This is a genomic window from Xylanibacter muris (assembly GCF_013166605.1).
Classification (GTDB): Bacteria; Bacteroidota; Bacteroidia; order Bacteroidales; family Bacteroidaceae; genus Prevotella; species Prevotella muris.
In genome coordinates this window covers 173,014-230,684 of the sequence record NZ_JABKKF010000003.1, presented here as the reverse complement: position 1 = coordinate 230,684, position 57,671 = coordinate 173,014, and the positions used below count along the sequence as shown (strand labels likewise).

At 47.8% G+C, this 57,671-nt stretch carries 55 protein-coding genes and 1 tRNA gene (2 of these 56 only partly in view); 15 read left to right on the top strand and 41 right to left on the bottom strand.

Annotated elements, in window-relative coordinates:
- The 3 genes in view from HPS56_RS05005 to HPS56_RS04995 are tightly spaced (at most 59 nt apart) and all read left to right on the top strand, a layout consistent with a single transcriptional unit that may run on beyond the window.
- Positions 1 to 1,305, top strand: partial view of a BACON domain-containing protein gene (locus HPS56_RS05005; RefSeq protein WP_172274835.1) — the 3' portion only. Its footprint begins 543 nt before the window's first position; the window shows 1,305 of its 1,848 coding nt (coding positions 544–1,848); its start codon lies beyond the left edge, outside the window; it ends in the stop codon at positions 1,303 to 1,305.
- Between the two features lie 18 nt (positions 1,306 to 1,323).
- Positions 1,324 to 2,796, top strand: coding sequence for a hypothetical protein (locus HPS56_RS05000; protein WP_172274833.1), 1,473 nt, complete (start codon positions 1,324 to 1,326; stop codon positions 2,794 to 2,796).
- A 59-nt stretch (positions 2,797 to 2,855) separates the two neighbouring features.
- Entirely contained in the window at positions 2,856 to 4,328 is a 1,473-nt protein-coding gene (locus HPS56_RS04995; protein ID WP_172274830.1) for a serine/threonine-protein kinase, read from the top strand.
- Positions 4,329 to 4,529: 201 nt separating this feature from the next.
- Here the strand turns inward: HPS56_RS04995 and HPS56_RS04990 are convergent, their stop codons facing one another.
- The 23 genes from HPS56_RS04990 to HPS56_RS04880 all read right to left on the bottom strand — a co-directional run bounded on the left by HPS56_RS04990 (position 4,530) and on the right by HPS56_RS04880 (position 28,319).
- Positions 4,530 to 5,168: a thymidylate synthase gene (locus HPS56_RS04990; protein ID WP_172275131.1), complete on the bottom strand. Its 639-nt coding sequence runs from the start codon at positions 5,166 to 5,168 to the stop codon at positions 4,530 to 4,532.
- Positions 5,169 to 5,193: 25 nt separating this feature from the next.
- Positions 5,194 to 6,027: a DNA adenine methylase gene (locus tag HPS56_RS04985; RefSeq protein ID WP_172274827.1), complete on the bottom strand. Its 834-nt coding sequence runs from the start codon at positions 6,025 to 6,027 to the stop codon at positions 5,194 to 5,196.
- A gap of 67 nt (positions 6,028 to 6,094) precedes the next feature.
- Positions 6,095 to 6,337 carry a hypothetical protein gene (locus HPS56_RS04980; RefSeq protein ID WP_172274824.1) on the bottom strand — a complete coding sequence of 81 codons (243 nt, stop codon included), beginning with the start codon at positions 6,335 to 6,337 and terminating at the stop codon, positions 6,095 to 6,097.
- Positions 6,338 to 6,520: 183 nt separating this feature from the next.
- Positions 6,521 to 7,006 carry a DUF4376 domain-containing protein gene (locus tag HPS56_RS04975; RefSeq protein ID WP_172274820.1) on the bottom strand — a complete coding sequence of 162 codons (486 nt, stop codon included), beginning with the start codon at positions 7,004 to 7,006 and terminating at the stop codon, positions 6,521 to 6,523.
- Positions 7,003 to 8,307: a DUF8468 domain-containing protein gene (locus HPS56_RS04970; RefSeq protein WP_172274817.1), complete on the bottom strand. Its 1,305-nt coding sequence runs from the start codon at positions 8,305 to 8,307 to the stop codon at positions 7,003 to 7,005. The genes HPS56_RS04975 and HPS56_RS04970 overlap by 4 nt, the downstream gene beginning before the upstream one ends.
- 579 nt (positions 8,308 to 8,886) lie before the next feature.
- Positions 8,887 to 16,122, bottom strand: a complete 7,236-nt coding sequence (locus tag HPS56_RS04965; protein WP_253952383.1) for a LamG-like jellyroll fold domain-containing protein — start codon at positions 16,120 to 16,122, stop codon at positions 8,887 to 8,889.
- Positions 16,123 to 16,130: 8 nt separating this feature from the next.
- Positions 16,131 to 16,925, bottom strand: coding sequence for a hypothetical protein (locus tag HPS56_RS04960; RefSeq protein ID WP_172274814.1), 795 nt, complete (start codon positions 16,923 to 16,925; stop codon positions 16,131 to 16,133).
- Positions 16,918 to 17,442 carry a hypothetical protein gene (locus HPS56_RS04955; protein WP_172274811.1) on the bottom strand — a complete coding sequence of 175 codons (525 nt, stop codon included), beginning with the start codon at positions 17,440 to 17,442 and terminating at the stop codon, positions 16,918 to 16,920. The genes HPS56_RS04960 and HPS56_RS04955 overlap by 8 nt, the downstream gene beginning before the upstream one ends.
- Positions 17,426 to 18,280, bottom strand: coding sequence for a hypothetical protein (locus HPS56_RS04950; protein WP_172274808.1), 855 nt, complete (start codon positions 18,278 to 18,280; stop codon positions 17,426 to 17,428). The genes HPS56_RS04955 and HPS56_RS04950 overlap by 17 nt, the downstream gene beginning before the upstream one ends.
- Before the next feature lie 6 nt (positions 18,281 to 18,286).
- Positions 18,287 to 18,562, bottom strand: coding sequence for a LysM domain-containing protein (locus HPS56_RS04945; RefSeq protein ID WP_172274805.1), 276 nt, complete (start codon positions 18,560 to 18,562; stop codon positions 18,287 to 18,289).
- A complete protein-coding gene (locus tag HPS56_RS04940) occupies positions 18,559 to 19,080 on the bottom strand; it encodes a hypothetical protein (protein ID WP_172274802.1) in 522 nt (173 codons plus the stop codon). Before HPS56_RS04940 ends, HPS56_RS04945 begins: the two co-directional genes overlap by 4 nt.
- A gap of 2 nt (positions 19,081 to 19,082) precedes the next feature.
- Entirely contained in the window at positions 19,083 to 19,517 is a 435-nt protein-coding gene (locus HPS56_RS04935; protein WP_172274799.1) for an N-acetylmuramoyl-L-alanine amidase, read from the bottom strand.
- Positions 19,501 to 19,998, bottom strand: a complete 498-nt coding sequence (locus HPS56_RS04930) for a phage holin family protein (RefSeq protein ID WP_172274795.1) — start codon at positions 19,996 to 19,998, stop codon at positions 19,501 to 19,503. The genes HPS56_RS04935 and HPS56_RS04930 overlap by 17 nt, the downstream gene beginning before the upstream one ends.
- A 12-nt stretch (positions 19,999 to 20,010) precedes the next feature.
- Entirely contained in the window at positions 20,011 to 20,310 is a 300-nt protein-coding gene (locus HPS56_RS04925; protein ID WP_216655759.1) for a hypothetical protein, read from the bottom strand.
- A gap of 5 nt (positions 20,311 to 20,315) precedes the next feature.
- Positions 20,316 to 20,798, bottom strand: coding sequence for a hypothetical protein (locus HPS56_RS04920; protein WP_172274791.1), 483 nt, complete (start codon positions 20,796 to 20,798; stop codon positions 20,316 to 20,318).
- A 1-nt stretch (position 20,799) separates the two neighbouring features.
- Positions 20,800 to 21,753 (bottom strand): hypothetical protein, encoded by a 954-nt coding sequence (locus tag HPS56_RS04915; protein WP_172274787.1) that lies wholly within the window; start codon positions 21,751 to 21,753, stop codon positions 20,800 to 20,802.
- Between the two features lie 4 nt (positions 21,754 to 21,757).
- Positions 21,758 to 22,405 (bottom strand): DUF6046 domain-containing protein, encoded by a 648-nt coding sequence (locus tag HPS56_RS04910; protein WP_172274782.1) that lies wholly within the window; start codon positions 22,403 to 22,405, stop codon positions 21,758 to 21,760.
- The gene (locus HPS56_RS04905; RefSeq protein ID WP_172274778.1) at positions 22,405 to 24,156 is read right to left on the bottom strand and encodes a tape measure protein; all 1,752 of its coding nucleotides are present in this window, start codon (positions 24,154 to 24,156) and stop codon (positions 22,405 to 22,407) included. The genes HPS56_RS04910 and HPS56_RS04905 overlap by 1 nt, the downstream gene beginning before the upstream one ends.
- Before the next feature lie 162 nt (positions 24,157 to 24,318).
- On the bottom strand, positions 24,319 to 24,603 hold the full coding sequence (locus tag HPS56_RS04900; protein ID WP_172274774.1) for a hypothetical protein: 285 nt from the start codon (positions 24,601 to 24,603) through the stop codon (positions 24,319 to 24,321).
- A gap of 46 nt (positions 24,604 to 24,649) precedes the next feature.
- On the bottom strand, positions 24,650 to 25,057 hold the full coding sequence (locus HPS56_RS04895) for a hypothetical protein (protein ID WP_172274771.1): 408 nt from the start codon (positions 25,055 to 25,057) through the stop codon (positions 24,650 to 24,652).
- Between the two features lie 11 nt (positions 25,058 to 25,068).
- The gene (locus tag HPS56_RS04890; RefSeq protein ID WP_172274768.1) at positions 25,069 to 26,262 is read right to left on the bottom strand and encodes a DUF2586 domain-containing protein; all 1,194 of its coding nucleotides are present in this window, start codon (positions 26,260 to 26,262) and stop codon (positions 25,069 to 25,071) included.
- Positions 26,263 to 26,284: 22 nt separating this feature from the next.
- Entirely contained in the window at positions 26,285 to 27,190 is a 906-nt protein-coding gene (locus tag HPS56_RS04885) for a hypothetical protein (protein ID WP_172274764.1), read from the bottom strand.
- A gap of 22 nt (positions 27,191 to 27,212) precedes the next feature.
- The gene (locus HPS56_RS04880; protein WP_172274760.1) at positions 27,213 to 28,319 is read right to left on the bottom strand and encodes a head maturation protease, ClpP-related; all 1,107 of its coding nucleotides are present in this window, start codon (positions 28,317 to 28,319) and stop codon (positions 27,213 to 27,215) included.
- A 171-nt stretch (positions 28,320 to 28,490) separates the two neighbouring features.
- On the opposite strand from HPS56_RS04880, the gene HPS56_RS04875 reads away from it, so the two are divergent.
- From HPS56_RS04875 to HPS56_RS04845, 7 genes are all read left to right on the top strand, one after another.
- Positions 28,491 to 28,934 carry a helix-turn-helix domain-containing protein gene (locus tag HPS56_RS04875; RefSeq protein ID WP_172274757.1) on the top strand — a complete coding sequence of 148 codons (444 nt, stop codon included), beginning with the start codon at positions 28,491 to 28,493 and terminating at the stop codon, positions 28,932 to 28,934.
- The gene (locus HPS56_RS04870; protein WP_172274754.1) at positions 28,931 to 30,460 is read left to right on the top strand and encodes a hypothetical protein; all 1,530 of its coding nucleotides are present in this window, start codon (positions 28,931 to 28,933) and stop codon (positions 30,458 to 30,460) included. Before HPS56_RS04875 ends, HPS56_RS04870 begins: the two co-directional genes overlap by 4 nt.
- Before the next feature lie 2 nt (positions 30,461 to 30,462).
- A complete protein-coding gene (locus HPS56_RS04865) occupies positions 30,463 to 30,903 on the top strand; it encodes a phage protein Gp36 family protein (protein WP_172274751.1) in 441 nt (146 codons plus the stop codon).
- Positions 30,904 to 30,914: 11 nt separating this feature from the next.
- Positions 30,915 to 32,252, top strand: coding sequence for a phage portal protein family protein (locus HPS56_RS04860; RefSeq protein ID WP_172274748.1), 1,338 nt, complete (start codon positions 30,915 to 30,917; stop codon positions 32,250 to 32,252).
- Between the two features lie 98 nt (positions 32,253 to 32,350).
- The gene (locus HPS56_RS04855; RefSeq protein ID WP_172274745.1) at positions 32,351 to 33,514 is read left to right on the top strand and encodes an LPD3 domain-containing protein; all 1,164 of its coding nucleotides are present in this window, start codon (positions 32,351 to 32,353) and stop codon (positions 33,512 to 33,514) included.
- Positions 33,515 to 33,624: 110 nt separating this feature from the next.
- A complete protein-coding gene (locus tag HPS56_RS04850; protein ID WP_216655758.1) occupies positions 33,625 to 34,242 on the top strand; it encodes a phage virion morphogenesis family protein in 618 nt (205 codons plus the stop codon).
- Positions 34,214 to 34,717: a hypothetical protein gene (locus tag HPS56_RS04845; protein WP_216655757.1), complete on the top strand. Its 504-nt coding sequence runs from the start codon at positions 34,214 to 34,216 to the stop codon at positions 34,715 to 34,717. Before HPS56_RS04850 ends, HPS56_RS04845 begins: the two co-directional genes overlap by 29 nt.
- Here HPS56_RS04845 and HPS56_RS04840 read toward each other — a convergent pair.
- The 14 genes from HPS56_RS04840 to HPS56_RS04780 all read right to left on the bottom strand — a co-directional run bounded on the left by HPS56_RS04840 (position 34,647) and on the right by HPS56_RS04780 (position 42,059).
- Complete coding sequence (locus HPS56_RS04840; protein WP_172274742.1) at positions 34,647 to 34,955, bottom strand: transposase; 309 nt, start codon at positions 34,953 to 34,955, stop codon at positions 34,647 to 34,649. The genes HPS56_RS04845 and HPS56_RS04840 overlap by 71 nt on opposite strands.
- A 112-nt stretch (positions 34,956 to 35,067) precedes the next feature.
- Positions 35,068 to 35,589: a host-nuclease inhibitor Gam family protein gene (locus tag HPS56_RS04835; RefSeq protein ID WP_172274739.1), complete on the bottom strand. Its 522-nt coding sequence runs from the start codon at positions 35,587 to 35,589 to the stop codon at positions 35,068 to 35,070.
- 22 nt (positions 35,590 to 35,611) lie between these two features.
- The gene (locus HPS56_RS04830; protein ID WP_172274735.1) at positions 35,612 to 36,025 is read right to left on the bottom strand and encodes a hypothetical protein; all 414 of its coding nucleotides are present in this window, start codon (positions 36,023 to 36,025) and stop codon (positions 35,612 to 35,614) included.
- A 1-nt stretch (position 36,026) separates the two neighbouring features.
- The gene (locus HPS56_RS13470; protein WP_256372607.1) at positions 36,027 to 36,158 is read right to left on the bottom strand and encodes a hypothetical protein; all 132 of its coding nucleotides are present in this window, start codon (positions 36,156 to 36,158) and stop codon (positions 36,027 to 36,029) included.
- Positions 36,159 to 36,168: 10 nt separating this feature from the next.
- On the bottom strand, positions 36,169 to 36,387 hold the full coding sequence (locus HPS56_RS04825) for a hypothetical protein (protein WP_172274731.1): 219 nt from the start codon (positions 36,385 to 36,387) through the stop codon (positions 36,169 to 36,171).
- A complete protein-coding gene (locus tag HPS56_RS04820) occupies positions 36,380 to 36,724 on the bottom strand; it encodes a DUF4406 domain-containing protein (RefSeq protein WP_172274728.1) in 345 nt (114 codons plus the stop codon). The genes HPS56_RS04825 and HPS56_RS04820 overlap by 8 nt, the downstream gene beginning before the upstream one ends.
- A 546-nt stretch (positions 36,725 to 37,270) precedes the next feature.
- On the bottom strand, positions 37,271 to 37,888 hold the full coding sequence (locus HPS56_RS04815) for a hypothetical protein (protein WP_172274725.1): 618 nt from the start codon (positions 37,886 to 37,888) through the stop codon (positions 37,271 to 37,273).
- 2 nt (positions 37,889 to 37,890) lie between these two features.
- Complete coding sequence (locus HPS56_RS04810; protein ID WP_172274722.1) at positions 37,891 to 38,766, bottom strand: AAA family ATPase; 876 nt, start codon at positions 38,764 to 38,766, stop codon at positions 37,891 to 37,893.
- A 4-nt stretch (positions 38,767 to 38,770) separates the two neighbouring features.
- Entirely contained in the window at positions 38,771 to 40,852 is a 2,082-nt protein-coding gene (locus tag HPS56_RS04805; protein WP_172274717.1) for a kinase, read from the bottom strand.
- Between the two features lie 13 nt (positions 40,853 to 40,865).
- Entirely contained in the window at positions 40,866 to 41,060 is a 195-nt protein-coding gene (locus tag HPS56_RS04800; RefSeq protein WP_172274714.1) for a hypothetical protein, read from the bottom strand.
- A gap of 13 nt (positions 41,061 to 41,073) precedes the next feature.
- On the bottom strand, positions 41,074 to 41,247 hold the full coding sequence (locus HPS56_RS04795) for a hypothetical protein (protein WP_172274711.1): 174 nt from the start codon (positions 41,245 to 41,247) through the stop codon (positions 41,074 to 41,076).
- A 23-nt stretch (positions 41,248 to 41,270) separates the two neighbouring features.
- A tRNA-OTHER gene (locus HPS56_RS04790) sits at positions 41,271 to 41,355 on the bottom strand.
- 24 nt (positions 41,356 to 41,379) lie between these two features.
- Positions 41,380 to 41,835, bottom strand: coding sequence for a hypothetical protein (locus HPS56_RS04785; protein ID WP_172274708.1), 456 nt, complete (start codon positions 41,833 to 41,835; stop codon positions 41,380 to 41,382).
- Positions 41,836 to 41,855: 20 nt separating this feature from the next.
- Positions 41,856 to 42,059 carry a hypothetical protein gene (locus tag HPS56_RS04780; RefSeq protein WP_172274705.1) on the bottom strand — a complete coding sequence of 68 codons (204 nt, stop codon included), beginning with the start codon at positions 42,057 to 42,059 and terminating at the stop codon, positions 41,856 to 41,858.
- Between the two features lie 102 nt (positions 42,060 to 42,161).
- Between HPS56_RS04780 and HPS56_RS04775 the strand changes: the two genes are divergently transcribed.
- Complete coding sequence (locus HPS56_RS04775) at positions 42,162 to 42,932, top strand: S24 family peptidase (RefSeq protein ID WP_253952382.1); 771 nt, start codon at positions 42,162 to 42,164, stop codon at positions 42,930 to 42,932.
- Between the two features lie 376 nt (positions 42,933 to 43,308).
- Here HPS56_RS04775 and HPS56_RS04770 read toward each other — a convergent pair whose 3' ends face one another.
- A complete protein-coding gene (locus tag HPS56_RS04770) occupies positions 43,309 to 43,542 on the bottom strand; it encodes a hypothetical protein (RefSeq protein WP_172274700.1) in 234 nt (77 codons plus the stop codon).
- 414 nt (positions 43,543 to 43,956) lie between these two features.
- On the opposite strand from HPS56_RS04770, the gene HPS56_RS04765 reads away from it, so the two are divergent.
- On the top strand, positions 43,957 to 45,612 hold the full coding sequence (locus HPS56_RS04765; RefSeq protein WP_172274696.1) for a hypothetical protein: 1,656 nt from the start codon (positions 43,957 to 43,959) through the stop codon (positions 45,610 to 45,612).
- Between the two features lie 10 nt (positions 45,613 to 45,622).
- The gene (locus HPS56_RS04760; RefSeq protein ID WP_172274693.1) at positions 45,623 to 46,495 is read left to right on the top strand and encodes a PP2C family protein-serine/threonine phosphatase; all 873 of its coding nucleotides are present in this window, start codon (positions 45,623 to 45,625) and stop codon (positions 46,493 to 46,495) included.
- 10 nt (positions 46,496 to 46,505) lie between these two features.
- Here HPS56_RS04760 and HPS56_RS04755 read toward each other — a convergent pair whose 3' ends face one another.
- A complete protein-coding gene (locus tag HPS56_RS04755) occupies positions 46,506 to 51,389 on the bottom strand; it encodes a RecQ family ATP-dependent DNA helicase (protein WP_172274689.1) in 4,884 nt (1,627 codons plus the stop codon).
- 290 nt (positions 51,390 to 51,679) lie between these two features.
- Between HPS56_RS04755 and HPS56_RS13515 the strand changes: the two genes are divergently transcribed.
- Positions 51,680 to 53,641, top strand: a complete 1,962-nt coding sequence (locus HPS56_RS13515) for a family 43 glycosylhydrolase (RefSeq protein WP_369800274.1) — start codon at positions 51,680 to 51,682, stop codon at positions 53,639 to 53,641.
- A gap of 567 nt (positions 53,642 to 54,208) precedes the next feature.
- Here the strand turns inward: HPS56_RS13515 and HPS56_RS04745 are convergent.
- Positions 54,209 to 55,012: a TrmH family RNA methyltransferase gene (locus HPS56_RS04745; RefSeq protein WP_172274683.1), complete on the bottom strand. Its 804-nt coding sequence runs from the start codon at positions 55,010 to 55,012 to the stop codon at positions 54,209 to 54,211.
- A gap of 386 nt (positions 55,013 to 55,398) precedes the next feature.
- On the opposite strand from HPS56_RS04745, the gene HPS56_RS04740 reads away from it, so the two are divergent.
- Positions 55,399 to 56,529 carry a hypothetical protein gene (locus tag HPS56_RS04740; protein ID WP_172274678.1) on the top strand — a complete coding sequence of 377 codons (1,131 nt, stop codon included), beginning with the start codon at positions 55,399 to 55,401 and terminating at the stop codon, positions 56,527 to 56,529.
- A gap of 158 nt (positions 56,530 to 56,687) precedes the next feature.
- Here the strand turns inward: HPS56_RS04740 and HPS56_RS04735 are convergent, their stop codons facing one another.
- Positions 56,688 to 57,671: the final stretch of a DUF4465 domain-containing protein gene (locus HPS56_RS04735; RefSeq protein WP_172274675.1), read on the bottom strand. Its footprint extends 5,331 nt past the window's final position; 984 of the gene's 6,315 nt are visible here — the last part of the coding sequence; the start codon falls outside the window, past its right edge — the gene reads right to left on this strand; it ends in the stop codon at positions 56,688 to 56,690.

The window sequence follows — 57,671 nt, the reverse complement described above, 5'->3', positions numbered from 1 at the left end:
AAGGAAAACGGTAAGATAAAATTAACGGCTCTTGCCAACGACAAGAACGAGGATCGCTCTGCAGAGATAAAAGTGGAAAGTTCAACCAAAACCGTAGTCATCAACATTTACCAGGGTGCCGGACTTGACCATCTGGCATTCTCTAAAAACGAACTTCATTTCGGACCGGATGGAGGAGACGAATATGTGAATATACTGACCGATGCCCAAGACTGGAAATTCGGAGATTTCCCTCATTGGTGCCAGGTAACGAAAGTGGCAGACAATCTGCTTAGAATACATTGTACTCCCAATGAACCGATAAACATGAGCCGCGAAGCAAGTGTAAACGTTACAACCGGCAAACAAACATCAGGTATTAATGTCAGCCAGGAGGCAAAGCCGTTGGTTGCCATAATTCCGATCTCTGGAATCGGTGGCAGGGCATTATCCTTTGGCTTCAATGCCGGTTACATGTTTCCTATGATTTCCGCCTCATCTGGAGGCAGCTATACCGGTAGCCCTGTAAACTATGCGAACGGTACAAGTCTTGAAGAAGCTTCTTACTCAAATTCATCGGGCTTTTCGTTCGGAGGCTATGCCGATATACGGGTATATAAAAACCTGTATCTGACAGCAGGAATGAATTTCATTCACTATAAATACAAGAATACTTTCCAGTCTAATGATGTCAGAAATGTAATGGTCGGTTCCGATATATATTACGCAAAAGGAAAAATACAAGACAACTATCAAGAAGATTACACCTTTAGTGCATTAGAGATACCCATTCTTGCCTCATACAGATTTCCTGTAACAAAGACCAGCCATATACAGATAAACGTCGGACCGGTCATCAACTGGGGACTGTCTGCAAAGATGAAATTATCAGGAACTTCTGATGGAGAGAAATTAAAGGCATACGCCATGGACCGTTTTGGCATGACAGACAACCTGCTTGACGGTATAGAATTATATCCGCATCATATTCAAGCATCCGGTACAATGGACCTGTATAAGAAAAATGTTTCTTATACGGAAACGTATGTGGAACATAATTACGCGAAAGTGGATAAATCGCAGGATTTCGAGACTTCCCCATTAAAAAGAATGAATGTATGTGCACGCTTTGGAGTTGCATACGAGTATTCCGGTATCAGCATTGGTGTAGACTACAATCTTATGATTACCAACATGGCCAATAAACGATATTGGGAAGGCAGTCGCTGGACAGTCTTCGACTATACTGGAAGCAACCTGATGTCAGGATATAAACAACGTAACAATTATCTGCAGATACATATCGGCTATACATTCAGATATTAATAAAAACGTATTAAAATTATGACAAACAAAATCATCATCGTCATGCTTTCCTTGTTGTGCATGACAACTTTTTCTGCTTGTGATTCAGATTCTGATCCAACTCCGCAACAACTCGGCATAAACAAAATCATCGGAGAATGGGTTTATGACCATCCAGAGGAAGGAATATGGGAGAAACAAAAATTCATGCCCTCGGGAGTGTTCTATTATTCAAATACGAGTTTAGGAGGTTGGAAATTCTCCAATGACACTAAAGACGGACGTTACTCTATTGAAAACGACAACCGGATTTCCATGAACGTGGTAATGGGTGGCGTCAGTATGAGACTAATGCTGAAAGTTATTGCCATAACAGATTATGCCTACACAGCCGAATATACAAACGGAGGCACCTCTGTCGGTACATTCACTTATGCCAGACAAATGGGTTCTGTCAACTTAAAGCCGGGGGAAAGCTGCCTTCCTGAATATTCACAGTTCATAAAAACAAACATCAAAGGATATGGTTCACATAACGAAAAGGTCGTGAAAGTGGAAAACACGGACGGCACGATTACCGCTATAGCCGCCGGTCATACATACATTGATATTATAACAGATCAAGGTACTGCCGTATATGAAGTTACAGTATTTGACCACGAGAATATGTTTGAAGACTATTCTTTTGCTTTCGGCAAGACAATTCCTGAGATTGTCAGTTTAAAAGGCGGAAATTACCTTTGGAGAGACGATAAAAACGGATTGGTTTACTATTCTGACGATTACCTGACAGATACGGTCAAGTATATCACAGGCATTTATGACAAGACACATGTGGAGTTTATTCTGTTAAGTTTAAATGACAACGTATCACAAACCAATATCAAGAAATTCCTTGATAACAAATACGAACATCTTTCTTCCGACAATGGGATTCATTCGTATGTCACAGACCAGAAAATCAACGGTAATCCTATTGGCGCTTTATATAACACCAAAGCTTCAACTATATCATTTGTGCAGATTCTTCCTACCGACAGATGGACTGATTTCTCTTACTTATTTGGTCAGACAGACAATACAGTGAACAAAGAAATGACAGAGTGGAAATACGAATACCTGTTCTCTGATTATTCTTATTCAAAAGACGGTTCTGATTATTACAATATTAATGACAGTAAGGATGCCGTCATGGTCGGATTTGTCTTTAACTCCAAAAAGAAGATGTGTGAATACTGGGTATATCTTGACGAGAACTTCATGAGCAGTGCCAAAGATATACTTACATGGCTTAAGTCAAAATACATATTGAATTCTTCAGAAAGCAATAACTCGCAATATGTATTCTACGACAAGAGTAACAGACTGAAAGTTGTATTCAGTGCCACAGGCTATGTTTCATATACAGACAAGAGCCAGACTCCTTTTACTCCGGCCGATTCAAAATCCTCATATATAACACCGTCCCAAATAAAGGCAAAAGCCTTGGAACACATATCAGACAATAAATAAAACTACAAATAAATGTTAACGGCATTTCCCCATGCCGTTAACATAATTGTATTGAACAGATGTCCGAAATAGAAACATTTTCACAACAAGATAAAATCTTTGACGGTCATTATCAGTTATTACGTCCTTTAAGTACGGAAGGCGGTACTGCCGATGTATGGCTCGCAATAGATACAAACACCATTGACTCCATGGGAGATACGGAAAACAATCCGGATAACGCCTCTGGAATGCTTGTGGCAATAAAGGTTTATCGCCCGAAGAACGCCTTGGACATTGACGGTGAGCAACGGTTTAGAGATGAATTTAAAATCGTTTATGAATGCCGTCATGAAAATCTGCTTCAACCAACCAATTTCTCTATCTTCGACGGAATACCTTATTTGGTTCTACCCTACTGTAAATACGGCTCCTCAGAGCAACTGATTGGGAAAACACTGTCGGCAGACGATATATGGAAATTCATTCTTGACGTGTCATCAGGACTTAACAGACTGCATACCAATAATCCGACCATAATTCATCAAGACATCAAACCGGCCAACATATTGATTGACAATTCTAAAGATTATGCCATCACAGATTTTGGAATAAGTTCCAGAAGCGGAGGCGACCATGGCTATTACTATGATGAAGAAAACAGCGGCACCATGGCTTATATGGCTCCGGAGAGATTTCAAGAGAATACGGAACCTATGCCGCAAAGCGATATTTGGGCGTTTGGGGCCACATTATATGAAATACTGACCGGTAAAGTTCCATTTGGAGAAGAGGGCGGAAAATTCCAAACAGGATCCCCCATTCAGATCACTCCCGTAAGTCATATCCCCTCTGATATACAACACCTTATTTCCGACTGTCTCTCCTTAGAACCGGGAAACAGACCTTCGGCAAAGGACATTAAAGAGTCTGCAACAGCAAGACAATATCCTCTCAGATCAAAGAACAGGTATCTCCGGACATTCGGACTAATTGGAATTGGAATAGCAATAACTGTTATATGCATCATATTTCTTTTCTCTCCGTCCAAACCCAAAGAGACCTGTGAAATCCCAATAGAACAGTTATATCAAATAGCAGTGACAGATATAAGCAGTGACAATACCGCCACAGTCAAGCATGGCATTACTTTGATGGACAGTCTGAGTAATCTCAGATATATACCGGCCATCTATCAGATGGCATACACTTATGGATGGTACATTGAAGACGAATCCTTAAAAAGAAAAAGCATATTAGGTATAGAGGTCTTTGATGAAGAAAAAAAAGGCCTGCCGAAAACAGACAGGTACAGCAATGAGGCCCTGGCTTTGTTTTCTAAGATACTGGAACTGAATGATTCAAAATACCCTGATATAAACGCTAAAGCGGCATACCGGCTTGCCTGCTATTATGTGAATCCTAATCCGATAATAAAGCCTAATATGGCTAAAGGCAGAATGTATTTGGAACAATCAAGGAAATGGGCTGAACTGTATAACGATTCAGTGCTTCTCAAGAACATTAATCAGTCATTACAGACATTTAAGTAAAATCAATAATAAAATGAAAAAATTCATACTGATTATGATGTGCCTATGGGCAATAATTGATGCAAATAATCACGGCAAAACGAAAAGCGAGCGATTTCAAAAACGAAAAGCGATTTTCCACTCCAAAAACGAAATGTGATTTGAAAAACATTTTAAGGCACAAAAAAGGCATTTGACGATAAATCAAATGCCTTTTTTATATCATACATTCAAATCGAATTTTACATTCTCATCACCATTCAACAACCTTTCCGTCCTCTTGATGTTATTTTCATAGACATGGACATTTCCAAGGTTTAAAGTTATTGATTTCAATGGCAAATCAATTTGTCGGGACATTAAATACAAATGATATATATCTGAGGGTAATCCCAAATTGGCATCACTGCTTCGCTGATATGCAGAGACAACCAGTTCACCGTCATCTATCTGGAACTGTACAAGGCTCAGGCAGGGAGCCTGGTTCGTTTCAGCATTGGTCTCACCGAGAAAAAGCACATAATTCTTACTGTTCCGTTTTTCCCGGTTTATCTTTGAAATCAAGGGAGGCAATTTTTCAAAATATGTAGGATAACTGTTTACCAAAACAGCTCCGCAATAGTCCCACCAGTTTATCCCTGCATCACGGTAGCGTTCCACATTCCTCTCCCCTTGCATAAACAGTCGCAATTCGGACTTCAGTTTCTTACGGGCTATCCCGTGGTTCTCGAATATGTCAAGCAAATCTGCCGGGAACAGGGTCAAGCGTTCATTCAGGAGATATTTTATATTGCCCTTCTTATTGGACTGTGTCTTGCCTTCACGCAATATCCTGTCGAGTATTATATGGTATTTATTCATCATTCAAACGGCTTTCAAATACTACTTAAACGGCCTTCTTGTACAGCATCATATCCGTGTATGATGAATTATAGTTCATGTGTGCATTGAACATAACTTTCGTACACCGCTCAAAAGGATTGCCGACAAGTTTGTTCTTGCCTATCCAGTCACACAGTTCTAATATGGAAGACTTGTTGGAAGTAAAATAGATAAATGAATGTCCGGCAAGGACTGTCAAGACATCAAGGTAATCCGATAATTTCCAGCACATGTTATAAGTACCAACATCCGTACTTAAATATGGAGGGTCAACAAAGAACACAATACCCGATACGTCCTTATATCTATCAAACACTTTCTTATAATCTTCTGACACGATGGTCAATCCGTCCAGATAATCTTCTGACAGCTGATAGTCAGTTGTCCTGATTTTATTGTACAGCGTTTCCTTCTGCATATCCTCAACACTCAGTTTGTATTTCATGGAAAACATAATGGACGACGAAATGGTGATAAAATCTACATATCCATAACGCTGCTCATATTTCCGTATACACGCGAACACTTTATCCCTCGCCTCTCCTGTAATAGGTTTATTGCGTGGAACACCTGACACTATCTGCCGGAGTTCTGCCAACAAGGCATTTGTCTGTGGCACGGATTCCAGTCTCTTACGGTAATTGTCATAGTCATTATAAACTACGGTTGAATTCGGCTTTTGGCACTTGGAGATATGTGACAACAGACCGGAACCTCCGAACAAGTCAACGAATGTGGTACCGTCAGGATATTGTTCCAATACTTTGATAAACTCTTTTGCGAACATACGCTTTTGCCCTACAAAGGGCAGCGGTGCTGATAAATATTGCTTTCTCATTTCTGTTTTTATTTTCTCATGGCAAAGTTCCTAAATTTCAAACAGAGCAAAGAAGGGACACGATAAATCACACTGCAACAGGTTTGCAGTCGCTCTGGAAACGCTTTATCAAGCCATACACCTTACGTTCACTCACCTCATACTTATCAGCAAGCAGAGCCACTATGTAAGACACCTTCTCTCCCCTATCCAGCATGTCTTTATATTCGCCGTACAGGTCTATGTATCTTGTATCATCAAGCCTTATTCCGGCTGTCTGCAACCGTTTTAGCAGTTCCCTGTTAAATTTCAGTATCTCAATTATCTTCATCCCAATTATTTTTTGTACTTTTGCAACATCTCACTTACATACGAACACAAAAAGCGAACCCGCGACGAGGGTCTATGCCCCCGGTCGTGCGGGTTCGCTTGCAGTTCGTTAATATGTAGGTGAGATGACTATTAACAGGCCGGGGGCTTTTTCTATCCCTCCCCCCCCGAACGGGATTGTCTGCTATTCGCTGCTATATAACTTCAAATCGAACGTATCTTTCTTTTTCCAGCCATCAGCCAGCATTGCCTGTATATGCTTCATGGCTTTCGTGTAGAAGTCCGTCAACTCTTCCAGCGTTTCAAACGTGTGATAGTGCGGTTCCGTGTCGGTCCCGAACTTGAATGTCACCGGCAACGTCTTTCCGTCCGTCTGCACGGCGAGGTCGTAAGCCGACTTGTAGTTAAACTGGTTTTCACTTGACAGCCATACCGGGACGTTCCCATAACTGAAACCCGAGAGAATAGCCTTATCTGTCCGGTCGTTGTACCATGCCATAATCATGGAGCGTATCTCCTCATCGGCAGGCTTATGACTGAATTCTTCTTCCATGTAAGAGGCATTTCCGTTCTCGTGCTCCTGTACATCCCAACGGACACGCCACTTGTTCTTTACGGGGTTCGTGCATTCCAGCAGCCTTGCCCCTGTACTTCCTTCCACTCTTCTCATGTAAATATGTATTTTACCTTACCCTTGTCATAGGGTTCTGATTTTATTGTCGTTTCAAAAGGAAAACCATCCGGAATATCCTTTATCTGCTGAAGGATATTCTTCATCTCCTTGCTGTCTGTAATAAATTTCTGTTTCTCGCCGTTCACGATGACTGCGATGACACAACGCTCCGAACCATATTGTGTCTTGGCCGTAAAGGTGCAGTCATAAACGGTAATGGGAACATTCACCAAATCACGTACGCTTACCCTCGGACCGGGAAAGTAGACTTCTCCATCTTCCGGTCGGTAAACCACGTTCAAATCCTTAAAACTTTTCATTTCTTTGCCTGTTAATGTATTAAACAACTTATTGCAGTTGGCGTGCTTGGCCATCCCGTAAAAGGACGCTACAAGCTCACGCCGCCTTTTTCTTGATTTCACCTCGTGCATCTTCCTGGCAAATTTCTGTTTGATGCGCTTGCGCAGCCTGATGTTGTCCGGTCCATAAGTGACATACCCAAGGAAATCGATACCTTCATCCACCGGAAAGACACGTTCATTAGGCTTGACCTGAAGCCCCATCTTTGAGACCTGTTCATGGACGGCGTCACGGACAAGCCATAGTTCCGCCTTGGTTGCGGCGAGTATCACACCGTCATCGCAATAGCGGTAAAAATGACGCACGCCGTACTTGTCTTTCAGATAGTGGTCCAGGAATACGGACAGGAGGAGATTGCCAAGACCCTGGGACGACCGCAGACCGATACTCAGCCCTTGCGGCATCATGCGGGTGAAGCCGTCAAGCATGGCGATAAGTTTCTTATCCTTGAACACCCTCCGCACACAGTACATCACAAAATCCTGTTCCACGCTTTCGTAGAACTTTGATATATCGAACTTGTAACAGTACCGGGTGCCCTCCGGGTCTTCCTTCATGTCACGGTTGATGTACGCCAGCAGGTCATGCATTCCGCGTCCTTTGATGCTTGCAGAGGTCGTACGGATAAACCGTGACTTCAGGTGGCTGTCAACAACGGTCATAACAGCATGCACGGCGATGCGGTCTTTCATGGTAAGAACCTGGATGCGGCGCACCTTCCCGCCTTCCTTGATGACACGCTCACGGTAGTCTTTCACCGTATACTCTCCTGCGGTTATACGTGCCGTCAGTTCATGAATGACCTCTTCTCTGTGCGCAAGGAGGTAACGCCCCTGGCGGCTTTTCTTACGTCGGGTTCCACGGAGAACCCGGTCGAACGATTCCGCCATGTTGGAATACTCGACCACTTCCTCTACGATATGACCTTCCCTGCGCATAAGCATCATTTATTTTCTCATTATACATTGAAGGCTTGCGCCTTCCTTCTTACGGGTCTGACTTTTTCGAATCTTGCGACCTACCAAACTCTACCCGACACGTGGTTTTTCAGCTTTCCACCAATAAGGTGCTTTTGCTGGGGCTTGCCTCCCTCGGCACCGCTTCGGGGACACGTCCCCGGTACTGTACGCCGATTGTTTGATTTCCAGACGCGAGCCGACATTCGTATTCGCATTCGAGGCATCGTTATTCGCATTCGCATACGACACACCGCCATTCGCATTCGCATTGTTGTACCCGCGATAGACCACACGGCCTATTGGGAGACGCCGCCTTTCAACACGCAAATTTACTCACTTTCGGCCGATTCAAACATCAACGGTCGGATTATCAGTCAAAAATTACAGAAAAAAGACGATGCCAATGTCATTATCCAATCATTCCAATCCCGGCAAACGTTCTTTCATTATTACATTTTTTTACAAACCGACAACACTGAAATATTCTCGACCGGTTTACGCCGGGACTTTCATTGTTACACAAAAGGCACTGTTTTTCGCTTCGATCACGCTTTGCGCTTACGCAGCCTCGATTATCGCCTTGAACGCTTCGACGCTCCGCGCTTTGACGATTTTGCCGCGGAAGGCCAGACGCGAGCCGACATCCGTATGCGCAAACGAGGCATCGTAACTCGCAAACGCATACGACACACCGCCATACGCATACGCATAGTAGTACCCGCGATAGACCACACGGCCTATGGCTGTGCTTATCAAGTATTTGTCGCAGTGGTGGGTACTCGAAGAGCCGGCCACGCTGCCCACGGGGACCACATCCATGTATTTGCCTTGGGCAACGGCGGTGATGTACTGGTCGCTCGCGGTCTTCCCCTTCACCCAGCGGATGCTGTCATCCGGCATCCAGATACGCCACTTGCCCTGGTTGCCATTGGTATTGGGAAGGTCCACACCGTCCATCATGTCATATTTGTTACCGTAGATGTCCTCATAACCCAGACAACAGGTATTGTTCACCTGGATTACGGTATCGGCACCATAATCATCCTTCGACCTGTACCAGGCATACTGGTGAATAACACCGTCGATAAGGCTGTTGGTTACTGTCGGCTTGATGGCATGGGCTGCATCGTAACCTATCGTATCCGTCATGCCGTAAGGCGCACTGCCGCCTGTCTTGCGGTTGTTCGTATGCTGTCCGGCACCGCATTGGGACTGGCTGTCCCGGCGACCATAGAAGGCATAGAACAAATTGGCGATACGGAAGTGCATCAAAGCATCTATCTGCTGCATGCCACGCTGAACGCTGTAATAGTGGAAGTCGTTCCAAGACATATTCGAGGCCGTGGAACCGCCGGTGATGCAGGAACGCAGCTTGCTGCCTACAATACTGCTCCCAACGACACCGCACAGGTGCTCGTCGTTGGCGACCCATTCGGGTTCCATATCTTCTATCCTGTCGCTGTTGCTCAGAACGACCTTGTCAAACTCCGCCGTATTGAGAATACTGAAGTACAAATGTGTCGCGCCATCAGGAACATCCTTAATCAGGTACATACCGGCTTCAAAACGGCAGTTCAAAGTCTCAACGACAACAGACTCCAGAAGGTTGCCCTCTGTGTCTGTAAAGACAGAACCTGTCATATTGGTGCCAGGAACACTTGGAAAACGGACACGGCGGTAACCGGAAACGTCTACACGGCACACGGAATAGTTCGCATCCGTGCTGTAGGAGGACAGCAAGGTGTCCTTGCCGGTCATGATTTTACGACCGCCCAGGTAGCCGCCGTCCGTACCTTTAATGTCATCCAATGTCTGTATCGTGGCTGCGGGGCAGGCATGCATCCTGTCCTTGCCGTTACTGCTGTAGCAGCTGTAATGCTTTCTTTTAAGGTAGTCGTTGATACCCTTGCTCCAGAAGAACGGCTCGAACATCAGCCAGTCGCCTTCAGTGCCATCCAGTCTGGCAGCACTGCCGTCAGCATACTTGTTGCTGTCCGTATCATCCAGCGGAAAGTAGGTCATCTCGCCGTCAAGGTTGTTCACCGTCGTATCGACATTGGCCATGTTGACATTGCGGGTCGTCGCCTTTTTGGTAACCTTGGCCAACACGCGATGGCGTTGTCTTGAGATACAGGATATATGGCCATTGGGAACATAGGTATTGCCATATTTATATCCGGTCTTGTTGTCGAGGTTGCTCACGTTGGCATCATCCGACACGTCATCGTCGAACTCTATCATCGTGTATTCGGGAAGTGTAATATTCAGTTCCGGGAAGTGGGACTTCAACGCCTCATATTTTCCATCTTCGATATAACGGGTGAGGCGTACCGTACCGACCAGCCTGCAAGTGTCGGTGGCGTTACCCTCGGCATCTACACCGCCCATGCCTGCAAACCTGCCTAGCCATGTACCGTCATCATCACGGTCGATGCCGGTCACTCGCAAACGCTCGATACCGGTGCAACGGGACAGCAGGGTCTCCCATTCCAGGCCGGGACAGCCGTCCACAATAAGGGTTTTAACCTTGTCGTAACTTTCCAGAATCAGACCGCTTGTAGTCAGCTTGCCCAGGTATTCCAGTTTCAGCACGGTAAGCGTGCCGGGGAGAGACACTTTCGTCAGGGGAGCGCCTTTGCAGAAAGTCACGCTCTGCACCTGCGTGCCGCGAGCGTCAAGTTCCTCCAGTCTGGTCTGGTTCGTGAAGTCAAGTTCGGTGCTGGTATTGCCACCGGTCTTTGCCTGCGACTGGTTGCGGAGGTTGATTTTACGCAGCTGTCGGCAGCTGCCGATGTTGAGCCACCAACCCGTGCTGCCGGAACCGGACGATTGCAGGTTCAGTTCACGAAGCACCTTGCACTTGCCAAGGTCGAAGCCGTTCTTCAGACGGTCGGACGCACCTGTCATGTCCAGAACACGCATACGGCTTGCACCGTAAATGCGCAACGGGTCGTTAACAGTGTATGCGCCGTCGATGTCGAGAGTGGCAATGTCGCCTCCCTGTACGATACCCGTGTTTCCGATATTAGGGCTGTTGTTTGTTCCGTAGCCGAAGGCGTACACCTCGTTGGCTGTTATCCTAACCGTGTCTGCAGGGGCGCTTGCCGTGCGCGCCATGTACAGGTCGATGTTGTCACTCGTGAATGTGTTAGTGCCGTACTTCGCGTCCAGCAGGGCGAAGCGGTTGCGGATAAAGTATTCGCGGTGTGCCTCGTTGCTGCCCTGAAGGGCATAGATAAACGGCCATATCTTGCCATACGTCTCCTGCATGTTGGGACGGATATACTTCAGGTAACCGCTCTTATTGTACACACGGTCGCACCAGTTGCCCATCTGCTCGCCATTGAGCATGGAGAGCACACGTTCCACGGTCATCACTTGACGATAAGCATTGGCGCACTCCTTCATCTCCTCCCAAAGGTTGGCAAGGCAAAGGTTCCACAACCAGCTTTCCCGCCCCTCGAAGGCGTATTTACCGGCCTCCGCATCCCATGTGTCACGGTCTATGGTATAGTCATAGACAAGGAAACAGTCGTTGCGCTTGCCTGACTGCGTATCGCCATCATAATATTCTGTATATAATATCTTACCATCCCATGACCTCAGCAGTATGTTCTTCGCACGCTGGTCCACGCTGGCGAAATAGTCTGTGTGAATATAATAAGTAAGCAGATGCTTCACATCGAAATATTGGTTCACCTCTTTCTTGAACTTTTCACTTTTGAAAGTAGAGAGGTCATCGGCGTTAGCGTTTACCGGAACACATTCACGAATCCAGCCGAACCACCGTTTTAACGCCGCACGTTTAGCTTCGTCCAAGCCCGCCCACTTCACATCGTCTGGGAAGTTAGTCTCTAAACCGGCATCAAAGCACTCCTCAAGGTCAGCATCGCTCGAACTTTGGAACAGGCACACCTTCTCACCGTTGTTCAGCGTCTCTAAGGTCAGTGGACATTCGGGGGTGAAACCCTCCAAGCCCTCCATACCGAACAGCCTGCCGCTATCGGCCTTCTCGTTGTTGAAGTTATACTGTCCGAAGTAGGTATTCTCACCGTCCACGGTCTCTGCACTGAACACATCGATAGGGAAACCGTCTATGGACTGCCGGATATTGACAGCACGGATGTCACCGTCCGCTTTTTCCAGCTGGAAACGTTGGGGAGGGGTCAACAAACCGAGTTCTTTCATAACGTCATTAAAGAGCTTTGCAACACCCGTATTCAACGTCATGGACGAATCGGAATAATCACTCTTCATACAGAACAGATTCATCGGGATTGCACCGGGGCGCATCATGTACCTGTTGCCGCCCAACGGGTCTGACAGACCGCCCATCTCGAAACTCAGGTTCTCACCGCCCTTGCTAAAATAGATGCGGATATTCTTGCTCGGATATTTCGTCGAGGAAGTGCCCTGTATGCGGATATAGCAGTCGAGCAGCACAAAGTCATACTCCTTGCCGAAAGGAGAGTAGAAATACACATCGGCAAGAAAGTCCGTCTTTTTGTTGTTCGTCTCATTGACCTCGTCCAATCCTCCCTTGCGAACAATGCGCATCACGCCCTTTCCTTGTGCACGCAGCTTGTCGATATCGATGTCGCCTGCCGCTCCCAGCACGTCGTTCTCGGTGTACAGGCGCATCATGTCATCCGTGCTGTCGGTATCCACCATGCGGTTCTCCAGTTCCTCGTCATCGGTCAGCGCACGATTGTAGATGCGGATGTTCTTCAGCTCCACATCCACCTGTGCACTGTCAATGGTGATGCCCGCAGGGGTGTCCTGCCGGAAGTAATAGCTGTTGTCGTAGATGTCCGCTCCGGCGCGGTTGCCGTTCACGTACAGTTCCATCAGCCGGCCGTCACCGCGCCTGCCGATGACAAACGCGACCTTATACCATTTGTCAGGAGCAAACTTGGTGCCGATCTTGATTTCACGGGTCACGTCCTCGCCGTCCTCATTGGTGTATTTCAACAGCGTGCCAGTCTTGATGCTTGCTTCTTCCGAAGTGATGCTGAGACCCTTGCCGTTATCCATGCAGGTAATGGCTTCCGAATGGCGGTCGAGAACGTTGCTCATGCGGAACTCCAGTTCAATAGTGGCTCCCGTAACTCCGGCATCGTCCTTGAACGGCCGGTAGCCGATGGTGGCTTTAGCCCCGTTCGTCAGCTTCAGGGTATTGTCCATCCACCCGTTGCTCTGCCAGTCAAAACCCTCAAAAGTGGTTTTTATACCGTCATACTCCCACTTCGCAGGGTCGCTCTCATCATTGCTGCGTCCCTCAGGAGATAGCTTTAACGCCAAGCCATAGGTGGCCTCGCTGATATCGATGCCGCTGTCAACTACGTCGATGTAGAAGTTATAGGCTGTGTCGCCAACCTGCATCCGCATATCCTGTCGCCCCTGCACGGTGAAGCGGTTGGTATAAGCCACCGCCTTACGGGGGACGCTTACCGTCTGAACCAACTCACCGTTGCGCAAGACAATCATGCTTGCCGGAGTGGTCTGAGGGTCGTAGGCTGTGAAACGGAACTGGCAGTTTTCGTATTGACCTGTCTCGATTGTCGGAGTGAGATGGTCGTCTTCATGAAAGATGCGACCGTCCTTGTGGATTATCATCAGACCCACGTAGGGTTTGTTTCCTCCGGATTTGAGAATGTCGAAGTAAAGGCTTTCGCTCCTCAATTCCAGACCGTCACCCGCCTCCATCTCCGCAACCATCTGCACGGTGTGTCTGCCTGTAGCCAGGCCGGACATGGAAAGGGAGAAACTACCGTTGGTCGTGCCGCTGCGGGTCACGGTATGCGCGTTATGCTGTTTGCCGTCCACATAGAGGGTGACCACCTTCGTACCGGTGCCGTTCACCGTGTAGGGGATGTCCGCAGTTTCATTTACATCATAACCTCCGTTCTGCATAGCGGCGGCAATGTTGTAGCTGCTCGACAGACTTAACGTCACACTTCTCACGCTCACATAAGCCTGTTTCTTCTGTGTCTTGCCGCTGGTAGGGTCTGTGGTTTCTGCCGTCACATAAATGTCACTGTTACCCACCAGAAGATATTTCGTCAGTTCTATCGTATATGTGCCCCTGCTCACTTCCTGTGTGGTCTCCGAGTAGGTCGTGGTGGCACCACGACGCACCTGTACCGTCACCTTTGCCTTCTGTCCGGTGCTCTCCCCCTTCTCGTCACCGGAGATATACTGGTGGTCATAGAAGTAGGTCAGCCTGACAGGGGCTCCCTCCTTTATGGTCGTTTTGTCCACGCTCGCGTTCAGCACAATCTTTGCACCGCTCTCTTCACCACCGCCACCTCCGGCCGGGATGGTGAACTCCGTGATGACTGCCGTCTTGCTCTTCAGGGCAATGGTCACGGTGTTGTCATCGTTCTCGGTCACCTCGTTGTCAAACAGAGTGCCGGCTTCCAGTTCTGCAATCTTCGTGGCTACCGCGCGGTTTTCCACCGGATTGGTGCTTTCCGCATTCAGGCTCTCGTCCACCTCTATCCGGTCTGTCACAAGTGCGACATTACCATCAGCATCCGGATTTACCGTCTTTCCGTTTAACGTGACTGACTTTATTTTTCCACCTCCATACTCCTCCCAGCTTGCAGGTATAAGGAATTTCCTGATGTCGTTGGATATGAACCGGTAGTCCTCCCATTCACCTTCTGATTTTTCAAATGTGAGTATCATGCCAGGCTTCTCCTCGTCCTTGATGTCTGCGTTTGCAAGGGCAGCAATGGCCGTTTCCTTGGTGTAGTAACCGCTCGCGGGTGGCTGCTGACCGGTGACATTGTAGAACCCGCTGCCGGAACCGCAGCCGCTGAGTTCAGCAAGTTCTTCCTTGTCTTCGTCCCAGGCATATACAGTGCCGCCGAGGATATACAGCTTGTCTTTCAGCAGGGTACCGGAAGAATCGTTATACAGACCGCTTTCTTTCCACCCGGTAAACCAGCCGGCATCATTTACAACGAAACCTCTACGGGAAACACAATACCGGACATCAGAGGAAGGATAGCTTTCGTCGGTGCTGCCGTTGAAATCCGGGTCATCGCCAAGGTCGGGGATTATACCGCCGAAACGGGCTGTCGCGCCGGACAATGACAATCCGGACTTATGGTCTACGGCATCAAATGCCATGGTACGGGTCTCTGCCTCCCGGACTATGGCTTTTGCAAGATTACCGTCTGCCTCCTCGCGCACTTTGGATTCACCGGTTATGTTCCTCTGAAGTCCAGTACAGGCAGCCTCGCGTTCCGTACGTTCCTTCTCTATATTCTTCTCCAGTATCTTGTCGGCATTGTTACGGCCGACCTCTTCTATGTCTATATTGCCCTGAAGAGTTTCCGCAGTATCGTCAACATGTTTTGACAGGTCACCTATTTTCCGGGTCAACGTGTCATCAGCGGTCTTGCGTGTCTCAGCCTCTTCCTCGATTTTTGCTTTCAGCTCGTAGATACTGCCCATGTTGCCCATCAGACGCCAGCCGGGCTTCTGCCACGCATAGATATTGCCGTTTTCCGGTGATGCCGTATTGTCGGGGTCGTACACGCTCACGAGCTGCCCGTAACGCAGCGCCTTGCCGTTCGTGCCCACCGGATCCGTGTCCGCCTCCATGGCGCCCTTTGTCCTGTACACCTTGCGTATGCCAAGACCGTCGGCACTCTGCTCCATATCGGCTATATAGGCCAACGTGTCGGCATGAAGTCCCCCGACTTCCTCCGGGCTTATACTTCCAGTCTGCGTCTTTTTACGCAACGCATCGGCACGTTTCTGAAGATTGTATATCGTTTCCATAAGAATTGCTATTTCGGTATTTCAAAAATAATGTTCACCGGCACGGCTGCCGCACAATCCGCATCATCGAAAGGCAGCTGAACATCCAGATGTACAGTCCCCTCGAACCCGTAGACATGACAGCCGCGAACTCCGTTCTCGGTCTGTACCGATGCTTTTGTAGAGGAATGGAAATACTGGAGAAATGTCTGGTCCGTATAAAAAAGGATGAGGTCTCCGGAAATATTACTGTAATTGGTACTTTTTATTTTTATCTGGACACGGTAACAGTCATCCATGTCCTTATATCTAACCGTTCCTTTGTAGTCGTTAAAAAACTCTACGCTGATATCCTTCCATACACTCACCTTATAATTTATAAGTTCTTGAATATAATCGGCAATATCCCTCAACTCTGTGAGTTTGAAATGCTCTGCCGCACCCGTAGGGTCACCGCTGATGTATCCCTCACGGCACACGGAACAGGCACGCTGCTGGCCGTCATCAAATATACGCTTGTCGGTATCCGTATTACGGATGCACAGCCACAGGTCGTCTTTTAAATCGACATCGTGGACAACGGTTTCTCCCCATGAGACGAAGTCACCGTTGACAAACGCGCTCCCACCGGTAACCTTTATCACGAACTCACCGGCATCATCCTCCGTATAAGTGTAAAACGGCCTCTCCAGAAACATTGTGCTCCGCCCGCGGCCTATCGCTGACAAAACCTGTTCTGCCGCTGCCCGGCTGTTGTCCTGCAACAGCCGGAGGTCATCCAGATATACCGGCTGGCCGCCTTCATTGAATTTCATTCTATTCATAGTCGTACAATTCTATGCCGAACGTCCGCCCGGCTGGTTTATAGATGTTCAGGATATTCTTTATTATGCGATAGTGACGCCAGCCGTATTTGTCGGCCTGCTTGCTCTCCGTAGAGGTACAGAGGAAGGTCGGAACCCTTACCGTGAAGTTCACGAGCTGGCGGGTTTCACCATTGAACAGCACCATGTATCCGGTACCTTCCTGTAAAGTATGGAATATACGGGACTGTTCCTCTTTCTTCAGATAGAAAGCCGGGCGACGCTCCTCGACGGGTGTCACTATGTGTATCTGTCCTTCAGTCAGACAAAAAGCGTCGTTTAAGGCTTTCTCTAAATATTGCACATTGCCTGTTATTGACAGTTTGTCATCCGTTCCCTCTTTCATCGTCAGGAACAACTCATGGATATGCCGCAGGGGCACTGTGAGGACACGCAGGAAAGCCACCAGCAAACGGCTGCGCAGAAGCGGCGGAAGCATCTGCACCACTAATTTTACAAAATCAATCCCGTACCACATAACTCAATGTATTTGGCAAACCGTCAGCGACATAGCTTCCGCTCATGCCGGAATAATTATTCCCCGTCACCTCCATCCAGTCCTCTCCGTCTGAATTTCTGTAATAGCACAGGCCAAGTTCCACGTCCTCCACACCCTCCACACACTGGATGGCATCAACAAGACGGGTCTTGTTGAATGTACCGCCATAGACAATGTTTTTCAGATGCTCAGCAATGGCCTCCTCGACGGGCTTGCTGCCGTCACGCAGCAGACGACCGTGCTCGTCGAAGACAAGAGGGTCGGCAGTTATAGTCGCATATATCATCAGACGGTCACTCTCACGGCTGCTTATATTCAGTATCACGCCTGCCACTTTCACCCTGTTCATATACTCACGGAATACTGTCAGCACGTCATCGGGAAGAGCCGAAGGACGGCCGCCGGTATCACCGCTCACCAGTATCTGCACGTTCGTGCCCATATCCCGCACAGCAGCATACTTTACTACCTGTCTGCTCTCGTCTTTCACCGCATATTCGTACTGTAAGGTATTCTCGTTCAGCACAAGCGAATCACCCCACTGAAAGGCAAGTGCCATCTTATGATACCACGGAACACTCGCGACAACGGCTTTCGATATTGTGTCATCGACATCAGCCTTGTGCTGGTCAAACATCATCTCCAGCACATGATAACAGGCGGCCAATATGAAAAACAGAATATTCTCAAGGCTCACGCTCGAGAAACTGCCGTTAAAAGTGTCACGCCCGCTCAGCCCGTACTTCTCCCGGATGGTCTCGTCGGCCATGAAAGCATCCGTCATGGTTTTCTTGATTTCCGCTACACTCCTTGCCATACAACATTATTTGAATGTTTCCATAAACTCTTCACCGAATATCCTCAGACGGAAACCGCTTCGGTCACGGGCGGTCGCCGGGGATATGTCATTGTCCCTGCAGTAATTCTGCATCATCCTGTTCCACACCTCGTCCGGCATCGTGAGTTCCGTACCTGCTTGAGGTATTTCCGTCATGCTGATACCGTTCTTGTGTGCGATGGCTATCATGGCTTCCCAGGAACCGAATTCCTGCACAGCAACATCGGCCAAAGTCTGCCCGTCTTTGACAACCTGTTTCATCGCATTACTTTTGAAATGATGGCGCCGCAGGCAAAAAGAAGAACGAGCAGTCCCGGGAACCAAAACCATCGGCATGTTTGTCGTGCAGTTTTCACCATGTTTTCCCGAATAACCGTACCGGAAGAGTCTGTTGCCATCTGCGACTGTTTCCCGGCCTGTCCCGTTACCTTCCGATTGTCACTCCCTTGCCTGTTTGCTTTGGTGGTCCCTCTTCCCTGATAACGCTCTTTGGTGTATTCGCTATCCTTTAACAGAACACGGCCGCAGGAATCCACGACTATGCGTTCCCGGAACTTCTCAACAAGACTGTCATTTTCAAACGTCTGCAGAACCTGTTCCGCAGAACTTTCATGTTCAAGACGCTCGTCAAGGCACATTTCAGTCTTCGTTTCGGTCATGCTTGTCTGGGCATTCTCCTTATGGATTTCACTCACCTTCTCCTTTGTCTTACAGCCTGACAGGGAAAGAATGAATCCGGACATCAGCAGAACACACATGATTTTAACAATCCTCTTCATGGTCAAATCTCCTTATATTCTGTTTTGGCATCAAAGCAAGGACAGGCCTTAATCCACTCACACTTCTCTATCTTTCCGTTCTTGTTCAAGTCCGGACTGAAGTCACGATGCCCTTGAATGACGGCATTGGGATATTTCTTCCGTAATAACTTCAGCAGCAACACCAGCGACCTTTTCTGCTCATCGCTCCGTGTGTCCAGATCGTTTAATCCGCCGGTATAGGCTACGTTTATACATACGCTGTTATAGCCACGGACACCGTTGCTGACCTTGCCCTCGTCAAGCATCCGGTGTATCTTTCCGTCAACGGTCACCACATAGTGGTAGCCGGGATTTTTCCAGCCGTTCTTCCTGAATATCACTTCAAGGTCTCTTACCGTCTGTTTCGGATTTCCTGCCGTGCAATGCACGGCGATGTATCTAATGTTCCTTCCCATTGCCGCACATCATTTGAAGGGTGTTTTCCACTTCCTCCGGTTCTATACTCAGTTTTCTTGCTATCTCGCCCACAAGCGCCTTCTTCAGAAGCCGGAGGAACGGCATCTTTGGAAAGCATATCAGCATGCTCGCACTGGCACTCCACAGTTCCACCAGCACGATACAGGCGCAGATAACGCTTGTTGTCAACCCGCTTCCTACACCTAAGAGCCGGTCAATGCCTATGAAACTCAGGACGGCACAACCGTACACGGCAAGTTTCGCGAGCGTGTCACGCGCCAGTTCGCTCAATGCGAAATTGCCCTGTTTCAGACTGGAGGCTATACCCCACGCACTGTCCATTACGACCGCCATTACCGCTATGTTCACCATCGTGCCGTAGCCGGTCACATAGTCCGCAAGAATCATCAGAAGGCAGAGTATCCATCCCCATACCGTGGAAAGGATTTCGCCAAGTCTTTCAAAGAAATTTCCAATCATATTTTTCTGTTTTTAATAAGTTGCTTCTATCTGTATGCCTGTATGGGTGATTTTCACGCTCCCGACACGCTGCCCGTCCATTTCCAGTTGTTCTTTGATGACCGTGCGCCAGTATATCGGGTCATGGTCCAGCAACATGTCACTGATGCCGGCACCCACTGCAGGACGTTCCTTAAGTTCTCCCTTGTGCAGGGAAAGGATGAGAGCCTGGTTCTGCCGCAGGATATCGCCTACGGCCAGTGTACCGTTCCTGACCACAGGCTCAAGGTATTGCCCGTCATCCGCGCCCCATGCCAGTTGTATTCCGTTCATATCCGTCAGTGTTTGATGGTTTCGTCCTCATAGTCACTCTTGTTGAAGGTGGATGCCGCAGTCCCGGGCTTTACTGTCGCAAATGTCCCGCCGGGATGGGATACCGTCACATTATGCGTGTGTTTGTTGAATGTGTCCACAAGTCCGTTTATCTTGTCTGTCAGCTGCCCGATGTTAATCAGACCGCCCAATTTGCCGCCATTGATGACGATGGTATCTATATGGTCCACCTGCAGGACCACAAGATGGGAAAGGTCGCCGCTCAGGCTGCCGACTGTCACAGCACTGCCGACTTTCGGGGTTACAAGCATCAACCCGTCGTCATCCAGTTCCGATGCCTTCAGGCGTACGTCGGGAATGACAATATTGCCTATCTCCACATCGCAGAGCTGTCCGGTTACTGACTTCACGATACCCTGGTATATGGATATGCTCTCCCCTCCGACTGCCTGTTTCAGGTATTCCCTTAATTTGCTATGCTCGTTCATGTCAACTTAATCTGAATCCCAAATCAATTTTACGCTTGCCTCCGTCCTTGGAGAATTCCGTGGTCACGCTCGTCACGAAATATGTCCCGTCCTTATAGGGATAGTCCTTGTCCCGTAAGGTTACGCTGTCTGCCGGACGGCACATCGGTATCAGCCATCCTGTAATGCTGCCCTCGTAGCCGTCAAAGGTGCGCCGTTTCACCTCCAGTTCTCCCCTGGCCCTCATGCCCGCCTCGTCGGATGTCGGACTTCTTATCTCTATTTTCTCGCCGCCGGTACTGCCGGTCTCCACTTCCTTGACAGTCCCGTCAGGAAGCAGGGCTTTGACGACCACCTTTACTTTCTTGTCTGCCGCCCTCCGATAGGTAAGGTTTTCCTCCTTGACATTGACCGCAAGGTCGTAGTACCTTTCCTCATCCATCATCTCACCGGGAGGATGCACATGCAGCGTACCGTTGCACAGGTACATGTCCGCACCGCATTCTTCCTGTATCTTCTTCAGCACGTCGTAGCCGGTGGCGTTGTTGATTACAAACCTGTCGTATGTCCATGAATAGGAACAGTCCACCTTCAGACCAAGCCCGCACCCGGCGACCACCTTGTGCAGAAGGCTTTCCAACGTGGCTTTCTTCAACACCTCGTTCGGCATCTCCCTCCTGAACAGGAACATGTCATCCTCACAGTGAAGCTTGATGTTTCCCCCGTCCGTACTGATGCGCTGCAGCCAGCCGCTGAACTCTCCCTCCATTCCGCTTTCCTCATATCCGAACATGATGCTCACGGCGTCACCGCGCTTAAGTTTGTCTTCTATCTCAAGCGCGTTGTTGTACTGCGACGCAGGAAGTGTTATGACGGCGGTATCTGACAGCTGTTCGACACTCCTGTGTATCTCTACCTTGTCGAGCATGCCCAGCTTATATTCGCCTATCTCTATGTCGTATGTCATCGTATACATGGTCTTACGCATTTAAGTCGTCACGGCTGAGCAGCAGTTTGTATATGTCGTCACTGTAGGCCGTAATGGTATAATTCTGGTTGGTCAGTCCCGTCGTGAAAGGAATGTCCCAGCTCTCGATGGCAAGCCGGCTTATGCCGAAAATCTCCAGCAGGGGACACAGGGCTTTCACGTGGCCCGCCTCGCAGAAGTTCTTAAGCGTCGCGACGTCCTCCTCCGGATATTTGCCCTCACGGGACATCAGGATACCTTCTATCCTTACCGTGTAGTCATCCTGAGTCCAGCGTTCCTTGATACTGCCTTTTATGGCCCCCTTGCTCACATGACGGCGGACGATGATGTTCTGGCCGTTAAGGCTTATCATAGGCTCCAGGGGAAAAAGCCATTCCCTTGCACCGGATTTCTCCAGTTGGAACCGCAAGGGCATGGTCATGGGGACACCAAGCGCATTGGTACGGACCACTTCCTCGAGTTCCGCATCGCTCATATCCTCCACATTGAAGTCCGAGCCGTCCGGGATGGTCTTGCCTCCAAGATAGCCGGTATTGACACCGTAGAAGTTGTTTTCACGGAACAGCCAGTAAGGAGGGACTTTTGTCTGTCCCATTGCCCTGAGGGCTATGTTCTTGAGTATGAATCTTGTTGTTTTCATTATTCGGTACTGGTTGCTATGGCAAGAGCCCTGTTCATACACTGCAGCACGATGCGCTCAAGCTCTGCCGTGTCTGTCTTGTCGGTCATCGTCACGTATATGTTGTCAAAAAACTTGCTTATGTTCATGGTTATGCTGGTGTTTCTCGTCCCACCCGTGGCTAATGCCTCGGCTGTTTTTCTTCCCTTTTTACCTTTTTTGCCCTTCCCGCCGGTGGCTGCATTAAAGACGACCTCTCCGGCTGCGCTACCCTTGGTTCCGGGCGTGGTTATTGATGTGTTTTTTGCCGTTCCCTTTTTGTCTTTGGCACTCTCAACGGCATAGTTTCTGTCATATTCTTCTTTGACACCTGACGCAAGTCTCCTTGTCTGTCTGAACGCCTTTTCCGCACTGGTAATGCCGGTAATGTCTTTTACACCCTGGACGGCACTGTTCCACGCGCCCTTGAAGTCTCCGTTGAAGAGCTTCGACATGGCATCGCCAATCTTGCCTATGCCACTCAGCAGGGTCTTTATACGGTCTATGACATACTCATTGATGATATTGCCGAAACCCTTCAGGGTGTCCCACATCGTCAGAATGAAAGCACGGAAACCGGCAAACTTATTCCAGCAATAGACAACGGCAGCCACGAGGGCGGCAATAGCCGTGATAATCAGTCCTATCGGGTTGGCTGTCAGTGCAACGTTCAGAAGCCATTGGACGGCTTCCCATGCCTTTGTCACCGCCGTAACGACTTTGATGATTCCAACCATGCCGGCAATGGCTATGGCATGAAAGTTAAAGGCTATGGTTCCGACACTGACGACAACAGCCAGAAGTCCCAGCTCTTCTTTCCATCTTGTTATGAATCCGATGATACCGGCTACAACGGCAAATATTCCTTTAAGGGCGGATGCTATCGGAGGGACGATAAACAGGAACAGGTCCATGATGTCATTGACGATGGGCTTGATTTGCTCGAAAATATCCACGGCCGCCTGTTGGACATTGCCGGCAAGGGTGGAGAACTTTCCGCTTACGGTCTGGCTGAGTTTGTCACTCATACCGGCAAAGGCTCCGCCGGCACCGGTGGCATGGTTGATGGCTGCCGCCACGGCATCCATACCGATCTGCCCCTTGCTCATCATGTCTTGAAGTTCGGCGTATGTCTTGCCGGTCATCTTCTGCAGTTCCTTCAACGGGTTGAAACCGGCGTTGATGAACTGGAGAAGGTCCTGGCCGCTCATCTTGCCCGCACTGGCTACCTGGCCGAACACTAAGGAAAGGCTGCTGAGCTTGGTCTTGTCCCCGCCGGCGATGTCGCCAAGCTGACGGAGATAGCCGTTCACCTTGTCGGCTTCCACACCGAAGTTCAGCATGGTCCTGGCGTTGTCCACCAGGTCGAGGTTCGTGTATGGGGTCTTGGCGGCAAACTCATTGATTTGTTTCAATACGCCGGCTGCCTTTTTCTCACTGCCGACAAGAGTGGTGAACGCCACGCTGGTCTGCTCAGCCTGTGCGCCAAGGGATGCGACCGCCCCGATACCGGCACTGATAAGGACATAAGGGTTCGCCAGGAACTGCATTCCCGGCAGGGACATCAGAGAGTCCTTGAAATTGGAGAATGAGAAGGCTTCCCGAAGGCGAGCCCCTGTCGAACTCGCTTTACGGGATATTTCGTCAAGCTGCTTCGAGGTCTGCCGGGCTACGCTCAGCACATTGCCTCCGTCCGCCTGTAACTTGATGAGAAACTTAAGTACGCTGTCCATTGTTTGCCTTCGCCTCCATTTTACGGATGTCAATCAGATACCGGATTGTCCATGCCCATTCTTCATCGCTCAGCGTGTCAGGGTCAATGTGCATGTAATATCTTAAAAGTGTGTTTAAGAACAGTACGTCACACTCTTCGGCATCAGGAACATCGGCATCCGCTAAAGTTTTTTTATCGCGGATTCCTTGACCTTGATGACTTCTTCCATTTTGGGAATGACCGCAAGGAAGAGGGCGTCATCTTCCTGTATCTCCATGTCTCCTGCCACCCATAGCTGTTTCAAAAGGGTCTCGCTCATCTGTATGGGGTCTTTGACCACGCTCACATAACTCAGGTCCTTGCGGTTCGGTCTGCGGAGTATGCAGCTCTTGCCTTCCACACTGAGCTCGAAGACTTCGCCATGCTTCCTTTTCCATTCGGAGACCTGTTCTTTTGTATATTTCATTTTTTACTGTTTGAATGGTTGTTGAACACTGTTTTAATAAATTCCATTACATACTCTTCTTGTCGAGAAACAGGAACGGCAGTGTCTTCTCCTGGAACTTGTCGCCCTGCTTCCACTCTGTATTGTCTTCCGTGAACTCGACACCTATCAGTATGTCCGTTGTTATTACATCACCGGCACTTGGATTGCCATAAGACGAAACGATGTCCGTACTCAAATCCAAGATGTCACCGCCGCCCGCCTGCTTCAATGCCTCGTATTCGCTTTGGAGAAGCGTTATCTCACCGTCATACGTCTTGTTGCCGCGCTGGATGCTGTGGGGCTTGTTGCCTTTGGCATGCAGCAGCTCTTTTTCCTGCTTCACGCTGTATTTCACACCACGGAGCCCGGTAACCATACGGCCGGCCATGACAACCGCCACATCGGCCCACTCATATTCTCTTGTATTGACCATAATTGCTTTTTTTACACTGTTGTAACCAAGAAGCCTAAGTTCACATCAATATACCGGGAATAGCCATGCGGACGGACCTTCAAAGTGACTACGATTTTTGATGTACTCACGACATCCTGTCTGGCATCGATATGGCACTTGCAACCCTCACCGTCAGTCGCACTCAGTTCTCCGCCGGCGGTCATCTGACGGTTGATGGCATTCTCCAGTGTCTGTTGCCAGCTCTTGACCACAGCATGCTGCAAGGTTCCGTCCTCATTCAGTTCGAGCTCGTCGAGGAGTTCCTCAAGCATGGTGTCATAGGAAATACGATAGGCCTTATCAATGACACGGCGGCTTGGCATATACGCATAGTCATCTGTCGGGTCACATGCCATCGGAGCATCTGCAAAATAGTATCCGCTTCTACCGACATGCTTTCTCGGTACGATATAGCCGTTCTCGAAAATCGCACTGATGGTGTTGCCGCTTTCCTCTATCTTTTTCGCTCCAACGTACATTTCCAAGGGAAAAAGGCTGCCGTCTTTCACCCGGCCGATATTGCGCTGGACGGGAATGGAGGCAATGCGGCCGAGAAGGGTTCCCATACAGGCACCCTTGCTGTCTTTGACGGTATCACCTATGACAACGCAGACACGGTTGTACTTCTCTTCTGTCAAGTCCTTCAGTTCCTTGGAAGCATCATAGTTACGTCCTTCCAGAACAAAGAATAACGGGGCATAGAGTTCTGATGTCGCCCACTCGGCAAGCTGCTGGGCTTTGGGAAGAGCAGTAAACACATCAGGGTCAAGACCGTTGGCGCTGGCTGCGGTACTGCCTGCGTTAAGACCGGCCACGCCTATGCCGCGAAGTGCACCGTTCTGACGTGTAATCAGGTCACGGGCAAATCCTTCCGATGTCTTCGTATAGTCACACAACTCTGTGACTTTCATGTTGGCGGAAACAGGATAGAGTATGAGCTTTGTGCCGCTTTCGGCTTCGTCATAAAACTCCTTCACTTGCTTGTAGAGCGTGGCGTTGTTTGTCTCTGTCACGCCCAAAGCCGTCAGGTCATCGGGACTTGTAACCCGGTACACCGTATTCAGTTCAAGTTTACCGGCCACGGCGGACGCTCCGCAGATAAGGGCCATGAGACCGTCGGGGCTTTCGCCGACGGTACCCAACTGGCCGTTAAGAAACTGTATTTTTACTCTTGGTAATTGCATAAGCTATTCCCTTTTCTTATGATTATTCTGCCGTGCCCTCCACTATGAGATACACGCCTTTCTTGTCGTAGCGTCTCGGACTGCCGCCCACACGCATTAAGAAGGAATAGATGTCGCCATAGTATTGCGGATCATCCTCGTTCGAGAACATCTTAACATCACCCAGGGCGCGGCTCACACACTGCCACTGCCAAGCCAGACCGGCAGCAAGCTCCGTAGCCTCTCCGTCTTTTTCCCATGGGATTACGGTTTTGTCAGCAGCCTTTACTCTCAGCACCTGCGAGCGTTGCATGATGCTGAATCCATACAGTTGGCCCATAACGCCTTTGCTCACGTCGGCCAATGCCTGGAATGCCGACAGTTCCTTGTCTGTGAGGTCATCGAGCAAGTCCGCATACTGCACCGCGTCAAGCAACATGTAACGTCCCTCGGATGGAACGTCATCCACGTTCATCCTCACCATCGCTTCCGACACCACTGCCTTGGTGAACTTCTTGCGGTTGCCCGTCGCAGTCCCCGAGGTGTGAGCCTTGCGCGCCGGGCCGCTCGTGTCCAGCGTGTTCGCGCCTTTAGCCCAACGGTACAAAAGGTTCTGCGCCGCTACCTTCTGCAGCTGCTGACGGTCGTTGGCGAGCACGCTGTTGCGCTTGTCATAGTTCAACTCAACCGTATCTATATTCGGAATATAAATAGGGTCTGTGGTCAGCTCGTCCATGTCGTAGGTCAACTCGTTGTCGGTACGCTGGTTCACGCCCGCCGGCTTCTTTGTACGGTTTATTTCCACACCTGACGGCGAACCGGCATTCGGGATATGTACGGTCTTATAACTGACAAAAGCCGAATCATCGACACTTTTGGCGGAGAACGAGTTGTCAGGGTAGAAGTTCTCGACGATGGAGGCAATCCAGATTTCTTTGTTTAATGCCATTTTATTTTGCTGTTTTTGTTTATTATTCGTTGTAATCTATCCCGAACCGTTCCTTATACTTGGCTGCGAACGCCTGCGGATTTGTGTTTTTCAGGATTCCAAGCTGTCCGGCCTTGTCGAGCTCGTCCCAGGTCTTGCTCTCGAAGCCGCCTTTCCCGGCTTCATGGCTGATGAAGTCCACGGCACGCTTTGCCGGTGCAGCCGGTCTCATGCTGTTGATAAGCTCTTCCGTGGCTTGGCGGTCACTGCTCATCAGTCTCTCCATTGCCGGACGTTGTTCCTTGGTTATCTTGCCATCGGATTCCGCCTTGTCCAGAAAGGCTTCCACCTCTTTCTTCTGCAAGTTTTCGATTTGTGCCTTGTAGGCATCATTTACCCGCTGGAGGGCGTCCGCTTTCGTCGCCCTGTTCTCCAGGGCCTTGATGTGTGCCACTATGGCACCAGCGTCTTCCTTGTCACTGAATGACGGAATCGCCTTGATGTCATCTATTAAAGCCATCTCTTGTCTGTTTTGTGGCCCGCTGACGAGCCGGTTATTAAAATAGTTGTAAATCTCATCCGTTGTCGTAGGTTGCTTCTCGGTGGTCTCCATGTCGTAAATGCCGTCACAGAGTTTCATGTCCATTGCTTCCTTCGCGTCTATCCAATGGTCTTTCTCATCGAAGTACCTGGCTTGTACGTCCCTCGCCTTCATGCCGCAGCGTCCGGCTATCATGTTGGACAGGTCTTCCTGGAGCTGTTCCATCTGGTCGGCCGTCTGGCGCAGGACCGAGGCATTGCCCCAGGTGCCGCCACTCACGCTATGGAGCATCAGCTTGGCATAGGGGCTCATGTACAGGGGCTTCCCGCACAGGGCGATGATGGCGGCGATACTGGCCGCCACACCGTCTATATAGATGGTAATGTCACTCTTCGACTGCCTGAGCGCATTGTATATGGCCATGCCGCTGAACACGTCACCGCCACGGCTGTTGATGCGCACGTCTATCTTGTCGTATTGCACCTGCAGGGCCAGGAGCTCACTGACGATACGCCCGCTCTCCACCTTGTAGCCGTCACCGATGTCACCGTATAAAAGCAGTGTGGCACTTCCTTCTCCGGGAATGATATTGAAAAACATTGATGTCATTTCGCACGATTTTTGATGCAAAATTCACATGTTTTCCAGACATATCAAAACCTCGTTTTTATCGTAGCGTCAGTGGGTTGCAATGATAGTCGTGCAGGATGCCGTCATAAAACGGCGGTTTCTTTTTCTATCTGATTATTCGGAACTTTGCAGCACAAAATTCAAATTATTATGGGCAAGCAGAACATTGACAGGAAGGACATCGCCAAGTCGCTTTTCCTCAACGGAAACTATACGCAGGAGGAGATTGCCGACAAGGTGGGGACCACACGGCAGACGGTTTCACGGTGGATTAAGGACGGGGCGTGGGAGGAACTGAAAGCGTCCATCACCATCACACCGGCACAGATTCTGTCAGGACTAAACCGGCAAATCATAGAGATAAACAACAACATCAATGGGCGCGAGGGAGGCAAACGGTTCGCGACCGTAGCGGAGGCGGACACGCTCGCAAAACTGGCATCTGCCATCAAGAAGATTGAACAGGACGTTGGAATTGCCGACATCGTGGACGTGGGCATACGCTTCACAAACTGGCTGCGTCCTCTTGACCTGGAAAAGGCAAAGGAATTCAACGACCTGCTCGATGCGTTCATTAAAGACCAGATGCGATGACACTTGAAGACAAGAAAGCCCTGCAAAGATGGAGCGAGCACCACAAGGCATTGGCTGCCGATGTTCCCGTGGAAGACTGGATGTCCAAACGGGACATCGAGAAGAAGCGCACGGAACTGGAGAAAGAGCCTGTCGCATGGATAAAATACTTTTTCCCGAAATACGCGAAGTATGAGTTCGCGCCTTTCCATACCAAGGCGATACACCGTGTCATAGAGCATGACGAATGGTACGAGGTTCTCTCATGGAGCCGTGAGCTGGCGAAGTCAACCGTGGCGATGTTCATTATAATGTTCCTGATTCTTACCAAGCGCAAGAAGTTCGTCGTCCTGGCTTCGGCAACCGAGACCTCGGCCATCCGGCTGCTTACTCCATATAAGACGAACTTCGAGAGCAACCCGAGATTGCGACAGTTCTACGGGAATCAGGTCACGCTCGGGGCGTGGACAGACAAGGAGTTCACTACACGTTGCGGTGCGAAGTTCGTGGCGTTGGGTGCAGGTTCCGCGCCTCGTGGAGCAAGGAACGAGGAGGTACGCCCGGATGTCATATACCTTGATGACTATGACACGGACGAGGACTGCCGCAATCCGGAAACGCTGAAAAAGAAATGGGACTGGTTCGAGGGCGCACTCTACCCTACCCGTTCCATATCCGAACCGACACTGGTGTTATGGTGCGGAAACATCATCGCCAAGGACTGCTGCATCAAACGTGCCGGTGAAAGAGCCGAGCATTGGGACATTGTCAATATCCGGGACAGAAGCGGAAAGAGCACGTGGCCGCAGAAGAACAAGGAGGAACAGATAGACAGGGTGCTTGCCAAAATTACCCAAAAGAACGCACAGGCGGAGTATTTCAACAATCCTGTTTCGGAAGGTAAGATTTTCAAGAACCTGCCGTTCGGCAAGGTCCCGCCTTTGCGTAAGTTCAAGTTTGTCGTGGCTTACGGGGACCCTGCATATTCCGATTCAAAGAAGAAGACAAGCAGCACAAAGGCCCTGTGGCTGGTCGGCAAGTATAAAGGTGTCTATTACATCATCAAGGGGTTCCTCGCACGTGAGTTGAACGCAGTATTTATAAGCTGGTATTTCGACCTGATGGATTATGTGGCAGGCAAGACTAATGTCTATTACTACATGGAGAATAACAAACTTCAGGACCCGTTCTTCAACCAGGTATTCAAACCGCTGCTCCGGGACGAATGCAAGAAACGCAAACGGGAACTTTATATCAAGGGAGACGAACGTAAGAAAACGGATAAGGCAACACGCATCGAGGCAAATCTGGAACCGATTGACCGTAACGGCACATGGGTATTCAATGAGGAGGAGCGGTACAATCCGCACATGCAGGAACTCATAGAACAGTTCAAGCTGTTCGAATTGCACCTGCCCTACAACGCCGACGGACCGGACTGCATCGAAGGCGGTGTCTCCATCATAGACGAGAAGACGGCGGAACTTGAACCGGCTTACACCATATCATACGATGAGATTAACGAACAGAACAAATATAGGATGTAACCATGGCAAACTTTATAAACACAGAGGACTATGACGCTACCATACACAGGGAAATTCTTGATTCACTTTTGCGGAAAGATTCTGCATCATACGACCCGCAGATTATCGAGATATGCGAGGACAGGGCTGTTATGGATATGCGCTCGTTCCTCAACAAGACGTATGACTGCGATACCATCTTCTCGGCAACGGGGGATGAGCGGCATGAGCTCATACTCATGTTCGCCATCGACATATCTGTCTACCACATTTTCTGCCAGCACAATCCGTACAAGATGTCCAAGATACGGCAGGACAGGTATGACCGGGCGGTAGAATGGCTCAAGGGGGTCAGGACGGGGGATGTTACAATAGACGGGGCACCATTACTGCCCGATGACGATCTGAGCGGCAATTCTCCATGGCAGATACAGGCTGACGACATCAGACCGACATTAAGATAAACATTGTTCCTATGAAAAAAGACAAGAATAAGAAAAGTAAAGGTACCAGGCAGATTGTCCAGGGAGGGATGCGTGTCCCGAACGGGCAGAGACTGCCGGATGTGGTGCTGCAGATGCCGGAGATATTCCTCTTCGACATGAACGCATACATGAGTTCGGTAACACGGGCAAAAAGCATAGACTATTCCAACAGGACACGGCTGTTCGACATGTACGAGTCCGCAACACTCGACCTCCATCTCGCCGGTGTGCTCGCCAAGCGGCTGCGCGGTGTCACGCGGCTGCCCATCGAGTTCCAGCGCAACGGTGAGCCGGACGAGGTCATCAACGCGCAGCTGCGCTCGCCGTGGTTCAAGAGGCTACGCAAGGACCTCATCATGTCGGAGTTCTGGGGATTCACGCTGGTACAGTTCTACCTTGACGGGGACAACAACATAAGGTACGACCTCATTGACCGAAAGCATTACGACCCGGTACGGAAGACCTTGCTCAAATTCCAGAACGACCAGGACGGAATACCAATCGAGAACTTCGGGAACTGTCTGTTCGTGGGGACCGAACGTGGGCTGGGTATCTTCGCAGAGCTGATGCCTGCCGTGCTTTACAAACGCGGGGATATGGCTGATTGGGCGCAGTTCTGCAACATCTTCGGCATGCCCATCCGAGAGTACACGTACGATGCCGGGGACGAGACGGCACGCAAAAGGCTCATCCAGGAGGCAAGACGGCAGGGTACGAACGCCGTGTATATCCACCCAAAGGACAGTGAGCTTACTCTGATTGAAGCCGGAAACAAGACAGGGTCGTCTGACCTGTACAAGACATTCGCGGACTATTGGGACAGCAAAATATCCATACGTGTGCTGGGAAACACACTCACTACGGATGCCAAGGAGACGGGGACGCAGGCTCTTGGAGAGGTACACAAGGAGGAGGAGGACGACATGAACGCGGATGACCGAGACTTCATTCTGGACATCCTCAACTACGACATGCGCCCCATTTTCGCGAACCTCGGATATGATGTCGTAGGCGGGGAGTTCGTCTATGCCAAAAAGGACAAAATCATTCCGTCACAGCAGATTGACATCGTACAGAAGCTGCAAAGCATGGGACTGCCGATGGATGATGACTGGCTCTATGAGACATTCGGAGTGGAGAAGCCGAAGGACTATGACAGACAGAAAGCGGACGCCCTGGCACAGAGGGAGGCTATACGCAGGAGCCTGGATGACAAGGAGGACAAGCCGGGAAAGGAGGATTTGAACGGTGATAAAAAGGCGTTCAAAAACCGTTTGAGGAGTTTTTTCGGGATAGCCCCGGTTACCGGGGCGGACACAGACTTCTGATTGACACGCTATATTACGGCGACTGTCATTGCGACTGTGGACGTCATGTCAGGAACAATGCCGCCGTCCGGCTTGACGCGGACGTTCTTGATGCTTTCATGCGCAAGGTATACAACGGATTTGACACTTCCGGGAATGTGGATGACGCCTTATGGCGTGAGGTGCTGCGTGTCATCAACGAGGGGACGGTGGAGGGACTTGCCAGGGCAAAGACACCGCCAACGCATGACCGTCTATTCTATCAAAACCTGCGTCATTCCAATGAGGTGTTCGCTGCATTCAAGGTACACATGATGGGTGAGGATATGGCGGCAAAGCTCATCGACAAAGACGGTAATCTGAAACCGTTTGACAAGTGGCTGCATGACGTATCCGGCATAACTTCCCATCAGGTGGGTTCATGGCTGCGCACGGAATATGATACGGCGGTCATACGCGCCCATGCGGCGGCTGACTGGAGGGAGTTCGAGCGTAACAAGGACATACTGCCCAATCTCAGATGGATGCCCACCACGTCACCGGAACCGGAAAGCTCGCACCGCCGGTACTGGCAGATGAAACTTACATTGCCTGTCGACGACCCGTTCTGGAACGGACATCATCCGGGCGACCGGTGGAACTGTAAATGCTCGCTGGAGGCGACGGATGAGCCGGTGAACCATCCTGCTGACCTGGAACCAACCGTACCGCATCGCGGACTGGAGAACAATCCGGGTAAGGACGGGCATACGTTCTCCGACAGGCACCCTTATTTCCCGGACAAATGCAGCCGATGTTTCGCATACAAAAAAAGCGGATTCAAGAACAGGGTGAAGACGTGGTTCACCAATAGGCAGAAAGACTGTTACAACTGTCCGTTCATTGACGGATGCCTGTATGGTACTGAAAAAGGGGAGATAAAAGATATAAAGAAAAAGGCAAGACTGACGCTTCAGGGCTCTTCCCTTTCACATCCCGACTTTAATGGCAAAATCGCTATCTCAAGACGAAGTATAGATGAATGGACCAATCAGCCGCATATACATTATGCTGAGAAAAACAGGATGCTTCTCTATATCGACGAGGTTCTTAAACAGTCCTCTTATTTGGGGCACAAGCAAGATAAAAGCACAAAGCCCGGAAGCAAATGGGTACATATCTTTGAAACAAGGATACAGGGAGACAGAAGTTGGATTGTCGTAAAAGAATACCAGGATGGGACAAAAATACTATACAGCATATCTGACGGTGAGAGTATTCTTATCGGATTAAAAGAGAAATAGCCCCAAATCACGGCTGGAAATACAATCCAACATAGATAAGGGACTACTCTCGCTGCAAAAGTAACAATTTATTTCCAATAATAAGCATAAACAGCCAAAATACTATTGTCATGGACGCAAAAGATATAGAAAAACTGGTCTGTAAGGCCAAGAATGACATTATAAAGGAGGTCAATGACCGGTTGCCAAGAAAGGTCGGTGTCGTGGCTGTAAACCACTTCAAACAGAATTTCCGGGACGGCGGATGGCTTGACAACGGGCTGCATCCATGGGAACGCACCCGGAGACAGGACAGCAATTCGCCCGATGCCAAATACGGACCGCTCACGTCCAGACGCAACCACATGATGCGTTCCGTCCAGGCTTCAACATCACCGGGACAAGTCACCATCGAGAACCCTGTGCCGTATGCCGCCATACACAATGACGGCGGTGACATTACCACGCACCCGACAATCACCGGACGTATGCGTAAATATGCCTGGCACATGGTCTACTCGCTTGCCGGTATCAAAGGGAAAGGCAAATTGCCCAAGGAACTGCCTGCTGAAGCAGAAAAATGGAAAGGGCTGGCACTGACAAGGAAAAAGAACATCACCGTACACGCACACATCCCACGGCGACAGTTTATGGGCGATTCTGCCGAGCTACGCACCAAAGTCAACAGGATTATCAACGAATCGATTCAAAAAATAAAGGATGGAATTATTGCTTTATCATCTCATTAACCGCATAAAGGAGGAAATGCCGGAATTGTCTTTGGTTGATGAGGACTACGGACAATTGGAGGCAATCGACAAGGAGGATATGGACACGTATCCTGTCACGTTTCCGTGTGTACTCATCGACATGCCGGAAACGGAATGGGAGAACATCGCGGGCAAAAGCCAGAAGGGAAAGGCGAAAATCAGTGTCCGTCTCGTCATAGACTGCTACGATGACACGCACTATGGTTCCGGGAACATGGAGGCTATGATGGAACGGTCGGAAATGGTGGACAGGCTGCATCGCGCCATGCAGTGCTTCCGGCCGGTGAAGGACGGGGAACTCATACGGGAAAAGTCGAAATTCTACACATGGAGCCATGGCATCAAAGTCTACGAGATGCTGTACTCGGTCTCGGTCAAGGACATTATTCGGGAAACAGTGACAGCTGCCGCTCCACGCAAGGTCGTGATTTCAATGGGGAAGACTTTGAAGTGACCTTAAAGCCTGTGAACATGGGGCGTTCTATGCGTTTGCCGTCCACGGTGGCGCCGCTCTGTAGCATGCGGCGGATTATCTGCATCACACGGCTCTCGGACACGAAGAACTCTTCCTCGCTCAGTTTCTTGATGGTATCATCGAAACGCAAGCGACGGATTTCAGTCCAATAGTAGTAACGCTCAAACATTTTGAGGTCTCTGGACGAAAGAAGTTCTTTGTTCCTACCGCGTGGCATGATGCAAAGGTATCTGTTTTCCTGCGTATTCCTACAAAAAAATGAGGCATTCCGTTACAAATGCCTCATTTTCTGTTTGTACTTTGAACAAAAGCGTGTTACAATATAATAATCAGGCACTTTCCTCCTGCTTAGGCTCTACGTAGAATGTTTCGTCCTGTGTCACCAATATACCGCATTTTGCCATCTTGTCGCTCATGCCTTCAACATCGCGGTCGGCAAGCAGCTTGTCTTTGGCCACTTCCTCTGTCTTGCGGATAAAGTCAGGCAGGAACTCTTTGACAAGGTTCAGCGCACTCGCCCATGTGAAGCCTTTCAGCGTCTTCAGCTTCGGCGTACCGGTACGGAAACCGATTGTGCCGTGAGCCATATCGAGGCTTTTCTTCTTCGCGAACAGTTCCGTCTGGTTCTCGGTGGCGTATGCCTGCAGCGTGTCAAAAGCGCACTCGCGGTCACATGCCAGGCTCGCCAGTTTGTCCTGGTACTTCTCACGGATTTTCGCACATTGCAGGTCGATGTCCGCATTAATCTTGTTGATACTTGCGTCGGACTTTGCATAGCTGGCAAATGCCTGTTCCGCTTCATCACGGGTCACTCCCGTAATCACTGTTTTCTTCTGTCTCTTTGTTGCCATAATTGTGAAAATTAAAAGGTCATTAATGTTGTTTGTCTTTCTGCTTTTTCAATATCATACGAAGTTTCGACGACAGGCGGCCAAGGTCTTCAATATCCAACTCACGGAACTCCACGCCTGCAATCTTCGGACTCATGCAAAAGCGGTTCACTGTGTCCCAATCGGTGGTATCAACACCTGTCTGCTGCATCAGTTTCAGACATACGCTCCTTGCCTGTCTGCGTTCTTCTTTCCATTGCTCTTGTGCCGGTGTCATGCGCTCCATGGCGGCGCACATGGCGCTATACTCCTGCCGTGTTATCTCCTTAAGACTACATGTCCGTCCGTGGCTGAACTCCGACACAAGGCTGCACTTCAAGTCTTCCTTGTCACCTCTATACGGTATACGGTTCAACAGAGTGTAAAAACGCGCATAGTTGGTTACTTCCTGTGCCATGTCATTTGCCGTTAAGAATCATTTCACATTCGAATCCGATACGCGACCTGTAAGTTCTCCGGATGTTTCCCATATAAACGGAAGAAGTCAAGGTCATTACCACTACACCGGTTTTCATTTTTAGATTATTCATAATCTTATTTTTAAATTTGTTTCCACTCCACTGTTATCTCTGGTATCACTTTTCCAGTACCGCCACAAATGGGACACGGAATCTTTACGGATTCATGACATTCATCCAGACCCCAGAACCAGCCGTTTCCCTGGCAATAGTTACATTGTTGCACAAGTCCCATAAAATGCTCATGGCTGGTCTTTATGGTCGGACTGCTCAGCTCAAGCATTTGCCTTGTCTTACTCATCTTTGTCATAGTTCTTATAAATTACTTCCAAACCTACTGCCTGTGCAAAACGGAATTCCACTTCCGCTCCGGGACTTTCAACCCAATCCGGTAACATGCAGATGGCATCGCAACCGGCAAGTGCTTCCAAATCAAGCAACATGATTTCCCGGTAGAAATCAGTTCCTTTTTCCTTTGCCAATGCCTCTGCCCTTGCCCCAAGACCGCTGCGTGTCGGATTGAAGACATCGTAACCTTTTGATTGAAGCGACTGTTCCGCTCTCTCAAACTTCCTGAGGGTGGCTTCACTTGGATAGTCTTCACCTATTTTTCCGGCTATATATACTTTCTTTTTCATAATATATGTTTTATAATTTATATCGTTTCTTACTTTTGTCCCCAATATATTTCCGCTCCTTCGGTCCATATCGTGTATGCTCCTGTCAGTCCTATAAACCGCCCTTGCTAAACATCTTGAACATAAACCATATCTTCAATGGGTTTATATTCAATAGTTACTATTACATCCACCTTACCGCGACCTTTACAGATAGGACAATCTTCAAAAAAGGTCTTGATTCCATCCGATACATTTAAACGGCCTATACCGTGGCAATAGTAACATCGTTTTTTACGATATATGGATTCCTTTATATTATAACACATATAAAACCATCTATTGTCTTTATGTTTTCTTCTTATTCTGTCCATAACTAAATTATACTTTATATTATTTCTAATTGAACATTAAAATTATACTCTTTGCACAGTCGCCGTATCTGCACTACGTCAAATGGGACACCATCGTACGGAAAGAATATTGTCCGTTCTTGTACAGAACACCGTATTCCTTTCTTGCGTAGTCTATACAGAAGATTTTTTCTCCTCATTTTCCGTTTGTCCATCATCTTATCCCCCAATATTTCTCCACTCCTTCGTTCCATATCGTGTATTCCCCTGTCGGTCCTATGAACCGACCTTTGGAAAACGCCTTGAACCCTTCCACCCATATCTTCAGTGTAGCGTCATACATCACGCTCTCTGCCGCACTGCCGCGCGGAGCGCGTCCCTTGGCATGGCTGACAAATATCAGCAGTTTCTCCTTGTTATGCTCTTTCATACGGATATAGTCACGGTAGCTCATTTGCGTATACTGGAAGGAGTCTATGACGGCTATGTTCCAGCTCTTGCGCCGACTGAGGCGTTCCTGAAGCTCTTCCATCGGCTCGGCATCCAACAGGTTGAAACGCCGTCCCACGTCGTTCATGCCATGGCGCAGCAGGCTCTGGTGCATGGTCATGCTGTCACCTTCCTCCAGACTGTCATAAACCACACGGTCATATTTGCATAGTTCCTTGCAGAGCTGCATCACGAAGCTGCTCTTCCCGTTGCCGGAGTTGCCCCACACGAACCATACGCCGGTACGTTCCGGCTGTCCGAAGGCATCAGCCCAGGCTCCGGAAAAAGGAAACGTGTGGCGTTTTCTGTTCAATACCTCGTTCACTGTCAATGCCCTTCCCATGGTTACTTCCCGTTCATTCTCTTCACCCTGTGTATGCTCTTCTTCACGCGGCGCAGGTCGAAGTCGCAGGCTTCGGCATCCTTTATCACCGTGTCGATGTCCTTGCGCTCACACAGTCCGTTGGCCGTACAGATGGCATACACGTCATTGGGAGTGGTATCCTCCAGCTCGAAATATTTGCGGCCGATGCGGCTGTAGAACTCCTTGTAGCCGGGCTTCTCCCAGCGCAGGCCGTTCCTGATGCGCTTCTTGATGTAGTCGGTGCTCATGAACACCACGCCGCACTTGTCCTCCAGCTTGTTGTAAAGGCTGATGAAGTAGTGGAACACGCTTTCAGTCAGTTTGTCGGCCTCGTCAAACACAAGCAGCGGGGCATCCATCTGTATCAGACTGTCAAGAATGTCCTTCCACAGCTCGCGGACGGTGGAGCCTTCACCACGGATGCCGACCAGGCGGGCTATCTCACGCACGAACTCGCCCTTGTATATGTCTTCGGAACACTGAAGGTAAAACACTTCCCTGTGTTCTGAGGCATACATCTTGGCGGTGGTGGTCTTGCCGCAGCCGGCTTCTCCTACCACCCATGTCACATTCCTCCATTTCTGGGCATCCTCCAAAGCAAAGGTGATTTCCTGGTATGCACCGGTCTCCACGATTTGCCAGCCCGCATCGACACCGCCAACAGTGCCCACCTGGTCGGCTATCCTGCGCCACATGTCCTCGCTGATGTTCTCCCACTTGCCGTTAAGGATGTTGCTAACCGTACCGGCACTGGTGCTTTTCAGGCTACCCACGGCCTTGTTCTGGCTCGGGTATTTGTCAACATACGCCTTCAGGCGGGCGCATATAAGCTCTTTGTCTTTTGTTGTCAGTTCCATTTATTTATAATTTATTGTTCATTACCTTCTTTTCCACACGCCTCGGCAGGAATACCACGGTACTGTCGTTTTCAGTGTCCATCCAGTCGATATTGCTTATTGTCTTCCTCATACGGCCAAGGCTCAGTTCCTCAGGCTCACGGCTGTATTTGCGTGTGCGCCTGTCTATCTGGCGTTGCACGTCCGACCGTGCGCCTTTCAGCTTCGGGGTGGTGAGGCCGTTCTGCTCTGGTGCCACGCCCTCGGCGTATTCTATCTCCTTGGCTGCAACCTGCCGCTCTATGCGGTTCTGTTCCGTGGCTGCCTGCTGTGACCGTATGAACGCCGCCTCGCCTTCCGTCTGTTCCTGTATGGCACGGTGTATGACAATGTACGGTTCCGCTGTCCGCTCAAAACGGAGACAGCCGGCCTTGTCTTTCCAGTACAGGCGGATACTGCCAAAATCGTAGGGGTCGTATTTCACGACGAAACGCTGATAGGTGTGCTTCCGTCGCCACTCTATGTCCGGCACACCGGGGCTGCTCATCACCTCATACACACGCTTCTGCCCTTTCACGGTTATCTCTATGCCGCTGCTCGTGAAGGTGCTCATCCTGCTGCAGGTCACCCAGAACATGTCTATCATGTCATACACCGTCACTTTCGGAGTGTCCGGGTTTACGCTGTCCTCATACATCATTATGCGGGATTCCCCGGTGGCGGGATGCGCCATCTCGTTCCATTCGGTACGAGCCTTCAAATAGGCGGCCTTCAACTCGTCCAGCGTATATAATTTGTCCTTGTTGGCCTCAATGAATTCCATGTTCGGACGGCTGCCGGCTTTCGTGGCCGTTATGTTCTGGCCGGTAAAACGCCAGTCCTTATGCAGCACCTGTTGCTGGAAGCGTCCGAATACGCTCTCTATCGTCTTAGAGGCACCGTTATAGGGGGCCGTGGTCCTGTGTATGTGGCATATCTTGTCCAGCATACCGCTTGAATTGGCCCTCTTGTGGCCACCCTGGTTGTCGTGTACAATCTCGTATGGTTTGTGGCCGCTCACCTGTATGGCCATACGGTAGGCCATATACTGCGCCTCGTAGTCTTCCGTGTCGCTGATGCAGAAACCGAGGAACACCTCCGTAGCCGCGTCTATCACTTCATACACGCCTGTAGTGCGCACATTGCCGTCTTCGTCACGGTAGTACAGGTTCAGTTTCGTGCCGTCACCGTACCACAGGGCGTCACGCATCGTGGGAAGTTGGGTCTTGTGCCGGCGGTCGAATTTCTGGTGTGCGCTCATCTCTCCGTGGACGGCATCATACCACAGCGGCTCTATGGCGGCACTGTTAAGCCAGGCTTTCATTCCGGCGACGCTTTTCAGGGGCTTCCATCCCCTACCCTCCGCCTCGCCGTTGAAAGTGTCGAATATCTGCCGGTCGGTCAGCACCGGAACACGGCTGCGCTTCAAGGCTACCAGACGGCGGCCGGCATCCTCGGTTATCTTCAGCGTGTTGCTGTTGCCTACCTTGCCGCTGATGACGGACATGTACCCGTCTTTCTTGTAGCGGTTCATCTTGTCCTTCAGACGGGCAAGGTTTCTGGGCAGCGTGTGCCCGGTCACCTCACGCAGCTTCTCGCTTTGGGTGAACACGATATCCCAAAGGTCACTGCGACGGCCGTTGCCGAGGGCGTTGCTTGTCGAGGTCAGTTCGTTCATGCGGTTCCACAACATTCCAAGTACGCTCGCGTTCACTGTATACTCTTCCTTTAACTTGTCGGTGAGCGTCGTTTGAACACCGTTCAAATCATATTCAAACGACTCGTAAAACTCACGGGCTTTCTCATCCATACATACGGTGTCTTTCAATTCCTGGGCTTTCAGCACGTCTTCAGGCTTGCCGTATTTAGCCTCAAACTTCATCTTGTATTTCACGGGGAGGGAGGAGTAGACATAGAGAGCTATCGTGTTCTCACCACCTCCACGACGCGCACACTGGATGTTGCCACGCTGGACATTCTTCATGAGGGTCTGAGGGGTGATAACAGGATTATCACCGCCCGTCAGTTCCTCAAAGGTTACACACAATATTCTCTTGTAAAACTCCATACAGCCCTTTCGTTTATGACAGCCTTAACAGTCTCTTTATACCGCTATATATCGGCATCATCAGAAAAATGTATGCTACACCCATTATCTTTTCACCTACAGACATATCGTCAAGGCTCCAGGTAAAACTCAACAGGAACCACATATACACCAGACCCAGCACTACGGCTGTCAACAGTTTCACGGCTTCCTTAAAAATCCTTGTCATAAACCGGTCCTCCTTACTCTCCTACTTCAACACCACCAAAATGCTTTATAGCCACAAAACGTATCTTTCTGGCAAGCAGGCTGTTCTTCTTGAAATTAATCGACTTGCTTACCATCTCCGGTGTGCAGTTCATCACTTTGGCTATCTTAGCGACATTGCCACGGTCCAAAACAATTTTCTTTCTCATATCACTTTCGTTTACAATTTTTGTAGGCGGTCGTGGATTCGAACCACGGACTTTGACCTCTCCTTAAGTTTGGAGTTTGGTGTGTTCTACCAACTGAACTAACCGCCTTCACCCGTCTTTCCGGTCTGTCAGTTATCCGGCAATCTTTCTGCCTTGTATATCGTCCTCCAAAATTTCTTTGAGGTATTTCTTATCCTCTTCCCAAAGCGGCAAGTCCATGCGCAACTTCATAAGCGTCACTTCACGCTGACCGATAAGTTTTACTGCCTCACGGTAGAAGTCCGTGTCCTCGTAAGCACAGGCCTTTCCTATCAGGAATTCGGCAAGTTCCATATTTCTATTGGTTATCGTCTTCTTCAAGTACCCGAGTTCGGCATCTTTCGCACCGACATACCGTCCAATCTCCTTCAAGCACTTGCGCAACTCTATATGGTCATTGGCACCATCGTATGCACACATTCTGCGTATCTCCTCGCAGAACTCGTCCTTAGTCATATTACCGGCAGCCATATAGAGATTTTCCACCAAGTAATACTCTTCAACTGCTATCAGTCGCCGTGTCCGTTCTTCAAATTCTTTCTGTGTCATTGTCTCACTTATTTTTGTTGTTAATACTCTTCGATTATAGGTTTCCTACGACAACCAAAAACTACCTTCAACCGGTACACAAGACACTTGACATAGGATTCCGGCGCAGTAAACATGATGCCGTTCTCTTCCGTATAGTTGAAACTTACACCGTCCATCATCAAAACTCCTGCAACCTTATTTTTTACGGTCTGAGTTTTCCACTCTTTAATTTCGTCGTTCATTTTCTTTATGTATTAAAATTCTTTTTTCTCGCCAAATGTTTGTACCTTTGAACGCTGTTCATATTTGGAACACGCTGCAAAGATAAACAAGATTTCTCGCTTATGCAAGATAACAAACAAGAAAAATCACTTATAAAGCAAAATATCTTGCTTTATTTAGCCAAAAAAGAGGTTTCTCCTTACGAATTCTATAAGAAATCTGGGGTAACCAGAGGAATATTACAACAGAATAACGGGATAAGCGAAGAAAATATAGCAAGATTTCTCGCTTATGCTCCAGACGTTAATACAGAATGGTTACTCACAGGTAACGGTTCTATGCTTAAAAAGCCTACTAATGGTATTTCATCAGAGTTAGTGAAAACAGACCCAACCAAAGGCGAAAACTACATTCCGCCAACAGCTCCTATGGAGCAATATTCCCAAAAAGAAGCTATCCCACTTACTGAAATAAAAGAAACAAGCAAGATTAAACCAATCCCACTGGTTACCGAAACAGTTGCAGCAGGTTTCGGTAACGAACACTTCTCTATAACCGAAAAAGATGTGAAAGAATATTATGTAATTCCTAAGTTCCGCTTTTGCCGTGTAGATTTTATGATTGAAGTATCAGGTCTATCCATGTATCCACACTTCAACCCTGGAGACGTAATTGCTTGTACCATACTTAATGACCGTAAATTCATACAGTGGAACAAATGTCATGTCATAGCAACACGCGAGCAAGGTATACTCGTGAAACGCCTCATGCCGAGCAACAACAAGGATAGCCTTACGGCTGTGTCCGACAATAAGGACTACCTACCTTTTGACATTCCCATTGAAGACATAACCGGACTTGCACTCGTAGTCGGTTCCGTAAGCCTCGAATAATACCCCACTGAAACGAAATGTATACACAAATTTCATGTATTTTCTCGTAAACGTCTGTATTTAGGCACTTTCGTATAAAATCCGCCCCTCGAAAACGGTATATTTAGTGTATTTTACCCCTCAAAAACCACTAAAAATGCCGTTTTTCTGTCTTTTTATACCCATCCGCCCTATTTATCCACACATTTTGATGTTAAAAGTGTCCACCCAAATGTCCACCCAATCAACACATTTCGTTTTTACAGCACAATATTTGTCCACCCAAATGTCCATCCAAGTGTCCACCCAACCACATTTTTAAACAAAAAAATAAAGGGACATGCTTCCCGAACACATCCCCTACCCCATCAGAATGACATAACCGTTCTAAGACCAATTATTTGCCATCTGTGTGCCTTGTACAACGTATAAGCGTAGATTGCTTTATTATAGCACATTTCGTGGCCACAGTGCCGTTTCCAGACAGTCCTGCATGCAACAGATATCCTTTTGTCGCTCCAACGTCCTGAGCCGTTAAAACGGTATATACCGCAGAAATACTCGCAAAATAATAGTCTTTACGCTCATAACGTCTCCTATTCAACAGATGCACATGTATAACCTTTGCCATAATCATATAATTTTGATGTAAATATACTAAATAATAATTATATGGAATAAAAATAGATATTAAAAACAATATATAATTAAACAAAAGGCTCACAAGATACCACATGGAACAACTATAACGAAAAAGGCGACCATTCAGTCGCCATGTAACATTATTCAAGTAAAACACCGTTCAAACGTTCTTTGAATGTAACATCAATGTAAAGCATATGTTACGTTTCGTTTTTGACTTTACTTCCCTACTCTATTACGCCAAACGTCCGTAACTCATTTACTCACAACGCCTTTCAACATAAAGCCAATATTTTCATTTTACACATTTCGTTTTATCCCCCGTACAAAGTCACAAATTGCGAAATGGATAATCCCCCCTTCGTATGAGAAAATACGACTTGTAAACGGAATAAATGCTATTATGACAGATTCAGGGGGTATAAAAACAATCTGGGCAATGGACGGACGCAGACTCATTTCATCAAAGAATCAAATATTTTCTTTTAAAGAAGGAATGGCGGTATCCGTCTCGCCAGGAACTTCCATTATATCAGGAATATACAGGCAGAACGGAGAAACAATAAAATTTGAAGGCTGTAATACTACTCATGACTATCCGTTTTATTCCAATGGTAAACTGTTAGTCCGGCAAGGAACATTCTACAGATTTGTTGATACTTCCGGAAACTTTCTGGAAGGAAAATATACAAATGCCTTCCCTTATTTTAACAACTATGCGGCATGTGACACTTACCTTAATATGGAAAAGCAAAAGGACACCGGGCATATACTGCTGGACGCTAACGGTAAAGCCTGTAAGTTTTCTTTCCAAGGAAAGGATTTTGATACAGACGACATACAGTTCGTCTCATCGGTGAATGATGAAAACACAGGAATTGTTGTCATTAAGCAGAAAGTATATTTCTTTAACGGCATAGACCAAAAACTGTCTCCTGTATTTGCAAAGGACAGTTCGATGACTAATTTAAAAGAACAGGCAAAACTTATCTCAGACATAGAACAATGCTATTTGCAGAGCTCCGATTCAACATACACGCTAACGGCAAAATGCGGTAAGGGTGATACGGTCTCAATATGCTTCGACTTAATGAGAAGACCATTGTCCGTGAAGAGGAATGATACAGAGCTTTTTTACAAGGTAAAACAGAAAGCGGAAAAAACCTTGGCTTCAGATCTAATAAGTAAAAAAGACGGTGATTACCTTGGACTGTATTGGAATGAAAACGATGAGATTCTTCCCCCTCAATTCGAAGAAGTCATAACATGTTTTGGAAATAAAGCTTTAGTAAGGATAAAAGGGAAGGCCGGCATGTTGGAAATACTTAAGGACAAGACATTCAAACTGAGAATGAACAAAGGAGACGACATTGCTTTCAGACATCAGAAATTTGAAACCACCATTCGTGCGGATTTCCCGACATTCCTGAATGCAGACAAGGTAAACATTGAAATAGACACTCAGACGGGTTGTGATATAGATAAGACTTCGAAGAACTGCAAGAATACAGAAAGCGGCAATTTCGTTCAATACAATTGTGTTCTTAATATTCCGGAGAACCTGCCTGATGAGCTGACAACAATAGAATATCCGATAACAATCCATTATGACGGCATTAAATCTTCGAAGATACCATTCAATGTTAATGCCTGGCATTATAAATACTTTGTAGTGGATGTCGATGATTCTCAGACTGCTCTTGAAAACGGCACCGTTTCATTTGTTTTCAATATAAATGCAGAAAGAATAGCAAGTGACGGTATCTACCCTACCACGGTCAACATACTGACAGACTCCCTGCAATATGAATACGAAAAAATGTCTGAAATCCGCCATAAGTGTAAGGTGTATTCATTGAAAGAGGGCATAAACAACATCGTGGTACAAATATTGGAGCAGGGATGTCCTCCCGCAGCTTTCCCCTTTGAGGTTGAGTATCATAAACCTGTTGCCAAAACAAGGAACAATCCTGCAGAAAAGGAAAAGGTGACAATCAAGAAGAAGGAAAAAACTCCCAAACCCGCTGAAGAGACAGTAAGGCCACGCGTAATAATGTAGTAATGCCAGTATGAAGATAAATATAAGTTCCATAAGCGATATCGGTATAGAACGCACGAATAACGAAGATGCCGTCGCAGTATGCCCTGATTTAAAGACTCAAGTTTGGAACAGTCTTTCTACAGACGGATATATCACATTGTCTTCCACAGGGGCTTTGGCGGTAATCGCAGACGGCATGGGAGGTGCCAATGCCGGTGAGATAGCTTCTACATTGGCAATCAAGGGCATAATAAATCTCTTTAACGGCAAGGAGATTGAAGAAACACTAAGATCAGACACAGACGCGCATGCTTTTCTTAGAGAATGTATAGCCAAATCAAACCAGGCGATTCTTGACCATGTTATAAGCTCACCCGATTCCATCGGGCTTGGCACCACAATTGTCCTGATTTGGATTACAGAAAGTAAAGCATATATTGCATGGTGCGGAGACAGCAGATGTTATTGTTTTAACCCGAATACCGGCCTGACCTTGCTTACAAAAGACCATTCCTTAGTCCAGGAACTGGCAGATAAAGGGGCACTCAGAAGCAAAGATACTTTCAATCATCCCGACAACAATATTGTCACGAGATGTTTAGGAGATATTGACACCGAACATGAACCCGATATTATTACATATAATATAACCCCAGGAGACATTTTCCTTTTATGCTCTGACGGACTTTGCGGATATTGCAGAGACAGACTGATAGAGAATACCATGTATAGGCATTATAGGAATATTGAAGAATGCCGCAATGCCTTGCTTCAAATTGCGCTAAACACCGGCGGACAGGATAATATCAGCATTTCTCTATGCGCGACACTGCCTCAAGACAGGAACTATCCGGATATAGGATTTAAAGGATTAATAAAACGTTGGATTTCCAAGTTTTAGGCATAGAATATCATGAGGCGTTAAATTGAAGCACCATATCCGCCAACAATACTGCCGTCTCCGTTTCGTCCTTAGGCGCATCCTTGGATTTCCATGCCACAACGAAACGGACCGACGCTGATTTTACATTATAGCCCCTTTGTTGCCACTCAGACAATGTCTTCCGCATCTTCTGTGACAATTTTGCCACAGGCTTACAAGTCCGGACGTTATAAAGAACATAGTCTTTATAATACAACGGATCACCGCCCATTAATGACAGTACTTCCCTTTTCAGTTCTTTGAAGTATCCCAAATTGACATCCTTATGAGAAAGTTGAAGTATAATTTCATCAGGCATCTCATACTGCTGTTGATTTACAGTGCATCTGTCTGCACTCAGATTATCAAAACAACAACCATCCGTATGTACATACAGACGGTTTTTCGCACGGGTCATTCCCACATAATACCGGCGCATCAACGGATCATCCTTCTGATAGCATCCTGATATAAGCATATATACATTGTCAAACTCCCTGCCCTTGGCCTTATGAATGGTAGACACCACAACATCCGCTTTCGAAAGATCACAGAAATCCTCTACAGATGATTCAAATACAAACTCCTTAAAATCACTGACATATTTTACTCTGTTAGTCTGCTCGAACAACTCCACACAACGTCTCACATATCCAAGACTATGACTTCTCTCATAATTGGAAAAAGTTGCACGTTTCGCATCTTCCCATACATCTTCCGGAATCAGGGGCGTCTTCAGCCGCCTATCAATAAACCTTAAGAAAAACCTCATCTCGGCTATATTCCAAAAACGCAGTCCGTCCATAGACTGCACAAGCTTACAGTCTATGCCATGCCTGCGCAAAAGAGCCGTCACAATAACAGCCTCCTCGTTTGTCTGGGTAAGCACACATGAAAGACCTTCATCCCTATTAAAAGCTATCTCCTCAACAAGCGGCCGGTACATATACTGTGAATAATAATGTGTCACCTCTATCCATCCATCTTCTTCACGTCTTGAAAAAATAGGCTGGCTCTTCATTCGTCTGCCAATACCTTTCACAAATCCGTTTGCGAAATCCACGACATGGCGTGAACTGCGGTAATTTTCCGTCATCTCGATAAATCGGGCTCCTTCCTCCCTGCTCAACTTATACATGTATTCGGAATCAGAACCGCGAAACTCGTAAATGTTCTGGTCGTCATCGCCCACAGCTATTACACGCATTTCCTCGTTGGCAGCCATAAGGGCTTTCACGAGAGAATATTCCGGAGCCCCCATATCTTGAGCCTCATCTATAACAAGAACCGTCTTTCCTATCCTGTTCGGCTCCACATCCCCATTCTTAATCATCAAGGCCGCATTCGCAGCCACATCTTCCGCATCCTCCAGGTTTCCGATACGTCCCAAAAGATCAAAACAATAGGAATGAAACGTCTTTATCTCTACAAAATGCGCCGCATTGCCAATAAGTTCTATAAGCCTCTGCTTAAACTCTGTAGCAGCCGCCCTTGAGAATGTCAGCATCAGAAGCTGCTCATGCTTGACATCCTCAAGCAACAGAAGAGACGCGAGTTTATGAACCAGTACACGTGTTTTCCCGCTGCCCGGACCTGCCGCAACAACGATACAGCGTGAATCCTTATCAGAGATTATTTCCATCTGACGCACAGACAGCCGGCCGAACAGCTGCCTGTATTTATCTGGGGTAAGGTTGCGCTGTATCTCACTCACCCTTTCTCCTTTGAAATACTTTGCGATAAACTTCCTGTAATCCATCCGGAAATAGTCCTGCACATATTGCAGGGCTGCATTATAATCCCTTACCATCAGATTGGCATATTCGCCTACAATATGCACTTGCTGAATCTTCTGCTTATAGAATTCATTGAGCATCCGATAATCATCCTGCCTATATCTGGCCTTGTTGTCCTTTATACGTTGTATATCCATTGCATTATAAAGAACAAGAAAACCGCCTTCGAGCTTTAACGCACCTATTTTAGACAAATACAGAAGCGCCTCCTCCACGTCTTCAAGATGCAGATTGTCAAGCCCCGAAAAAAGAGACGAGTGACTTGACTTTATTCCATTAAGAAGTTCCACGACAGAGAACTGTACAGGCTTGCCTTGTTGCCCTTCTGCTTCCACACCGGCAACCAGCCTGTACAGCCATTCCACTGCAAAACGACAGATTTCCAGCCTCTTCTCAAAACGGCTTATTGTTGCCTCAAGCCCTGTCGCACGGCTGAGTTCAATATTGTGTATAGCATCTTCTTTCTTGCGGGTATATCCTTTTATAGTAAGAAAATACAGCAGCGTACGGATATCTTTTTCCTTGGATGTACCTATCCCTGAGTTCACGGCATTGTCGTTCAGCTGTTTGCATGAGATCCTCAAAGATTCATCCGGGATATGACTGAGAATATATTGTTCGAGTCTCGCAAAGCGTTCGAGAAGCATTCTCGACTTCCGTTCCGAATCACCGGTATCCGACAGATAGGCCGATATATCCTTACTGTCTGCCAATATGCCTTCCTGCCGCATACGTTCCACTACCGACACAACCTCTCCCTTGCTTATTCCCAATATATCCGCAAGATAATCTATTCGCGACTCTGACTCGGAGTTCCTTGCCTTTGCTGTATGTTTTTGCGAAATCAACGAACGGATAACCCTTACAGCCTTTTCAATGTCTTCATTTTCAAACAGTAACGATGCGGTTATGCGTTCCCTCGCCTCATCCAGTTTTTTCACAGTGATGCCTGTGGCATATACATGGGGGACATTGTTGCCTCTCACTAAATATCCGCCCTGCTCCAACGTTGCCAACGCTGTACGCACACGAGTTTCAATATCCGAGACAGAATCGTCCCATCCAGCCTGCCGAGCAATTTCCAACGCGGAACAGCAGACCCTCATACGCTGACGTGTAAGTTCCTTCACAGCTTTCCATACCTGTTGTATTTCACTGATACTCAACTTTGTCTGATTCAAAAGTATGAAATGCTTGTCGAGATCACTGTCGCTATAAAGCACATAACAACGCGCACTGAGATTCGGATCGCGACCGGCACGTCCGGCCTCCTGAACATAATTCTCCAACGAGTCGGAAATATCGTAATGTATCACAAGTCCTACATCCTTCTTGTCTACTCCCATCCCGAAAGCCGATGTAGCCACGATAATTCGTACACGGTCATTCATAAAGGCATCCTGGTTTTCAACCTTTTCGTCTGATCCCATTTTTCCGTTGAAAGGCAATGCCTTATAACCGTCACGCGTCAACTTTGAGGCCAGTTCCAGAGTGCGTCTGGTACGTGAAACATAAATGATTGTCGGGCAATGTGACTCCGCCACAAGCCCACGAAGCTTCATATATTTATCACTATCGCCTTCGGCATGTATCACAGAATAGCGAAGGTTTGTCCTTGAGGCCGATGATGCAAAAAGCTTCAGGTCTAAATTCAGTGTATGTTTGAAATAGTCGCAAATGTCCTGCACCACTTTCTGCTTTGCCGTTGCCGTAAAACAAGATACCGGTATTGGACTCTTGTATCCTTTCTCCTGTTTATACTTGCTGATGAATTTACCTATATAGAGATAGTCCACCCTGAAATCCTGTCCCCAGGAAGAAAAACAATGTGCCTCGTCTATCACAAACCTCACTACATGACGCGACATCAATATCCTCTCTATGGTTTTTGAACGGAGCATTTCAGGAGAAATATACAAAAGGGAAGCCTCGCCTTCCTGTACCATTCTTATCGACTCTGCCCTTGTTATCGGGTCTAAAAGCCCGTTAATCGTTACAGCATCGGTAATGCCTCTTTCGGCAAGATTATCCACCTGATCTTTCATTAGCGACTGCAACGGTGAAATAACTACCGTAAGTCCGTGTACAGAACGTCCTGCCATGAGTGCAGGCAACTGGAATGTCAACGATTTTCCTCCGCCTGTAGGAAATATGGCCAGCAACGACGCCCCTTCCACCGCCGCTTTGGCGGCTTGCTCCTGAAGCGGTTCGCCTTCGTATGTGCGAAAACGGTCATACCCGAAAAATGTCTTTAGATTATAAACAACATCCAGTCTGGTATTGCAGTAGGCACATCCCTCTTTACAAGAGGTATGACGCAATAGCTTCACGACAAATTCCACTTCGGGATAATTATGAAGCACCCATCCCGGAGTAATGGAACGATGGTCTGTTGTGTCAATCAATGCCAAAGCGTATGCCAGCTCACACGGGTATTGACTTATCAGCATGTCAAGACCGGCATTGCCGCATATCTTTCCATCATAAAGGCTACCTATCAGTTCTGCCTGTCCTTTATCGGCAAACTCAGCTCTCACCATACTGAGAAATCCCACAAATTCTTTCTTGTCTCTCAACAGCGACGCAAACAGTATCCGCTTTTCCTTCGGCAACATTTCCCAACGCGAAATTTCGTCAAAAAGCAAATCCTTGGCCTTTTCGCAGTCATTCACGGGATTGTTTATCTGGTCGCTTATAAGCTTGTCGTCTTTTAAAAGCTTGTGGTAAGGACGCTCAGGAAACAGCAGGGGCGACACATAAAGCGTATCGACAATAAGCTGACGGCAGGCTTTATCCTTAAACAGATACTCCGCATCATGATGAATGATATTATGTCCGCAGATATAGTCTGTATCCTGCAGGAACTCAAACAGTTTCTCTTTCGATGCATTATGATATATCTCACCGTCATGGCGTAATGCCCCTATATCATGGATTTTATTGTCTTTCAAACCAACCTCTACATCAACTATGGCATAAAGTGAGGAATCATACGAACCGGATATGTTTTTATTTCCGGCCACATCGTCTGCGTTGCCGTTATTACCGATTCTCATGAGTTTGCTCCAAATTGACATATATTCAATGTAATAATAAATATCTTTTATCGTGAACAGCTACAAAATTAAGGAAAATACATAAAAAAGTGTCTTGATTGAATGAAAAAACGCCCTGTAAGACACCAACTTTTATCGTTTCATCAGATAAATTTGTTAAAACTCCGAAAACTTTTACTGTTATGTTGCCGTATTCTATGAATATAGAAATATATAAGTTAATTTTGTAACATTAATTATCAGGTTAATCTACAAATAAATATTACATAACAATGAAGAAAATGATGAAACAATTAGGCCTGGTCCTGACCATGGCCATGACACCGATGATGCTTCCGGCACAGAACTTTCAGAAAGGGAACTACGGCTACCTGTACTGCCACATGAGCGGACGGGGAGAATGGACGGCATACGCCCTTAGCCGCGACGGCCTGCATTTCCACGACCTTATCAACGGTGACCCGATATTCTCGCCTGAAGAACACGCACGCATCGAGGGCGGCACACGCGATGCCTACATCTGCAGAAAACATGACGGAAGCGGCTATCTCATGGTGACAACCGACATGTGTGTGGCAAAAAGCCATAAATGGGACAACTACGGAATAGACCTGTATACAAGCGACGACATGATCAACTGGAAATCCGTGACATTCGACTTCCGCAAGGGCTCCGCCATCTTCTGCGACCCGACCTCACCGGACGTATACAAAGACTGGAGCACCGTCAACCGCGTGTGGGCACCGCAGATTTTCTGGGATCCGGACTATCAATGGACCGACGGACGAAAGGGAGGATACTTCATCTACTACTCGCTGTGGAACAAGGCTGAGGAAAAATACGACAGGATGTATTACTCATACGCCGACGAGACCTTCACCAAGCTCACCAAACCGCAACTGCTGTTCGACTGGGGATACGCCACCATCGACGCAGATATAAACTACCTCGAGGCCGACGGATTATACCACATGATGATAAAGAAAGAAGGCGGACAGCCCGGACTGTTCACTGCAACGGCAAAATCGCTCACCGGGCCATGGAGCGAGCCTGTGGCTGACGACTACATTGATTTCGAGGGTAATAAAAAATGTGAGGGTGTGTCGGCGTTCCAGCTTGCAGGCGACTCCACATGGCGTATCGGCTATATAGAATACTCATCAAATCCTAAACGCTACCGTATATGCAAAGCCGACAAATACATGCGCAACTTCAGTAATCCGCAGGATATAGAAGGGGTTAACGGGCCGCAGCACGGTTCGTTCATGAGACTCACAAAAGAGGAGTACGACCGTTTGCAGGCATGGTCGGACGCAAGGGAAAGCAAGCACATCGCCCCCAACAAAAACAATCCCGTTATAAACGGCCTCTTCGCAGATCCGGAGATAATGTACAGCGAGAAGACCGGAAAATACTATCTCTACCCCACCACCGACGGTAAGGAAGGATGGCAAAACCACGATGCCAAGGTTTATTCGTCACCCGACCTTAAGAACTGGACTGACGAAGGCGTGATGTTCGACCTGAGAAAAGACTGCAGCTGGGCCGACAAATGTCTTTGGGCACCATGTATCATAGAACACAAGAAAGGAAAGAAAAAATACAAATATTTCTATTACTTCACTGCTGAAGGGAAAATAGGCGTGGCCACGGCCGACAATCCCACCGGACCATTCCGCGACGCACTCGGCAAGCCTTTGCTCGACAAGAAGCCGGAAGGGGTCAAAGGAGGACAGGTGATCGATCCTGATGTATTCCGTGATCCGGCAACTGGAAAATACTACCTGTACTGGGGTAACGGGTTTCTCGCAGTGTCAGAGCTTGGTAAAGACATGACATCAATAGTAAATACCAAGATTCTTATCAACCGCAACGACAAATCAAAATATGACTACAACGAAGGCACCTACGTCTTCGAACGCAACGGCCTGTATTACTTCATGTGGTCGGAAAACGATACACGAAGCGCAAACTACCGTGTGCGCTATCTCATCAGCGAATCACCGACGGAGTTCACACGCAACGGCAAGCCTGCCATGCAGGAACGCACCGTTGTATTGCATCAGGATCCGTCGAAAGGAATATACGGAACGGGACACCACTCCATACTCCAAAAGCCCGGCACTGACGAATGGTATATAGTATACCATCGTTTCGCACGTCCCGATGCCATAAAACTCGGATGGTCGGCCGGCTACAACCGTGAAGTATGCATAGACAAGATGGAATTCAATGCCGACGGAACGATAAAGGTTGTAGAGCCTACGCTCTGACAGCATACATACATTGATTATAAAAAGACGACGTGCCGGAGTTCCGGCACGTCGTCTTTTTATAACATGTGAATGAAAAAGCCCCCTCCTGACTTCCCCAAAGGGAAGGAAAAGGGATGGGTTGTGGAAGCATCAGGTGGGTATGCAGAGCACCGCCCCATGTAGGGACATCGCTTTGCGATGTGTACGGTGTTTTGTCATACGTCAATGCCAATGCCTTTGACACGTGCCAAAGACACATCCCTACTCAAGGCTGAATAAGATAAGAACGGAAAACATCATAAATTTCACGAAAAGAAACAATAAAGCGCCACTATCTGTAATAAAAATTCGCAACCATTTCCCGGCTCGTTTTTGCTTGTTTTCACAATCCCTATAACACACTGATTTACAGTCTATTAGCAACAACGAAAAGTGTACTAAAAATGAGCATGCCATTCACGTTCAATGAACATGCCATTCATCGAACGTGAATGGCATGTTCATCAAGCATGAATGGCCTATTCATTGAAAGAGAATTTTACATATATGTCAACATGTAAAAGTATTTCTAATTTTTCATTCACTTTATCCTTTCGCCCTCAACTCCCAAAAGGCCACAGCGGCAGCGGCGGCGACATTAAGTGAGTCCACGCAATGATACATCGGTATACGCACCACATAATCCACCTGCGAGATTGTTTCATGGGCCAACCCGTCGCCCTCTGTTCCCATCACAATAGCCAGGCGTGGCTCTGCCGCAAGCACAGGATTGTCGATGGTAAGTGAATCATCCGTCAATGCCATGGCCGCTGTGCGGAAACCATAGCGGCCAAGCTCCGGCAACGGAATATCGAGCCACGCCCACGGAACAAGAAACACGGACCCCATCGACACGCGCACCGCACGACGGTTAAGGGGATCACACGATGTAGTCGTGAGCAGTACACCATCGATACCGAGAGCGGCGGCCGAGCGGAATATGGCTCCGATATTGGTAGTATCCACAACACCGTCTATCACCACTATCCTCCTGGCTCCGCGGCACACATCGCCAACTGACACCGGCTTAGGTCTCCGCATGGCGCACAGCACACCGCGGGTGAGCGTATAGCCGGTGAGTCTGGCAAGCAGTTCTCTGTCGCCTGTATATACGGGAATGTCACCACACCGCTCCACTATATCGGACGCATCACCCGTAATATGCTTCCTCTCACACATAAGCGCAAGAGGCTCGTACCCGGCATCGAGAGCCACACGTATGACCTTCGGACTCTCCACAATAAACACTCCCTTTTCCGGCTCTACCCTGCTACGCAACTGCGCCTCAGTAAGCCTGCCGAACACTTCCACTCCGGGATACCCGAGAGTTGATATCTCAATAACTGCCATATATATTTTTTTCCTGTTATACTTTTACACGGAATGCAAAGGTAGGCAGTTTAAATGATATATGCAACTCCAGGCAGACAAAGACAGGCTCTTTGTCTGCCTTATTATGTGAATAAAGAAAGTAAAAACTATATATGAATCCTTATCCGGACTACAAGAGAAAGAATCAGGAACGAGAGGATTTCATAGAGTTGCGGAGAAAACTTCTTTGTTGTTGAAATAATATAGTCGAAAATGTCACGTTACAGATATATAAGAGGTTACATTTGACTCTATAATTGTCATAAAACAAAAAGAATAATGACATGGAGATAAGATTCGCGACAATCGACAAGACAGGACGAAGACATAGCAACGGGATATGTCTAATTTTTATGGAAACGATTATGAAAACTTGTTATACCTTATTTATATTAGGACTGACACTACTATTGGTTGCTTCTTGCAACAAAAAAGAAGATATAAGCATAACTTATTTCAAGCAGCAACAAAGTATGCCATACAATACGGACAAAGAGGATTCAATGATTTATTGTGGATTGATAGAATATGACTCCGTTCGGTTTTCAGATGGTTCGTATGCCGTTCACCGCCTGCAATATGCTCCACAAAACAGTCTGACGGAATTCTTTGATTGTAAAGGACGTACGATTGCGACGATTGCAAGGGCATCAGAATGCTATGCACAAACTCTTGTGTATGACTATGACAATGAAGGAAGATTGGCGCATCTTCTTCGATACGAGTATGAAATCTTTGAAGGTCTGGAATCAGACAGCACCGGTTACGGAAGAACCAAAGAAGGGTATCTTGGCTTTCGTCAGATGATAGCCAACATAGACTACGAACATCCTGACACAACGAAATATGAACAGACAAACATCGAATATGACAAGGACGGAGATGTTGTAAAAGCCTATATAGTATATGGTAAAGACAGTATTGTTGCTCCCATCGGGTATAAGTTGAGTGTTTCGGTAGAGCCTTGCCGATATTTCTGGCAAAGTGACTTGAATGGCGGCTTTTACATTTTCCATGCCGTGATGACACCCAAAAGAAATAATTTGCCGGAATATAAGGTGTGTCGATTTGCCGATTACATGCCTTCAGTGGAATCCGATTATCGGAATGGATACATTGTCAAGACTGTATGGCATCGTGACCCATGTATAGAGCCTGATGACAAGGATCTTGTCTTCACCCCTGTAAGAACAGGTGACTTAAATGTATATTCAATCACACGGAAAGATGGCAGCAAACATCAACGTGCGTATAAAAACGGATTGTTGGCATATAAGCAAGAAATAAGCAGGTATGGCACGGTATTGAAAAAGGAAACATACTCATTCCTGTCCAACAACAAGGCCAAGGTTACATTTGAAATCATTGATTACAAGACCAAAACATTGAAAACGCAATCTGTCTCTATGACAGATATTACCAACATGGAAATGTATCATGAAGACATGAATGTAGTCAGTGAAAACTATAGATGGGAGAATTATTACAACAAATAGAAAAAGATGTTGTGACAAAACTCAATTTCAGTTTAGATTAGCTTTTGATTTGAAACTTGAACATCCTTAAAGGCAAAAAAGAAGAGTCGTACCATTCTCAAAACAGAGCTTGGCACGACTCTTTCTATTCTTATAGTTACAATTTGTAACTTAGGTTCTTACTTTACCACTACCTTTATTGTAGTGCCATCGCTCATCTTAACGATATTAACACCTGGCACCGGAGATGCAAGCGGACGTCCGTCAAGAGTGTGGCGCGCAATCTCGCGAACATCACCGTCACCGTTGCTTCCAGAAACAGACCCAATACCATCGGGTATTTGGGGCGAGACTCCATTGAAACTGTCCATACAGAAGTATGCCGGAGTGTTAAGCCCCCATGCAGAAGCATCTGAACCGTCCAGGGTGAAGCTCACCGAAACAACTTTTCCGAGAGGTGACAGATCTACCCACTCCCATTTATTCGCATAAGTATGCTCGGCAATATTGTCGGAACGGTAGTCGGCCAGATAGTATTCAACAGAAGACTCTGTGCCATCGGCATGCTTTCCGGTGAAGACAACCTTAAGCCAGTCGCCCGTTTCGAACTTCCTGGCATAGCTGTCACCATTGAGAATGGTGTGCAGAGTATATGCGGAGTTAGTCACATAGCATCCTCTCAGCTCATCACCATCTTCCGCATTCAGGATACCGATAGTACCCGACGTAAACGCCACACAATAGTTATCCGATCCGTCAAAGCCTTTTCCCGTGACGGAATTATACTGGTCTTTCATTGTAATGAAATCACTTGACGTGCTGTTAGAGTAAGCAAATCCACTCCACGAACCGTAAGAGAGATTGTAGACATTTGAGAACGAATACGAGCCGCTCACAAACGAGCCGTGCATCTCATCGCCATACAGTCCGGACACCACATTTCCCTTGGTGTGGGGTCCGCTCCACGAACTCTCGGGCGCAAGCCAAAGATTCTCGAAAGTAGCGGAAACTGCTTCGCCTGTCAAAATCACGCGGCACGTATCTGTTGCCTGTTTGCCGTTGGCGTCAGTCACGGTCACATAGTAGTCGTCACATTCCGTGGGGATATATTCCAATGCGGAAGTGCCAAGCATCACAATCTCGTCCGTAGCTATCTCATTGTG

Bases quoted from the DNA above. Each gene is read 5' to 3' on its own strand.
- HPS56_RS05000 (WP_172274833.1), top strand. From the start codon at position 1,324: ATGACAAACAAAATCATCATCGTCATGCTTTCCTTGTTGTGCATGACA.
- HPS56_RS04995 (WP_172274830.1), top strand. From the start codon at position 2,856: ATGTCCGAAATAGAAACATTTTCACAACAAGATAAAATCTTTGACGGT.
- HPS56_RS04990 (WP_172275131.1), bottom strand. From the start codon at position 5,168: ATGAATAAATACCATATAATACTCGACAGGATATTGCGTGAAGGCAAG.
- HPS56_RS04985 (WP_172274827.1), bottom strand. From the start codon at position 6,027: ATGAGAAAGCAATATTTATCAGCACCGCTGCCCTTTGTAGGGCAAAAG.
- HPS56_RS04980 (WP_172274824.1), bottom strand. From the start codon at position 6,337: ATGAAGATAATTGAGATACTGAAATTTAACAGGGAACTGCTAAAACGG.
- HPS56_RS04975 (WP_172274820.1), bottom strand. From the start codon at position 7,006: ATGAGAAGAGTGGAAGGAAGTACAGGGGCAAGGCTGCTGGAATGCACG.
- HPS56_RS04970 (WP_172274817.1), bottom strand. From the start codon at position 8,307: ATGCGCAGGGAAGGTCATATCGTAGAGGAAGTGGTCGAGTATTCCAAC.
- HPS56_RS04965 (WP_253952383.1), bottom strand. From the start codon at position 16,122: ATGGAAACGATATACAATCTTCAGAAACGTGCCGATGCGTTGCGTAAA.
- HPS56_RS04960 (WP_172274814.1), bottom strand. From the start codon at position 16,925: ATGAATAGAATGAAATTCAATGAAGGCGGCCAGCCGGTATATCTGGAT.
- HPS56_RS04955 (WP_172274811.1), bottom strand. From the start codon at position 17,442: ATGTGGTACGGGATTGATTTTGTAAAATTAGTGGTGCAGATGCTTCCG.
- HPS56_RS04950 (WP_172274808.1), bottom strand. From the start codon at position 18,280: ATGGCAAGGAGTGTAGCGGAAATCAAGAAAACCATGACGGATGCTTTC.
- HPS56_RS04945 (WP_172274805.1), bottom strand. From the start codon at position 18,562: ATGAAACAGGTTGTCAAAGACGGGCAGACTTTGGCCGATGTTGCTGTG.
- HPS56_RS04940 (WP_172274802.1), bottom strand. From the start codon at position 19,080: ATGAAGAGGATTGTTAAAATCATGTGTGTTCTGCTGATGTCCGGATTC.
- HPS56_RS04935 (WP_172274799.1), bottom strand. From the start codon at position 19,517: ATGGGAAGGAACATTAGATACATCGCCGTGCATTGCACGGCAGGAAAT.
- HPS56_RS04930 (WP_172274795.1), bottom strand. From the start codon at position 19,998: ATGATTGGAAATTTCTTTGAAAGACTTGGCGAAATCCTTTCCACGGTA.
- HPS56_RS04925 (WP_216655759.1), bottom strand. From the start codon at position 20,310: ATGAACGGAATACAACTGGCATGGGGCGCGGATGACGGGCAATACCTT.
- HPS56_RS04920 (WP_172274791.1), bottom strand. From the start codon at position 20,798: ATGAACGAGCATAGCAAATTAAGGGAATACCTGAAACAGGCAGTCGGA.
- HPS56_RS04915 (WP_172274787.1), bottom strand. From the start codon at position 21,753: ATGTATACGATGACATACGACATAGAGATAGGCGAATATAAGCTGGGC.
- HPS56_RS04910 (WP_172274782.1), bottom strand. From the start codon at position 22,405: ATGAAAACAACAAGATTCATACTCAAGAACATAGCCCTCAGGGCAATG.
- HPS56_RS04905 (WP_172274778.1), bottom strand. From the start codon at position 24,156: ATGGACAGCGTACTTAAGTTTCTCATCAAGTTACAGGCGGACGGAGGC.
- HPS56_RS04900 (WP_172274774.1), bottom strand. From the start codon at position 24,603: ATGAAATATACAAAAGAACAGGTCTCCGAATGGAAAAGGAAGCATGGC.
- HPS56_RS04895 (WP_172274771.1), bottom strand. From the start codon at position 25,057: ATGGTCAATACAAGAGAATATGAGTGGGCCGATGTGGCGGTTGTCATG.
- HPS56_RS04890 (WP_172274768.1), bottom strand. From the start codon at position 26,262: ATGCAATTACCAAGAGTAAAAATACAGTTTCTTAACGGCCAGTTGGGT.
- HPS56_RS04885 (WP_172274764.1), bottom strand. From the start codon at position 27,190: ATGGCATTAAACAAAGAAATCTGGATTGCCTCCATCGTCGAGAACTTC.
- HPS56_RS04880 (WP_172274760.1), bottom strand. From the start codon at position 28,319: ATGACATCAATGTTTTTCAATATCATTCCCGGAGAAGGAAGTGCCACA.
- HPS56_RS04875 (WP_172274757.1), top strand. From the start codon at position 28,491: ATGGGCAAGCAGAACATTGACAGGAAGGACATCGCCAAGTCGCTTTTC.
- HPS56_RS04870 (WP_172274754.1), top strand. From the start codon at position 28,931: ATGACACTTGAAGACAAGAAAGCCCTGCAAAGATGGAGCGAGCACCAC.
- HPS56_RS04865 (WP_172274751.1), top strand. From the start codon at position 30,463: ATGGCAAACTTTATAAACACAGAGGACTATGACGCTACCATACACAGG.
- HPS56_RS04860 (WP_172274748.1), top strand. From the start codon at position 30,915: ATGAAAAAAGACAAGAATAAGAAAAGTAAAGGTACCAGGCAGATTGTC.
- HPS56_RS04855 (WP_172274745.1), top strand. From the start codon at position 32,351: ATGCGCAAGGTATACAACGGATTTGACACTTCCGGGAATGTGGATGAC.
- HPS56_RS04850 (WP_216655758.1), top strand. From the start codon at position 33,625: ATGGACGCAAAAGATATAGAAAAACTGGTCTGTAAGGCCAAGAATGAC.
- HPS56_RS04845 (WP_216655757.1), top strand. From the start codon at position 34,214: ATGGAATTATTGCTTTATCATCTCATTAACCGCATAAAGGAGGAAATG.
- HPS56_RS04840 (WP_172274742.1), bottom strand. From the start codon at position 34,955: ATGCCACGCGGTAGGAACAAAGAACTTCTTTCGTCCAGAGACCTCAAA.
- HPS56_RS04835 (WP_172274739.1), bottom strand. From the start codon at position 35,589: ATGGCAACAAAGAGACAGAAGAAAACAGTGATTACGGGAGTGACCCGT.
- HPS56_RS04830 (WP_172274735.1), bottom strand. From the start codon at position 36,025: ATGGCACAGGAAGTAACCAACTATGCGCGTTTTTACACTCTGTTGAAC.
- HPS56_RS13470 (WP_256372607.1), bottom strand. From the start codon at position 36,158: ATGAATAATCTAAAAATGAAAACCGGTGTAGTGGTAATGACCTTGACT.
- HPS56_RS04825 (WP_172274731.1), bottom strand. From the start codon at position 36,387: ATGAGTAAGACAAGGCAAATGCTTGAGCTGAGCAGTCCGACCATAAAG.
- HPS56_RS04820 (WP_172274728.1), bottom strand. From the start codon at position 36,724: ATGAAAAAGAAAGTATATATAGCCGGAAAAATAGGTGAAGACTATCCA.
- HPS56_RS04815 (WP_172274725.1), bottom strand. From the start codon at position 37,888: ATGGGAAGGGCATTGACAGTGAACGAGGTATTGAACAGAAAACGCCAC.
- HPS56_RS04810 (WP_172274722.1), bottom strand. From the start codon at position 38,766: ATGGAACTGACAACAAAAGACAAAGAGCTTATATGCGCCCGCCTGAAG.
- HPS56_RS04805 (WP_172274717.1), bottom strand. From the start codon at position 40,852: ATGGAGTTTTACAAGAGAATATTGTGTGTAACCTTTGAGGAACTGACG.
- HPS56_RS04800 (WP_172274714.1), bottom strand. From the start codon at position 41,060: ATGACAAGGATTTTTAAGGAAGCCGTGAAACTGTTGACAGCCGTAGTG.
- HPS56_RS04795 (WP_172274711.1), bottom strand. From the start codon at position 41,247: ATGAGAAAGAAAATTGTTTTGGACCGTGGCAATGTCGCTAAGATAGCC.
- HPS56_RS04785 (WP_172274708.1), bottom strand. From the start codon at position 41,835: ATGACACAGAAAGAATTTGAAGAACGGACACGGCGACTGATAGCAGTT.
- HPS56_RS04780 (WP_172274705.1), bottom strand. From the start codon at position 42,059: ATGAACGACGAAATTAAAGAGTGGAAAACTCAGACCGTAAAAAATAAG.
- HPS56_RS04775 (WP_253952382.1), top strand. From the start codon at position 42,162: ATGCAAGATAACAAACAAGAAAAATCACTTATAAAGCAAAATATCTTG.
- HPS56_RS04770 (WP_172274700.1), bottom strand. From the start codon at position 43,542: ATGGCAAAGGTTATACATGTGCATCTGTTGAATAGGAGACGTTATGAG.
- HPS56_RS04765 (WP_172274696.1), top strand. From the start codon at position 43,957: ATGACAGATTCAGGGGGTATAAAAACAATCTGGGCAATGGACGGACGC.
- HPS56_RS04760 (WP_172274693.1), top strand. From the start codon at position 45,623: ATGAAGATAAATATAAGTTCCATAAGCGATATCGGTATAGAACGCACG.
- HPS56_RS04755 (WP_172274689.1), bottom strand. From the start codon at position 51,389: ATGTCAATTTGGAGCAAACTCATGAGAATCGGTAATAACGGCAACGCA.
- HPS56_RS13515 (WP_369800274.1), top strand. From the start codon at position 51,680: ATGGCCATGACACCGATGATGCTTCCGGCACAGAACTTTCAGAAAGGG.
- HPS56_RS04745 (WP_172274683.1), bottom strand. From the start codon at position 55,012: ATGGCAGTTATTGAGATATCAACTCTCGGGTATCCCGGAGTGGAAGTG.
- HPS56_RS04740 (WP_172274678.1), top strand. From the start codon at position 55,399: ATGAAAACTTGTTATACCTTATTTATATTAGGACTGACACTACTATTG.